This is a genomic window from Sorangium sp. So ce281, assembly GCF_051527395.1.
GTDB classification, from domain to species: domain Bacteria; phylum Myxococcota_A; class Polyangia; order Polyangiales; family Polyangiaceae; genus Sorangium; species Sorangium cellulosum_B.
This window is the reverse complement of record NZ_CP150322.1, coordinates 7,899,872-7,957,542: the sequence shown is the minus strand read 5'-3', so window position 1 is coordinate 7,957,542 and position 57,671 is coordinate 7,899,872. Positions and strand designations below refer to the sequence as shown.

The 57,671-nt window shown below is 72.1% G+C and carries 45 protein-coding genes (2 of these 45 running past the window's edge); 12 read left to right on the top strand and 33 right to left on the bottom strand.

The features are described 5' to 3' along the window. The 5 genes from WMF27_RS30120 to WMF27_RS30100 form a co-directional block, all read right to left on the bottom strand. Positions 1 to 157, bottom strand: the beginning of a protein-coding gene (locus WMF27_RS30120) for an RNA polymerase sigma factor (RefSeq protein ID WP_437765426.1). Its footprint begins 485 nt before the window's first position; only the first 157 of its 642 coding nucleotides appear in the window; it begins with the start codon at positions 155 to 157; the stop codon falls past the left edge of the window. A 38-nt stretch (positions 158 to 195) separates the two neighbouring features. Further along, the gene (locus WMF27_RS30115; protein WP_437765427.1) at positions 196 to 1,161 is read right to left on the bottom strand and encodes an HvfC/BufC N-terminal domain-containing protein; all 966 of its coding nucleotides are present in this window, start codon (positions 1,159 to 1,161) and stop codon (positions 196 to 198) included. Next, a complete protein-coding gene (locus tag WMF27_RS30110; RefSeq protein ID WP_437765428.1) occupies positions 1,158 to 2,039 on the bottom strand; it encodes a DUF692 domain-containing protein in 882 nt (293 codons plus the stop codon). Before WMF27_RS30110 ends, WMF27_RS30115 begins: the two co-directional genes overlap by 4 nt. 31 nt (positions 2,040 to 2,070) lie before the next feature. Beyond that, on the bottom strand, positions 2,071 to 2,481 hold the full coding sequence (locus WMF27_RS30105) for a hypothetical protein (RefSeq protein ID WP_437765429.1): 411 nt from the start codon (positions 2,479 to 2,481) through the stop codon (positions 2,071 to 2,073). Positions 2,482 to 2,657: 176 nt separating this feature from the next. After that, on the bottom strand, positions 2,658 to 3,500 hold the full coding sequence (locus tag WMF27_RS30100) for a hypothetical protein (RefSeq protein ID WP_437765430.1): 843 nt from the start codon (positions 3,498 to 3,500) through the stop codon (positions 2,658 to 2,660). Between the two features lie 312 nt (positions 3,501 to 3,812). Between WMF27_RS30100 and WMF27_RS30095 the strand changes: the two genes are divergently transcribed. Both WMF27_RS30095 and WMF27_RS30090 read left to right on the top strand, forming a co-directional pair. After that, positions 3,813 to 4,448 (top strand): hypothetical protein, encoded by a 636-nt coding sequence (locus WMF27_RS30095; protein ID WP_437765431.1) that lies wholly within the window; start codon positions 3,813 to 3,815, stop codon positions 4,446 to 4,448. Positions 4,449 to 4,613: 165 nt separating this feature from the next. Then, positions 4,614 to 4,997: a hypothetical protein gene (locus tag WMF27_RS30090; protein ID WP_437765432.1), complete on the top strand. Its 384-nt coding sequence runs from the start codon at positions 4,614 to 4,616 to the stop codon at positions 4,995 to 4,997. Positions 4,998 to 5,119: 122 nt separating this feature from the next. Here WMF27_RS30090 and WMF27_RS30085 read toward each other — a convergent pair whose 3' ends face one another. The 3 genes from WMF27_RS30085 to abc-f all read right to left on the bottom strand — a co-directional run bounded on the left by WMF27_RS30085 (position 5,120) and on the right by abc-f (position 9,774). After that, a complete protein-coding gene (locus tag WMF27_RS30085; RefSeq protein ID WP_437765433.1) occupies positions 5,120 to 5,377 on the bottom strand; it encodes a hypothetical protein in 258 nt (85 codons plus the stop codon). Positions 5,378 to 5,468: 91 nt separating this feature from the next. Beyond that, a complete protein-coding gene (locus tag WMF27_RS30080) occupies positions 5,469 to 8,030 on the bottom strand; it encodes an ATP-binding protein (protein WP_437765434.1) in 2,562 nt (853 codons plus the stop codon). A 121-nt stretch (positions 8,031 to 8,151) separates the two neighbouring features. Beyond that, the gene (abc-f, locus tag WMF27_RS30075; protein ID WP_437765435.1) at positions 8,152 to 9,774 is read right to left on the bottom strand and encodes a ribosomal protection-like ABC-F family protein; all 1,623 of its coding nucleotides are present in this window, start codon (positions 9,772 to 9,774) and stop codon (positions 8,152 to 8,154) included. Between the two features lie 262 nt (positions 9,775 to 10,036). Between abc-f and WMF27_RS30070 the strand changes: the two genes are divergently transcribed. Next, entirely contained in the window at positions 10,037 to 10,393 is a 357-nt protein-coding gene (locus WMF27_RS30070) for a Spx/MgsR family RNA polymerase-binding regulatory protein (RefSeq protein WP_437765436.1), read from the top strand. Between the two features lie 3 nt (positions 10,394 to 10,396). Here the strand turns inward: WMF27_RS30070 and WMF27_RS30065 are convergent, their stop codons facing one another. From WMF27_RS30065 to WMF27_RS30050, 4 genes are all read right to left on the bottom strand, one after another. Continuing rightward, entirely contained in the window at positions 10,397 to 11,116 is a 720-nt protein-coding gene (locus tag WMF27_RS30065; RefSeq protein ID WP_437765437.1) for a hypothetical protein, read from the bottom strand. Between the two features lie 160 nt (positions 11,117 to 11,276). Further along, the gene (locus WMF27_RS30060) at positions 11,277 to 12,356 is read right to left on the bottom strand and encodes a hypothetical protein (protein ID WP_437765438.1); all 1,080 of its coding nucleotides are present in this window, start codon (positions 12,354 to 12,356) and stop codon (positions 11,277 to 11,279) included. A gap of 96 nt (positions 12,357 to 12,452) precedes the next feature. Then, positions 12,453 to 13,994, bottom strand: a complete 1,542-nt coding sequence (locus WMF27_RS30055; protein ID WP_437765439.1) for a serine/threonine protein kinase — start codon at positions 13,992 to 13,994, stop codon at positions 12,453 to 12,455. A 391-nt stretch (positions 13,995 to 14,385) separates the two neighbouring features. Further along, the gene (locus tag WMF27_RS30050; RefSeq protein ID WP_437765440.1) at positions 14,386 to 14,538 is read right to left on the bottom strand and encodes a hypothetical protein; all 153 of its coding nucleotides are present in this window, start codon (positions 14,536 to 14,538) and stop codon (positions 14,386 to 14,388) included. A 458-nt stretch (positions 14,539 to 14,996) separates the two neighbouring features. Between WMF27_RS30050 and gndA the strand changes: the two genes are divergently transcribed. Next, entirely contained in the window at positions 14,997 to 16,529 is a 1,533-nt protein-coding gene (gene gndA, locus WMF27_RS30045; RefSeq protein ID WP_437765441.1) for an NADP-dependent phosphogluconate dehydrogenase, read from the top strand. A gap of 161 nt (positions 16,530 to 16,690) precedes the next feature. Here gndA and WMF27_RS30040 read toward each other — a convergent pair whose 3' ends face one another. From WMF27_RS30040 to WMF27_RS30030, 3 genes are all read right to left on the bottom strand, one after another. Next, positions 16,691 to 17,179: a hypothetical protein gene (locus WMF27_RS30040; protein ID WP_012238663.1), complete on the bottom strand. Its 489-nt coding sequence runs from the start codon at positions 17,177 to 17,179 to the stop codon at positions 16,691 to 16,693. 376 nt (positions 17,180 to 17,555) lie between these two features. Beyond that, a complete protein-coding gene (locus WMF27_RS30035; protein ID WP_437765442.1) occupies positions 17,556 to 18,698 on the bottom strand; it encodes a hypothetical protein in 1,143 nt (380 codons plus the stop codon). Positions 18,699 to 18,834: 136 nt separating this feature from the next. Beyond that, a complete protein-coding gene (locus WMF27_RS30030; RefSeq protein ID WP_437765443.1) occupies positions 18,835 to 20,019 on the bottom strand; it encodes a hypothetical protein in 1,185 nt (394 codons plus the stop codon). A gap of 126 nt (positions 20,020 to 20,145) precedes the next feature. On the opposite strand from WMF27_RS30030, the gene WMF27_RS30025 reads away from it, so the two are divergent. Then, positions 20,146 to 20,808 (top strand): hypothetical protein, encoded by a 663-nt coding sequence (locus WMF27_RS30025; protein ID WP_437765444.1) that lies wholly within the window; start codon positions 20,146 to 20,148, stop codon positions 20,806 to 20,808. A gap of 181 nt (positions 20,809 to 20,989) precedes the next feature. Here WMF27_RS30025 and WMF27_RS30020 read toward each other — a convergent pair whose 3' ends face one another. Further along, entirely contained in the window at positions 20,990 to 21,604 is a 615-nt protein-coding gene (locus WMF27_RS30020; protein ID WP_437765445.1) for a hypothetical protein, read from the bottom strand. A gap of 99 nt (positions 21,605 to 21,703) precedes the next feature. Then, positions 21,704 to 24,205, bottom strand: a complete 2,502-nt coding sequence (locus WMF27_RS30015) for a M1 family aminopeptidase (RefSeq protein ID WP_437765446.1) — start codon at positions 24,203 to 24,205, stop codon at positions 21,704 to 21,706. A 525-nt stretch (positions 24,206 to 24,730) separates the two neighbouring features. Here WMF27_RS30015 and WMF27_RS30010 point away from each other — a divergent pair. Both WMF27_RS30010 and WMF27_RS30005 read left to right on the top strand, forming a co-directional pair. After that, complete coding sequence (locus WMF27_RS30010) at positions 24,731 to 25,993, top strand: hypothetical protein (RefSeq protein ID WP_437765447.1); 1,263 nt, start codon at positions 24,731 to 24,733, stop codon at positions 25,991 to 25,993. A 20-nt stretch (positions 25,994 to 26,013) separates the two neighbouring features. Then, positions 26,014 to 27,480, top strand: coding sequence for an OmpA family protein (locus tag WMF27_RS30005; RefSeq protein WP_437765448.1), 1,467 nt, complete (start codon positions 26,014 to 26,016; stop codon positions 27,478 to 27,480). A 109-nt stretch (positions 27,481 to 27,589) separates the two neighbouring features. Here the strand turns inward: WMF27_RS30005 and WMF27_RS30000 are convergent, their stop codons facing one another. The 5 genes from WMF27_RS30000 to WMF27_RS29980 form a co-directional block, all read right to left on the bottom strand. Further along, positions 27,590 to 28,615 carry a hypothetical protein gene (locus WMF27_RS30000; RefSeq protein WP_437765449.1) on the bottom strand — a complete coding sequence of 342 codons (1,026 nt, stop codon included), beginning with the start codon at positions 28,613 to 28,615 and terminating at the stop codon, positions 27,590 to 27,592. Then, complete coding sequence (locus WMF27_RS29995) at positions 28,593 to 30,122, bottom strand: protein kinase domain-containing protein (RefSeq protein WP_437765450.1); 1,530 nt, start codon at positions 30,120 to 30,122, stop codon at positions 28,593 to 28,595. Before WMF27_RS29995 ends, WMF27_RS30000 begins: the two co-directional genes overlap by 23 nt. 111 nt (positions 30,123 to 30,233) lie before the next feature. After that, complete coding sequence (locus WMF27_RS29990) at positions 30,234 to 31,271, bottom strand: TOMM precursor leader peptide-binding protein (protein ID WP_437765451.1); 1,038 nt, start codon at positions 31,269 to 31,271, stop codon at positions 30,234 to 30,236. A gap of 31 nt (positions 31,272 to 31,302) precedes the next feature. Next, positions 31,303 to 32,076, bottom strand: a complete 774-nt coding sequence (locus tag WMF27_RS29985) for a SagB/ThcOx family dehydrogenase (protein ID WP_437765452.1) — start codon at positions 32,074 to 32,076, stop codon at positions 31,303 to 31,305. 11 nt (positions 32,077 to 32,087) lie between these two features. Then, positions 32,088 to 34,235 (bottom strand): TOMM precursor leader peptide-binding protein, encoded by a 2,148-nt coding sequence (locus WMF27_RS29980; RefSeq protein ID WP_437765453.1) that lies wholly within the window; start codon positions 34,233 to 34,235, stop codon positions 32,088 to 32,090. Between the two features lie 1,043 nt (positions 34,236 to 35,278). Between WMF27_RS29980 and WMF27_RS29975 the strand changes: the two genes are divergently transcribed. Then, positions 35,279 to 37,183 (top strand): amidohydrolase family protein, encoded by a 1,905-nt coding sequence (locus tag WMF27_RS29975; protein WP_437765454.1) that lies wholly within the window; start codon positions 35,279 to 35,281, stop codon positions 37,181 to 37,183. Between the two features lie 21 nt (positions 37,184 to 37,204). Here WMF27_RS29975 and WMF27_RS29970 read toward each other — a convergent pair whose 3' ends face one another. Beyond that, positions 37,205 to 38,293, bottom strand: coding sequence for a serine/threonine-protein kinase (locus WMF27_RS29970; protein ID WP_437765455.1), 1,089 nt, complete (start codon positions 38,291 to 38,293; stop codon positions 37,205 to 37,207). 849 nt (positions 38,294 to 39,142) lie between these two features. On the opposite strand from WMF27_RS29970, the gene WMF27_RS29965 reads away from it, so the two are divergent. The 3 genes from WMF27_RS29965 (at position 39,143) to WMF27_RS29955 (ending at position 42,535) form a co-directional block, all read left to right on the top strand. Continuing rightward, positions 39,143 to 40,420 (top strand): hypothetical protein, encoded by a 1,278-nt coding sequence (locus WMF27_RS29965; protein WP_437943186.1) that lies wholly within the window; start codon positions 39,143 to 39,145, stop codon positions 40,418 to 40,420. Between the two features lie 187 nt (positions 40,421 to 40,607). Further along, complete coding sequence (locus WMF27_RS29960) at positions 40,608 to 41,243, top strand: MBL fold metallo-hydrolase (protein WP_437765457.1); 636 nt, start codon at positions 40,608 to 40,610, stop codon at positions 41,241 to 41,243. A gap of 173 nt (positions 41,244 to 41,416) precedes the next feature. After that, positions 41,417 to 42,535: a branched-chain amino acid aminotransferase gene (locus WMF27_RS29955; RefSeq protein ID WP_437765458.1), complete on the top strand. Its 1,119-nt coding sequence runs from the start codon at positions 41,417 to 41,419 to the stop codon at positions 42,533 to 42,535. A gap of 76 nt (positions 42,536 to 42,611) precedes the next feature. On the opposite strand, the gene WMF27_RS29950 is transcribed toward WMF27_RS29955, so the two are convergent. From WMF27_RS29950 to WMF27_RS29905, 10 genes are all read right to left on the bottom strand, one after another. After that, a complete protein-coding gene (locus tag WMF27_RS29950) occupies positions 42,612 to 43,997 on the bottom strand; it encodes an IS4 family transposase (protein WP_437943004.1) in 1,386 nt (461 codons plus the stop codon). A gap of 262 nt (positions 43,998 to 44,259) precedes the next feature. After that, positions 44,260 to 45,654, bottom strand: coding sequence for a sigma-54-dependent transcriptional regulator (locus WMF27_RS29945; RefSeq protein ID WP_437765459.1), 1,395 nt, complete (start codon positions 45,652 to 45,654; stop codon positions 44,260 to 44,262). Between the two features lie 176 nt (positions 45,655 to 45,830). After that, positions 45,831 to 46,271 (bottom strand): response regulator, encoded by a 441-nt coding sequence (locus tag WMF27_RS29940; protein ID WP_437765460.1) that lies wholly within the window; start codon positions 46,269 to 46,271, stop codon positions 45,831 to 45,833. A 69-nt stretch (positions 46,272 to 46,340) separates the two neighbouring features. Then, positions 46,341 to 47,960 carry a protoglobin domain-containing protein gene (locus WMF27_RS29935; protein WP_437765461.1) on the bottom strand — a complete coding sequence of 540 codons (1,620 nt, stop codon included), beginning with the start codon at positions 47,958 to 47,960 and terminating at the stop codon, positions 46,341 to 46,343. Next, on the bottom strand, positions 47,957 to 48,487 hold the full coding sequence (locus WMF27_RS29930; RefSeq protein WP_437765462.1) for an adenylyl-sulfate kinase: 531 nt from the start codon (positions 48,485 to 48,487) through the stop codon (positions 47,957 to 47,959). Before WMF27_RS29930 ends, WMF27_RS29935 begins: the two co-directional genes overlap by 4 nt. Beyond that, positions 48,484 to 49,599: a phosphotransferase family protein gene (locus WMF27_RS29925; protein WP_437765463.1), complete on the bottom strand. Its 1,116-nt coding sequence runs from the start codon at positions 49,597 to 49,599 to the stop codon at positions 48,484 to 48,486. The genes WMF27_RS29930 and WMF27_RS29925 overlap by 4 nt, the downstream gene beginning before the upstream one ends. A 246-nt stretch (positions 49,600 to 49,845) precedes the next feature. Further along, positions 49,846 to 51,837: a multicopper oxidase family protein gene (locus tag WMF27_RS29920; RefSeq protein WP_437765464.1), complete on the bottom strand. Its 1,992-nt coding sequence runs from the start codon at positions 51,835 to 51,837 to the stop codon at positions 49,846 to 49,848. Positions 51,838 to 52,099: 262 nt separating this feature from the next. After that, positions 52,100 to 54,067, bottom strand: coding sequence for a multicopper oxidase family protein (locus WMF27_RS29915; protein WP_437769986.1), 1,968 nt, complete (start codon positions 54,065 to 54,067; stop codon positions 52,100 to 52,102). 374 nt (positions 54,068 to 54,441) lie between these two features. Next, entirely contained in the window at positions 54,442 to 55,530 is a 1,089-nt protein-coding gene (gene xylF, locus WMF27_RS29910; RefSeq protein ID WP_437765465.1) for a D-xylose ABC transporter substrate-binding protein, read from the bottom strand. 77 nt (positions 55,531 to 55,607) lie between these two features. Next, positions 55,608 to 56,957 carry a glycoside hydrolase 5 family protein gene (locus WMF27_RS29905; RefSeq protein ID WP_437765466.1) on the bottom strand — a complete coding sequence of 450 codons (1,350 nt, stop codon included), beginning with the start codon at positions 56,955 to 56,957 and terminating at the stop codon, positions 55,608 to 55,610. A 679-nt stretch (positions 56,958 to 57,636) separates the two neighbouring features. Between WMF27_RS29905 and WMF27_RS29900 the strand changes: the two genes are divergently transcribed. Beyond that, positions 57,637 to 57,671 carry the beginning of a sterol desaturase family protein gene (locus WMF27_RS29900; RefSeq protein WP_437765467.1) on the top strand. It continues 1,099 nt past the right edge of the window, so 35 of the gene's 1,134 nt are visible here — the first part of the coding sequence; its start codon is at positions 57,637 to 57,639; its stop codon lies off the right edge, out of view.

Sequence of the window (57,671 nt, the reverse complement as noted above, 5' to 3'; positions counted from 1 at the left end):
TCTCCTGCGTCAGGTCGCCGGCCAGCGTCTCCGAGCCGCTCATCCGGGTGAGGTACGCGAGGAGGCGCGCCGCCAGCGCGCGGTGCAGCTCCGGAAACGCGCGCGCGTCGCCGCACGCGTACCGGTCCATCGCTTCGTTCAGGGCGAGCTCATCCATGGCGGTCCTGACGGCATACACCGTCTGCGCGCCGGCGATCATCGGGACGGCCCGAGGAGCGCCCCGCGCTCGGCGAGGTCGCTCAGCAGGGCCGCGGTGCTCTCCAGCACCGGCCCGTCGACCGGGTGTCCCAGCGCGGCGCAGCCCGCGACCACGGCCTCCCCGAGCGCGGCGCCCGCGAGGAGGCGGCCCAGGATCTCGGCCGCGAGCGGCGTGAGCTCGAGGAAGCGCACGTCGTGCGCGGCGTCGCGGTACACGAGCAGGCGCGTGGGCTCGCGGGCCGGCACGTCGCGCGCCGACGCTTCGCCCTGCAGCCTGTGGACCGCGTGCTCGTAGCGCACGAGCGCCGCGGCCCGCTGGAAGCGCGCCCCCCGGTCGAGCGACAGCGCTTCGCCCAGGGGGCCCGGCGCCGCGTCGCCCGGTGTTGCCGGCGCCGCGTCGCCCGGTGTTGCCGGCGCCTCGCCGCCGAGCGGACCGGACGCCCCGCCCGCGGCGGCCTCCTCGTCCTGCTCGGCGCACGCCGCCGCGAAGGCGGCCAGCTCGTGGCGCGCGAGATCCGCGAGGTACGCGGGGACGTCCGGATCCCCGGCCCAGCGCGGCGCGGCGAACCCCACGAACTCGAACGCGACGTCGCGGAGGTAGCGCGACCGGGGCGGCTCCGCTTCGATGAAGCGCGCGACGTCCGCCTCGAACCGCGCGCCGAGCCGCGCCGCGGCCCGCGGGATCCCGGCGCGGATCGCGCCCGCCAGCCCGCGGCGGATGAGGCTCCGGTAGAGCAGCAGCCGCTTCGGCGGGAGCGCCGCCATCGCCTCGAGGTCCGGCCCCTCGAGCCCGGCGCGGGCGAGCCACGCGCGCGGATCGGCCGCGATCGCCTCGCCGTCCGGCGCGGTCACGCTCCGCTGGAGCGCCCGCTCCAGCGCCGCGAGCTCGGGCGGCGGCGTGCTCGACGTCTCGCTCGTCTCGCGCGCCTCGCGCGGCTCCTGCGCCTCGCCCGCCCCGCTCACGCTCGCGCCTCCCGCGCGGCGAGCCCGCGCCGGTACGCCGCGTCGACCTCGGCGAGCTCGGCGAGCAGCGCGCCGAGCGGCGGCACGTCGTTGTCCCGCTCGAGCACGACCGGCACCGGCCCGGTCCGCGCGACCGCGCGGGCGAGCAGGTCGAGCACCGGGGCGATGGCCGGCGCGCCGTGCGTGTCGACGAGGACCTCCGCGTCGTCGCGCCATTCGTGCCCCGCGACGTGCATCGCGGCCACGCGCTCGGGAGGGATCTTCTCCAGGAACGCGACCGGGTCGAAGCCGTGGTTCCAGGCGTTGACGTAGACGTTGTTCACGTCGAGCAGGAGCCGGCAGCCGGCGCGCTCGAGCACCTCGACGAGGAAGTCGGCCTCGTCGAGCGAGGCGCGGCCCGGGACCAGGTAGTAGGTGATGTTCTCGACCACCATCGGGCGCTCGAGCCGCGCCTCCGCCTCGCGGATGCGGGCCGCGGCGTGGGCGGCGGCCGCGGACGTGTGCGGGAGCGGCAGGAGGTCGTGGAGGAACGCGCCGTCGACCCCGGAGAAGCAGAGGTGGTCGCTGTGGAAGGGGGGATCGAGCCGCTCCAGGAACCCCCCGAGCGCGCGCAGGTAGCCGGCGTCGAGCGGATCGAGCCCGCCGACGGACAGGGTGAGCCCGTGCGTCAGGATCGGGCGGTGCTCCCGGACGCGCTCGATCGCGGCGGGGAAGTAGCCGCCGCGCCGCATGTAGTTCTCGGGGGAGAGCTCGAAGAAGGGGACGGGCAGCGCCGCGTCGCGCGCGCCGTGATCGGGCGCGTCGAGCGCCGCGAGCACCTCGTCGAGGAACTCCCATCGGAGCCCGAGGCCGACGCCGGTGAGCGCGCTGCCGGTCATGGGGGTACGGGAAGGGCGCGGGAGGCCGCGATCAGCCGCAGGTGCCCTGGCCGCAGCCCGCGTGGCCGGGCTTCTTCGCGGCGGCGCCCGTCTTCTTGGCGGCGGGCTTGGCCGGGGCGCTGGTGGGCGGCGCGGGGGGCGCGGCCGTGGCCGCCGGGGTGGCCGTGGGGGCGACCTGCGGCGAGGTCGCGGCGGACTGCGGGTCGCTCGGCGGCGCGGGCTCGGCCGGGGCGGCGGGGACGTTCGCGCCCGCGGCGGCGTCGCCGGAGGCGGCCTCGGCCGGCGCGGGCGCCGGCGCCGGCGCGGGCTCGGCCGGGGCGGGCTGCTCTGCGGGGACCTCGCTCGCGTTGACCGGCGCCTGCGCGCCGGCGCAGCCGCTCATCACCATGGCGCCGGCGCTCAGCGCGGCGAGGGTCTCGTAAATGCTCTTCTTCGACAGCATCGTGTGGCTCCTCTGGTTCTCGTCTCGACGGGCCCGCGCCCGCCGTTGTCGTCTCGACGGGCCTGCGCCCTCCGGCGGGCGAGGCGTGATCCGGCTTCCGGCGGCTCCCGGACCGCCGTGTCATCTCAGAGCCGCTGCGTCGCCGCAACGGCCCACTTGCGGGCGGCGCGCCGCGCTCACCGCGCACCGCCGTCCGCCGCCGGCGCCGCGGGGGCCGCAGGGGCCGCGCCGGCGGTCGCGGTCAGCTCGAGCGTCACCATCGCCTCCTTGGCGACCTTGGGCGAGAGCACCTCGAGCGTCTTCTGGGCGAGCTTGCCGAACGCCTCGCGCGGGCGGACGTCGTGCTCGGCGAGCCCCACCGGGAACGGCTTCGCCGTCTTCACGGTGACGCTGGCGGGCCTTTCGCCCTCGTACCTGAACGTGGCGATGAGCTCCACGGTCCTCGGGGACTGCCGCTGGTGCAGCAGCAGGTCGCCCGACGCCGTGACGGTCACCGTCCGCTCCGCGCCGGACAGCTTCGACAGGTCCTTCTCGCCGGAGGTCGAGATCGACCGGATCGCGAACTGGGCCTTCTCGTTCTTCGCGCGGACCTCGTCGGGCGTGTCCTTCGAGATCTCGAGCCAGGTCCGCGCGTGCTGGTTCTGCAGGTCGCTCTTCTTCTCCTCGCCGGGCTTGCCGTCGTCGCCCAGGGCGGTCTGGAAGAGCTCGATCGTGGAGAGGTCGACCGTGATGAGGCCCGTCGTCCTCGTGATGTCGGCGGGGTCGACCTGGAGCGTCCCCGCGGCGGCGCCCGCGATCCGCCCGCGGATCTTCTCCTGCGGCGCATCCATCACGAGCTCGACCTTGCTGCTCGCGCCGTCGATCGCGAAGGCCGCCGCGGCGGGGGCCTTCGGCTCCGGCGCCTTGAGCTCGGTCGCGGCGGGCGCGAGGCTCGGCTGCTCCCCCTGGCACGCGGCCGCGCCCAGGCCGGCGGCCGCGAGCGCGAGGAGGAGCAAGGTCCCTGTCCGGATCGTCTTCACGCTCGCCTCCTGGCTCTCTCGGGTTGTTGCGCGCTCGCGCGCGAGGGCGCGCGGCGGTCTCCACTTGAACAGGAAGGCCGGCGTCCGGGAAGGGCGATCGGGGTCATCCCCCTCGCTCGCCCGCCCGCTCGGCGCCCCGGTGCCATGAGTTCCATGTCCGGGATACGAGCGAGCGGCGCCATGGTTTCGGTGGCGGCCGCCGATGCGGCGCAGGGCGCAGCCCGCCGGACCTGCGCTGCACAGCCGCGTGTGGCCTGCGGTGTGCACGAGGCGGTCGTCGAAGACGGAACGAGCCAACCGGAGACAACTGCAATGAGCACGCGACGACTCGCGGCGGCCGCCATGACCGCCGCCGGAATGATGGCGCTCGCCGGCGCGGCGGAGGCGCAGGGCGCGGCAGGCCGGGATCAGCAGGCCCGGCCGACAGGCAACCTCCCTCCTGCAGATCAACCGCTCATCCGGCGCATCCCGGAGCCCACTGTCGCGGTGGAGGGCGGCCTCGGCGTGGTGGGCTTCCTGGGCGGCGCCGCGGGCATCGGGCCGAGCTGGAACGTGCGGGTGACCGGGAGCATGTCGCCGCGCGTGGCCGTCGAGGCCAACTACACCGGCTCGGTGAACGAGCGCGCGCTCGTGGGGAAGTCGCTGGTGATGACCTCGCTCGACGCGGGTCTGCGCTACAACATCCTGCGCGCTGACGAGGCGATCGTGCAGCCGTTCGTGGTCGCGGGCGTGGGCTACGTGGGCTGGGCGGGCCGCGGCGGCGACGCGTTCGCGCTGTCGGTGCCGCTCACCGCGGGCGTGGAGCGGCTCGTCACGCGCAACGTCAAGCTGGGCGCTCGGTTCAACTTCCGTCCTGCGTTCTTCGACGACCTGAGCCTCGGCGGCGCGACGAGCCAGACGGGCGGCGACACGTGGGCGCTGCTCGCGCACGGCGGCGGCGCGTTTTGACCCGGGCCATCGGGTCTTGACCTCGGCCGCGCCTGCGGGACGAGGCGAGCGTGGGCCGGGCCCCTGTCGTCCCGTGGACGTGGAGTGGAGTACGCTGCCGCCCGCTCGGGCGGCGACCCGCCTTCAGGGGTCTGCGGCCGGGCTTGATCCACGGAGAACGACGGTATGCACACGCGCAGCGACTCGCCCTGCCGGGGCCTGAGCCTCTTCTTCACGGGGCTCTTCTTCACGGGGCTCACGCTCGTCTCGAGCGCGGCTTGCTCCAGCCAGCAGCCGGCGACCCAGGGGACGTCGACGTCGGCGGCCGGCGAGCAGCGGGAGAACGGCTGTTCGACCGGGCCGCTCCTCGAGTGCCCCGAGGGCCAGCTCGACGGCTGCGCCAATGGGACCACCACGGAGCACCGGTGTGTGGCGGCGGGGCGGGGGAGGTGCCTCGACATCCGGGCGGCGCTCGTGAAGTGCCTGGACGGCGAGATCCTGACGCACGACGGCTGCCCCGAGCCGGCCTACATGCAGCGGTGCGCGCCCAGGTCCGCGCAGCTGCCTTGAGGTGGCGCGGTTGTCGCCTGAAAAGTTCAGGGGTCGACTTGATCTCTTCTCGCTGTCTGCAGCGCTCACCGGTCGCCGTGGTGTCGCGCCCGCCGGCCGGCCGGATCAACCCTACTTCCCCGCTACCCCGACGCGCGGGGCGACCTCGGCGCGGAGATCTTCGTAGTCGAGATGATCGGCCCCCCCGCGTACGAGCCGGCGCCGCCTTCGCTGCCCCAGCTATCGACCTCGTCGGGCGGCGTGTCCTCGCGCTCGCCAGACGGCGTGACCGGCCCGCGGACGCCCGGGACATCCGCCTGCGGCGGAGGCCGCTTCTCCTGGCTGACCTCGTTCCCGGAGCGCGGCGCGCTCGACGGATCGTGCGTCTTCTCGACTCCCATGCTTCCTCCTTCCCGAGGGCTCCTGGGACCGGCGCGCTCGATCGTCCACTCCTCCCCTGCGGCGGCTGCCCCGCCTGCCCGCCGCCCCGGCTCACCCCTCGTCCATGACGGGGATCGTGAACCTGAACGTCGTCCCCACCCCCACGCGGCTCTCCACGTGGATCGTCCCCCCGTGCGCCGCGACGAGCTCCCGGGCGATGGCCAGCCCGAGCCCGGTGCCCTTGTAGCCGTTCCGCTCGCCGCGCCAGAACCGCTCGAAGAGGTGGGGCAGCTCGTTCTCCGCGATCCCCGGCCCCGTGTCGGCCACCGAGAAGACGACGTGCTCCTCCCCGCGCTCGCACCGCAGCGTGATCGCCCCCTGGGCGCCCGTCACCTGGAGCGCGTTGCTCAGGAGGTTGGTGAGCACCTGGAGCACCCGATCGCGATCACACGTGACGAGCGGGACGTCGTCGGCCGCCACGACCCCCAGCTGGACCCCCTTCTCCTGGGCCTGCGGCTCGAACGTCTCCACCGCCTCCCTGCCGATCTCCCGCGGATCTTGCGGCTGCCGGCGCAGCGCCAGCCGGCCGGCGCGCAGGCTCGCGAAGTCGAGCAGGTCGTGGAGCAGCCGATCCATCCGGTGCGCCGAGCGCTGGATCGCCTGGATCGCCTTCGTGTCGCCCTTCTCTCCCCGCGTCGCCGCGCGCTTCGTCATCACGGCGGCCGCCGTGAGGATCGCGCTCAGGGGGTTCCTGAGGTCGTGGGACACCGTGGCGAGCACGTTGTCCCGGAGCTCGATCGCGCGCTGCGCCGCCTCGTACAGGCGGGCGTTGTCCGCCGCGAGCGCCGCCCGCTGCGCCAGGTCGTGCGCCACCGCGAGGTCCGCCTCGTCGTAGACCCGGCCGGACCCCGCCGTCGCCAGCGTGATGCAGCCGAACGTGCGGCCCCGCGCGACCAGCGGGACCACCAGGGCCGACGTGATCCCGAGCGCCCGGACGAACCGGCGGAAGGCGCCGTTCTCGTCGAGCGAGGCGACCAGCGGGTGCGACAGATCCCCGATGAGCTCCGGGCGCTCGCTGCAGAGGGCCCGCTCCAGCAGCGCCGTCAGCGGCGGCGGGGGATCCTGCTCGCGGAAGAGCGCCCGCGCCCGCTGGAGCTCCTCCGGGCGCGCGTGCGTCACCGTGACCCCGCGCGACTGCTCGAGGTCCGGGAGCGTCTGGATGAAGCACCAGTCTGCCAGCTCGGGGACCGTCAGGTGCCCCACCCGGTCGAGCGTGCCCTGGAAGTCGAGGGTGTCGCTGAGCGCGGCGCTCGCGGCGGCCAGGAAGCGCTCCCCCCGCTCGGCGCGCGTCCGCTCCGTGATGTCGAAGAAGGTCATGACGGCCGCCATCACGCGCCCGACCGGATCCCGGACCGGCGCCGAGCGCACGAGGATCCGCCCCCGCGCGCCGTCGTCGCGGACGATGTCGATCTCCTCGTCCATCACGACCTCGCCGGTCGTGACCGTCCGCGCGAGAGGCCAATCCCGGGCCTCGTACGGCCTGCCCGACCGGGGGTCGGAGCCCCGGCAGACGGCGTATCCGCCGATGTCGTGGATGTCCAGGAGGGGTAGCCCGAAGATCGCCCCGGCCTGGGGGTTCGAGAGGAGCACGCGCCCCGTCGGCGGCTCGGCGATGACCAGCCCCGCCGGCATCTGCTCGACCACGGTCGCGAGCAGGGCGCGGGCGTCGTCCGCCTGGCGCCGCGCCGCGCGCTCCTTCGCGACGAGCTGCGCCTGCACGATGATGCCGGTCGCCCGGCTGGTCATCGTGCGCAGCATCAGCGCGTCGTCCTCGGAGAACTCCTCGGCGTTGCGGGAGCCGAGGATCGCGACGCCGATGGAGTGCCCCTCGTGGATCAGCGGCACGCCGTAGACGGCGCGCAGCCCCCTCGCCCGGATTTCCCGCGCGGTGACGGGCAAGCCGCCGGCCGCGGCGTCGAGCGACGTGGGCCCGCGCAGCGCGAGGACCGCGCGGGCGAACTCCCGCGCCGCCTCGAGCGGGGGCCCGGGCAGCCGCCCGTCGTCGATGCCCGCGGTCGCGTGGACCTCGAGGGCGTCCCCGTCCCCGAGCAGGACGAGCGCCACGTCCACGGCGGCCGCCGCCTCCCGGGTGGCGCGGAGGAGCGCCTTCAGGAAGGTGTCCAGATCGCTGCTGCCGAGCGCGGCCGTCGAGATGGCGTCGAGCGCCTGGAGCAGGCGCACGCGCGCCGCCTGGTAACGGGACACCGCGTCCGCGATCGCCTCGTCGATCGTCCCGTTCAGCTGGATGACCTCACGCCCCCCGTCCCCGCCGCCGTCCCGCTCCCAGAGCTCCAGGATCACGGCGCGGAGCGCCGCGTACTCCATCACGACGTCGGCGAGATCGTACCCGTGGGCGAGCCGGCTCAGCGCGTGGAGCCCGGGGAGCCCCCGGTCGACCGCGGCCGCCGTGCCCGCGCTGCGCGTGCGCTCGGCGATGTAGGCGAGGATGTCCGGGAGGTGATCGATTGGCCTCGGCGCCGGCAGCCGCCGCGCCGGGCTGAGCGCCTGGACTCGGTGCTTCCAGGCATCCAGGAGCGCGTCGTGGTGGCGCTGGATGAAGTCGGAGAGCCGCTTTGGGTTCGGTCTACCGAGCAGATCCATCGGGGACCTCACGATAGCGCGAATCCTTGAGCGCGTGTTCACCTAGCATCGACTCGAATCGACGAAATCGACGAGAGAGCGCCGCTCCCAGGCGGAGCTCGCTCGCACCGCGCGCGCGCCACGTCGGCGCGGGTCAGCTCCGGATGCCCGGCGCCTCGTGTCCGCTCTGGGCGACATACTCCAGGTATCCCCCGCCGTACACGCGCGGCCCGTCGGGCAGGAGCTCCAGGACGCGGTTGGACAGCGCGGCGAGGAAGCGGCGATCGTGCGAGACGAACAGCATGGTGCCCTCGAACGAGGAGAGCGCCCCGACGAGCATCTCCTTGGTCGCCATGTCGAGGTGGTTCGTCGGCTCGTCGAGCACGAGGAAGTTGGGCGGATCATAGAGCATGATCGCGAGCACGAGGCGCGCCTTCTCGCCGCCCGACAGGATGCGACAGGGCTTGTCGATGTCGTCGCCGGAGAAGCCGAACGCGCCGGCGAGCGTGCGGAGCGAGCCGATCGAGGCTTGCGGGAAGCTCGCCACGATGGACTCCCAGACGGAGCGGGTCGGGTCGAGGAGCTCCATCGCGTGCTGCGCGAAATACCCCAGCTTCACGCTCGCGCCGACGTTCACCCCGCCTGCGTCCGGGGCGGAGGTCCCCGCGACGAGCTTGAGGAGGGTGGATTTGCCGGCGCCGTTTACGCCCATCACACACCAGCGCTCGCGGCGGCGGATCAGGAGGTCGAATCCGTCGTAGATGGAGCGCCCTCCGTACGACTTCTTCACCCCGCTGAGCCGCGCCACGTCGTCGCCCGAGCGCGGCGCGGGCTTGAACTCGAAGCGGATCGTCCTCCTGCGCTTCGGCGGCTCGACCTTGTCGATCTTCTCCAGCTTCTTCACGCGCGACTGGACCTGCGCCGCCTTGGCGGCCTGGGCCTTGAAGCGCTCGATGAACCGCATCTCCTTCGCGAGCATCGCCTGCTGGCGCTCGTACTGCGCCTCGGCCTGCTGCTCGTTGATGGCGCGCTGCTGCTCGTAGAACTCGTAGTTGCCGGAGTAGCTGGTGAGCTCGCCGCCGTCGATCTCGATGATCTTGGTGACGATGCGGTTCATGAACTCTCGGTCGTGCGAGGTCATGACGAGCGCCCCGGCATACTGCTTCAGGTACCCTTCGAGCCAGATGATCGACTCGATGTCGAGGTGGTTGGTCGGCTCGTCGAGCAGGAGCGCGTCCGGCCTCATGAGGAGGATGCGGGCGAGCGCGACGCGCATCTTCCACCCGCCCGAGAGGGCGCCCACGTCGCCGTCCATCATGGCCTGGCTGAAGCCGAGCCCGGCGAGGATCTCGCGCGCCTTGGCGTCGAGCGCGTAGCCGCCGAGCTCTTCGTAGCGGGCCTGGGCCTGCCCGAAGCGCTCGATCAAGCTCTCCATTTCATCCATCCGCTCGGGATCGGCGAGCGCGGCCTCGAGCTCGCGGAGCTCCGCGGCGACGTCGGAGACCGGGCCGGCGCCGTCCATGGTCTCGGCGACGGCGCTCCTGCCCTTCATCTCGCCGACGTCCTGGCTGAAGTAGCCGACGGTGACGCCGCGATCGATGGCGACCTGGCCGCCGTCGGGCGCCTCCTCCTTGGTGATCATCCGGAAGATGGTCGTCTTGCCCGAGCCGTTGGGCCCCACCAGGCCGACCTTCTCGCCGCGGTTCACCGCCGCGGAGGCCTCGAGGAAGAGGATCTGCTTGCCGTGCTGCTTGCTGATGGAGTCGAGACGGATCACGAGGCGCGCTGCCGCTGGGGGCGGCTCCTTTCCGCGCCCCCTATACCAGACGGCCCGTCGCGCGATGCGGCATTTCGTCCGCCGCCGCCGGCGCGCGCCATGAACCACCCGCGCTCAATCGGTGCGCTGCTCGTCTTCGGGCGCATTCCGGGCGCATTGCACAGGAGCCCTTTTTTTTCTCTCCTGCCATGGGCGCTTTCCATCTCTTTTTCGCGCTCATCCGCGCTTGATGTCGCGCGGCCGAGGGGGCAGAAGGCCCGGCATGAGCAAGGTCCAGATCCTCTCTTATGCCGGCTGCAGCACCTGCAAGCGAGCGCTGAAGTGGCTCGGCGAGCGCGGCGTCGACGTCGCCGTGCGCCCCATCGTCGATGAGCCGCCGACGGCCGCAGAGCTCGCCCGGTGGGTCCCGGCGAGCGGGCTCTCGGTGCGCCGGTGGCTCAACACGAGCGGGCAGAGCTACCGCGCGCTCGGCAAGGCGCGGGTGGACGCCGCGAGCGACGACGACGTCACGCGGTGGCTCACCGAGGACGGGAAGCTCGTGAAGCGGCCTGTGCTGGTGAAAGGAAGCCGGGTGCTCGTGGGCTTCCGCGAGGACGACTACGCCGCGCTGTTCGGCTGAGCCTCAGGGCGCCGAGGTGAAGCGGCCTCCCCGGACCTGGCTCAGCTCGAACGAGCTCTCCGGGTCCAGGTTGTTGTCCGTCGTGCCGTTGCGCGAGCGGCGGATCACGACGTCCACGTCGCAGCTCTCGGGTTCTTGCGAGCTGGTCGCCTCCAGCTCGCCCGCGTCGATGGTGTACGTCCCCGGGTCGCCCCCGACATCGAACGTCTTGGAGAAGATGCAGCGGCCCTTCACGTCGATCACCATGTCGTCTCCGGACGCGCTCGGCGACCAGGCGATCGTGAGGTCCTCGCCGCGCGGGACTGGCTCTCTGGGCAGCGCCTCGAGGTCGAACGGCTCGGGGAGCGTCCCCACGTTGTTCGTCGCGTCGTCGTCGTCCTCGTCGTCGCGGTCCAGCAGCACCCTGATCTCGGTGCCTCCGGCGCCGATGTTGACGTCGCCCTCGTAGACCCCGGAGCTCTCGGCGGACATAGCGACCGCCTCGCCGCCCACGGTCGCCGAGATCCGATCTCCCGCGCTCAGGATGACGTACGTGTTGCTCTCGTCGCCGCCGGCCTTGAGGGTGGCCCGCACCGTCGTCGATGACGCGCTCTCGGCGATCGCCTCCAGGGTCGCCGAGATCCCTCCGGTCTTGATCTGCTGCGAATCGAGCGTCTCCGTGCAGCCTGCGAGCAGACCGGAAGCTGCGACCCCGAACATGGCCATCGTGGTCTTCGTGATCATGAGTTGCCCTTTCCTCACCGCCTCACCCGCCAGGGCGCGTCGGCCTGTAGTTTTCCATGGGATACTACGCTCGGCCGCGCCCCAGGACGAGGCGCAAGGTTCCGACGGTGCGCGCCGCGCTACCGTGCGCGCGCGAAGGCGGCGGCAGGCGCGGGCTGGTTCACCACTGGCTGCGCAGAACGACGCCGCCGCCGGTCGGTCCCGCGAGCAGCGACCAGCTCATCGTGCCTGCCGGGGGGTAGGGCGCGGCGCCGGCCTGCGCGCCGGTGGCTGCGCTGGCCTGCGAACCGGACGAGGAGGGCTCCGTCAGGAAGAGCACGAGCGCCGTGCCGGCCAGCGCCGCTCCGGCGCCGAAGCCGATCGTGCTCACCAGCCCCAGGTCCTTCGCGCGCTTTCCAGCGGCCTTCCCTTCGGCGGTCTTGCATACCGCCCTGCCGGAGCCGACGTCGTCACAGTCCTCATCCGCGTGGCGGCTCTCGCTGAGCGCCATCGCTCCCGTCACTCCCCCGGCGATCAGCCCGCCCAGGGCGAGCCCGCCCGTCACGTACGCCAGCACGCGCCGGCCGCTGGTCCCGGTCGGCGCCGGCGTCCGCGACGCGCCCTCGTCGCGCTGCGACGGCGGCAGGGCGGCCTGCTGGGGCGGCTGATCCGCCGGCGTCGCGGGCGGCGGCGCCTCGGGGAGCTTCACCTCGAGCTCGAGCGTCTTCTGCTCCGACTTCTCGATCGAGAACCGCACCTCGTGCGTGGGCCCGCCCGGCGCCTTCGTCATCACGACGTGCTCGCCCGGGTTGACGGGGAGCGCGATCCCGAGCGAAGGCCCCTCCAGCGTGATGCCGTCGCGCTGCACCAGCGTCCCGGCGGGCGCGTCGGCCGGCAGCGACAGTGTGAGCTGTGGCACGAGCGGCGCGAGCGCGTCGCGCTGCTCGAGCACGAGCTTGTAGCGATCGTACTGCTTGAGCTGCTCGGACTCGGACAGGCGGGAGTAGAGCGAGAGGAAGTCGTTGTAGCGCGCGACCGCTGTCGCGGTGCGCCCCCACTTGGCCTCGCACTCGGCGAGCGTGAACAGCCGCCCTGCGCGAGGATCGAGCCGGTAGCTCTCGGTGAGGGCAGGGCAGCCGGTCTGGAACTTCCCCGCCAGCATGTCCGCGAGGCCGCGGTTGAAGAGCGACTCGGCCACGGCCACGGCGTCAGGCTGCGCGTTCGCCGGCGCGGTGACAGCAATGCAAAGTAGTCCGCTCAAGACGGACCCGGGCCAGAAGGTTCGCATTGGAGGTAACATGAGATACCTCCTTTGGGACCGCCCCAGGCAAAAAATCAGCGCGTTGTGGGGCCGCGCTCAGTCTGCCCCGTAGAGCGACTCCCGGGGCTTCGCCGTGTTCGCTGCGGGCGAGGCGGTCGGCGCGCTCTTGCGCCAGCCGCCGGACGGCGGCGCCGGGGTGCGCGGCGCCGGGGTGCGCGACGCCGGCGAGGCCTTTGCGTTCGCCAACACCTCGGGATCGATGGCCAGGCCGCCGTCCGCGGGCGGCGCGGCGGCGGAGCTCGCTGCCGCCGCGAGGTCGGTCGAGCTGGGCGTGCCGGCCGCCTCGGGGCGGGCGGCGCCCGGGGCGGCCTCGGGCGGCGTGGAAGGGGGCGCGGTGGGCGGCGTGGACGGCGGCGTGGTGGGCGGCGTGGACGGCGGCGCGACGGCCGCCGCCTGTGTCGCCTGTGTCGCCTGCGCGTGCTCGGTGTGGCCGGGGGCCGGGGAGTCGCCCTTGCTGAACGCGGCGAGAGCGATGGCGCTGCCGCCGACCAGGGCGATGGCCGCGACGACGAGCGCGGATCGACTCCGCGGCCCCGCGGTGGTGCCGGTGCCGGTGCCGACCCGGGTCTCCACACCCGTGCTGGACGACTGGGCGGCCACCGGCATCGACGATCCGGGCCCCTGGCTGACATGGCTGAACCGCGGGAACGGCGTTTCCGGCGCGAGCAGGCGCGAGGACCTGACCGTCATCGGGGCGATGTCGAAGACCTCGGCGAGCGCCTCCACCGTGGACGAAGCGCTCGGGAAGCGCGCCCCGGGCTCGCGCGCCGTCGTCTTCGCGAACCACGCGTCGAAGCCCGGGGGCAGCTTCACCCCCTCCTTCTCCGCGCGCACGGACGGGGGCTCCTGCGGGCCGTGCATCGCGATCACCGCGAACGCCAGCGAGTTACTGTACTCGCGCATGTCGTTCAGCCAGTAGGCCTTGCCGACGAGGGTCGTGTACGCGATCATGCCGAGCGCGAAGAGGTCGACCGCCCGCGTGATCGTCTCGCCGCTGAACTGCTCGGGCGCCATGTAGAGCGGCGTCCCGAGGGCGGCGGTGTTCGCCCCTTCGATCGCGGTCTCGGCGACCAGCTTGGCGATGCCGAAGTCAAGCACCTTGATCCGGATCTCGTCGTCGTCGTCGCTGGCCGCGAGGAAGAGGTTCGCGGGCTTCAGATCGCGGTGGACCACGCCGGCCGCGTGCGTTTTGTCCAGGGCGTGCGCGGTCTGACGCAGGTAGGCGATGGCGTTCTCCGGCGGCAGGCGCCCGCCGCGGCGGATGCGCTTGCTGAGCTCCTCGCCGCGGAGCAGCTCCATCACGAGGAACGGCATGCCGGTGTCCAGGTCGATCCCGGCGTCGAACACCTCGACGATGTGCTCGGTCGCTATGCGCGCGGCGATGCGCGCCTCCAGCTTGAACCGCGCGTGGAACTCGGGGTTCTCGGCGAGGTGCGGGTGCATGACCTTGAGCGCCCGCCGCCGATCCGTCTCGACGTGGACGACCTCGTAGACCGCCCCCATCGCACCCGTCGCGATGCTGCGCACGACGCGGTACCTACCTGCGAACAGCATCCCCTCGTGGAAGTTCAGCGACATAGTCTCACCCGCGTCGAACGAGGTTACACCACCTGGTCGGACGACCGCACTCGTTAACTTGCAGACCTTACAAACTTGTAGGCCGTAAGACTCCCCACATCGGCATTCCAGTGTAGGGCGCGTTCGTTCGATCTGCGCGTACCAGGTAACAGGTAAGCGCTCTCCGCTGATCGTCGCCGCTCGCGCGAGGCCCCGATCGTCGTCGCTCGTCGTTGCTCGTCGTTGCTCGTCGTCGCTCGTCGTCGCTCGTCGGCGCGAGAAGATCCCGTGATTCCGTGGCTTACGGGGCGCTGCCGCGGTGATGTGGCGCCCGTCCGTTCTGATCGTTTTTCATGACAGACACATCGACATCGTCAGATGCACGGGCGGAGCGTGGGCGCCGCCTGTCCCGTCAGAGCACGAGCGCTGCCAGCCGCCGGGGCCCGTGGAACACGTCGAACCCGCCGAGTTCGAGCTTGCGACCGAACGTGCAGATCGTCTCGTCTCCGCGTCTGGCCGCGCGGATACTTGATAGGATATCCTGGCCGATCGCCTCGCGTCGCACGACAGCTCGGTGAGCAGGCGGAGCCGGCTGAGGTACGAAGTCAAGCGGAGCCGGAGCCCCACCGACACATTGCCGGAGAGCGCGATCCTCGTCGCCTCGTCGACCTCGCGCGGGCGCTTGCCGCCGGAGGAGCCTGCGCTCGCGCGCTGGCGCCACGGCGGCCCTGTAGCCGGGCTCGTCCCGCGCCACCCGCCGGGCCTGCTTCACGACGTGCGGCGCCGTGGCGAGCGCGGGCTCCTCCGGCGGCGAGCGCCCGCGCGTCGCGTGCGGACTAGACGCCGCGCCGCCGGCCTGCTCAGAATGCGCGCCCGTGGCTCCCAGCCGACCCAGCGAGATCGACGGCGCGCGGGCCTGCGGCCTGCGATCCGCGGCTCGCGGCTTGCTGATACGCCGTCCTGGCCGCGCCGCACGGCGGTCGCTGGCGGCGAAAGAGCCACGTGTGAAGGAGAAGAACCGGGATGAATGATGCCACATCCAGCTGCGACATCGGCATGATCGGGCTGGCCGTCATGGGCGAGAACGTCGCGCTCAACATGGCCGACCACGGGTTCAAGGTGGCCGTGTACAACCGCACGGTGCAGGTCGCGAAGGACTTCGTCGCGAGGAACCCGGGCACGCCCGGCGGCCTGGTCTACTGCGAGACGCTGAAGGACTTCGTCCGCGCGCTGAAGAAGCCGCGCAAGGCGGTGATCCTGGTCAAGGCCGGTCCGCCGGTGGACATGGTGGTCAAGCAGCTCATCGAGGCGGGCGTCGAGCCGGACGATATCGTCGTCGATCTGGGCAACTCGCTCTGGACCGACACCATCCGCCGGGAGCAGGAGTACGCGAAGCAGTGCAAGTTCTTCGGCTCGGGCGTCTCCGGCGGCGAGGTGGGGGCGCGCTTCGGCCCCTCGCTGATGCCCGGCGGCGATCCCGCGTCCTGGCAGCACCTGGAGCCGATCTGGCGCGCCATCGCCGCCAAGGTCGATCCGGCGACCGGCAAGCCGATCGAGGGCGCGTCCCCCGGCAAGCCGGTGGAGGGCGGGGTCCCCTGCACGGCGTACATCGGGCCGAACGGCGCGGGCCATTACGTGAAGATGGTCCACAACGGCATCGAGTACATCGACATGCAGCTCATCTGCGAGGCGTACACGCTCCTCGACGGGCTGCTCGGGATGTCGAAGGACGAGATGTCCCGGGTCTTCTCCGAGTGGAACAGCGGAGATCTCGACTCGTACCTCATCCAGATCACCGCCGATATCCTCCAGCAGAAGGACCCTGTCCAGAAGGACAAGCCGTTCGTCGATTTCGTCCTCGACACGGCGGGGCAGAAGGGCACGGGCAAGTGGACGAGCAGCAACGCGCTCGACATGGGCATCCCTGCGAACGCCATTGCGGAGGCGGTGTTCGCCCGTTGCCTCTCTGCGCTGAAGGACGAGCGCGTCGAGGCCTCGAAGCACCTCTCTGGCCCGACCCCGACCCCGGTCGCGGACCGGCAGGGGACGATCACGGCGATCCGCGACGCGCTGTATTGCTCGAAGATCTGCGCCTACGCGCAGGGCTTCCAGCTCATGGCGGCGGCGCAGGCGGAGTACAAGTGGACGCTTGATTTCGGCACGATCGCGAGCATCTGGCGCGGCGGCTGCATCATCCGCGCCCGCTTCCTCCAGAAGATCACGGAGGCGTACACGCGCAATCCTGGCCTGACGAACCTGCTGCTCGATCCGTACTTCAACGATCAGATCAAGCAGGGGCAGGCGAACTGGCGCAAGGTGGTGTCGATCGCCGCGCAGAACGGCGTCTGGGCGCCCGCGTTCATGTCGGCCCTGTCGTATTACGACGGGTACCGCGCGGCCCACCTGCCCGCGAACCTCCTGCAGGCGCAGCGAGACTACTTCGGGGCGCACACCTACGAGCGCACGGATCAGCCGCGCGGCAAGTTCTTCCACCTCGACTGGCCGCACCCCTCCCGTCCTCAGCTGGACATCAAGGGCACCGGCGGCGGGCACTGACGCCCGGCGCGATTCCCGTCCTCAGGGCACGAAGCCCGTCTTCCTCCCCCCCATCCCCCTGTTCCCCGGTTTTCTTGGCGGCCTGGCGGTTCGCTTCCCCGGCCGACTTCCCGCAGTGGAGCTAGCGTCTGCTCGGGCCGGGCTCCCGCCGGGGCCACGCCTCAGGTGAGGCTGATCCGCGGCCGCAGGTTCTGCTCGCGCAGGAACGGCTCGATGTCGTCCACGATGTCGAGCTGCACCCCCGCCAGGCTCATCGCCGCCGCGATCGTCTGGATCCCCATGCGCCCGAGCTTGTTCATCTCCGGGGGCGGGCGGACGACGATGTGCTCGATCTTGTCGCGCACGTTGAGCCCCCACTGGGTCAGGATCACCCGCGCCTCGCTCTCGTACCGCACCATGAGCGCCATGTCGTAGATGAAGAACGCCCGCTCCCCCGGGCGCATGACGCCCACGAGCTTCTGGTACGCGTCGACCGAGATGAACCGCGCGATCTCACCGGTCGCCACCGTCTCCCGCAAGAGCTGAACGACCATGCCCGCCGGCTGCGTGATCCACACGCCGACACTCCCGGTGTCGTCGAGCAGGTGCGGCTGCCTGCGGAACGCGAGTCTGCGGTTCGACGGGAGCATCTCTCTAAAGACAATAGCCATTCCGGCTACCGGGGCCCGCCCGCGACGACCGGAAGCGCCCCACCCGCCCGACCGGTCCGGTCGAGCGGAAGCGCGCTGTTGTTTCACACATCACCGGACGAGCTCCTCCCATGGGGTCAACGCTGCGTCATGGTGGTCGCAAAAAACGGATTCGGCCAGAAATGTGTGATCCTGCCGCCTCGGACCACCCACAGGGGCGCCATACAGCCAGGCGGACGCGGGCCTGGCCGCGCTCGACCGGCCCCGCGAGGGCAGGCCCTGGCGAAGATCCCCGGGCATCGCTGTGCTCCCGCCTGGCCGGGCAGCTCGCGCGCCCAGAGGCCCGGCGCCTCCCGCGCGACCCAGCGAGCGGCGAGGGGAAGCGGCGCGCGGGCGCTCAGGCGAACAGCGCGGCGCAGGCCGACCCGATGAGGTTGACGTGCTCGAGCCGGGCGAGCCGGGGCTCGACCCGGGAGCCGACGAGGGCGCGCAGCGTCTCCTGCACCCGCGGCGCATAGAGGGGATCGCCCCAGAAGAGGCTGCCCTCCGCGAGGATGCCGACCCCAGGAGGGCTGTCGAGCACGTCGGTGACGGCCGCGAGCCCCGCCGCCACGAGGTCGGCCGAGCGCTGGAGCAGGTCGCCGGCGACCCGCCGCGCCTCGTCGGCGCCCTCGTCGCGGAGCCGCACGAGATCCGCGGAGCTCGTCAGCGGGGCATGGTCCGGACAGAGCCGCCCGAAGAGCCGGGGCAGGTAGGCCCCGGACACCGCCTTCTCGAACCGCTGCGCGCCGGGGTTCTCGGAGCCCGCGTCGAGCTCCGCGTCGAACGGCTGGAGGTGCGGAGGGTTGAAGTTCCCGTTCTCGAGGTTGACCGCCATCGGCGCGACGAAGTGACCCGTCTTGAGCTTCGGGATCCGGCCGGCGGGGAGGAACGTGGCCATGTTGGTCCCCGTCCCCACGATGAGCCCGATGAACGCCGCGGGCTGCGACCCGCCGTGCGCGAAGGCACCCCCGAGCAGGCTCGCCACCGTGTCGTTCAGCACCCGGACCGGACCGGGCCGGAGCCTCCGCGCGCCGAGCGCCCGGCCGAGCCGCTCGCCCACGCTGGTGCCCTCGACCCCGGCGACCTGGACGCCCTTGGTCCAGCGGAGCAGCCGCGCGTCGAGCGACGGCAGCGTCTCCGACGGGTACGAGAAGCAGTACCCCACCGGCAAGCCGTGCACGGCGCCCAGGCGCTCGACCAGCTCCGCCTGCACGTCGAAGAAGGCGTCGCCCGCGATCTCCGGCCCGCCCGGGAACTTCGCAGGCACGGGCCCGGCGACGATGCGCGACGCGCCGCCCGGCAAGAGCTCCACGATGGCGGCGCGCAGGTTCGTGCCGCCCGCGTCGACCACCACGGCGCGGCCCATCATCCCTCCCGGCGGCGGCGCGAGATAGGCAGGGAGCGCGGCGATCTCGGTGCCGGGCGTGGAGAGGCCGAAGACGATGCGCGCCGCGAGCGTGCGGCGGATGTCCTGGAGCTCGGTGAGCGAGAGCTTCATCGGCGGAATGCTTACCCTCAGGCCCCTGAGAAGGAAATAACTTTGCAAGTGGCGCAAGTGAGGCTGAGGGTGCTTGGCGTCGGCCTCGCCCGGACGGCAAGGGGCCAGCGCCTCGCTGCCGCGATTGCGCTGTGCGTCACCTGGCGGAGGTCGCTGGAGAGCGGTTGTCGTCCACACCGAAGACGACGGGATAGACCACCGTGGCAACGCTCTTGCGGTCTGCGGCGGAGGGGAATCGGAGGCCGCGGAAGACGTCGAGCACGCAGCCGACGACCTTGGCGTCGCGGAGCGGGGGAGCGGGCGACGACGGCGGCGTCGCGCCGGGCGAGGGCAGCGCGATGAGGAGCGGCGCGTCCTCGGGCGGGCGGTCGGCGTCACCCGCGTACGTGACCTTCCCTTCGCCATCGACGACGAGGTGTACGGGCAGGCGCCCTCGGAGCTTGGGGTTCAGGCGAAGGCCCTTTTCAAAGCAAGCCCGCATCTCGCCGAAGCGCTCCTGGACGACGCTCCGCACGACGTGAGGCGGGATGTGGGCTTTGCCCTTGATCGGGTCATAGGGGTTGCTCTTGCAACGGGCGGCAATGCCCCTCACGGCCTTGGCGTCCTGGTCGAGCTCCCTCTCCAGGCCGGCGCGGGCGAGACCGGCCTTCTTGCGGTCGTGAGCGCCGAGCGACGCCTGGAGCTTGCGGGCCGCGGCGCCCGTCCGGGCGAAGCTCTCCCGGATGTCCTTGGCGCCCTGGGCGAGCTCCGGATCGGAGGCCTGGACCGCGGCCGCGCGGGCCCAGAGGTCGAGCCGATCCGCGATCCTCCCGAGCACGTCGGGCGGCGTGTTCAGGTCGGATTGCCGGAGCACCTCGATCATCCTCGAGGCCTTCTGGACCTCCGGGCCGAGCGCCTTGCAGTCGGCCTCGATCGAGCGCGCGGCGCCGCCTTTCCCGGGGAGGGAGATCGGGGTGGGGCGGGAGATCGGGGTGGGGCGGGAGATCGGGGCGCGCTCCTTCACGGGCGGGCGGTTGTTCCCGGCGGAGCGGGCAGGCGCGCTCGCCTTGTCGGACAGCGGGATCGGGGCGCGCGGCTTGGGGGCCTCGGGCGCGGTGTCGCGGGCGCGCGTGCTCCTGCGCGGGCGCAGGGCGGCGCGCTCCTTCTCCTCGGGCGAGCGCAGGGCGGCGCGCGCCTCGCGGGTCGGGCCCTCCGGGACGGCGCTCGGGGCAGCGACCCCGGCGTGCGTGGGGTCGGCGCCGGCGGCCGGCTCTCTCCGCGGCGCAGCCCCGCAGCCCAGCAGGGCATGAACTCCGACGAGGACGAGCCACGCGCTTCGCATCCGTTCCTCCGAGGTGCGTCCGACGTGCGAGCCGCCGTTTTGATACAGTACACCGGTCCGAACATCGCTTGCAGGCGAAACAGCGGGGCCTCCCAGGAGGTGGACAGGCAGCGCAGGGAGTGCGACGTGAACAAGCGCGAGAAGAACGGCCGCGGGGGCGGGAAGGACGAGCACGGCAAGGGCGGGGGCGAGCTCGCGGAAGCGGCGTGCGCGCTCGAGCGCGAGCTCGTCCGCTTCGAGGAGCTCGCGGAGTCGGCGCGGCGGCTCTCCCTCGACACACGCAAGGGGATCGAGCGCGCGGCGAAGTCGACGACCGAGGCGGCCGAGGCGCAGCAGCGCGTGAGCATGGCGCTCGGGTCGCTCATCGCGGCGATCGCGGCGGCGCGGGATCGCCATGAGGCGACCGCCACGGCGCTCGCGGCGCGCGGCGAGGAGATCAAGCGGCGGGCGGAGCAGCTCGGGGAGCTGTTCCAGCGCTTCGCGGCGCTCGGGGAGGAGGGGCGGAGCATCAACCAGCTGGTGCAGGAGACCGCGGCGCGCCAGCGGGAGGCGACGACGCCGGAGCAGATCCACGAGGTGGTGGCAGCGATGGACGAGGTGGAGGGGCGCATGGGGCGCCTCGCCGACGAGGCGCGCGCCCTCGCCCAGGCGGCGACGGCCGCGGGGATCGTCGACCTCGCCGAGCAGGCGGACGGGATGCGGCAACAGGTGACCGCGATGCGGAACAAGGTCGGGCTCCTGCGAAAGGGGATGCTGGCGCGGCTGGGCGGGGGGACCCAGCCAAACTAGCGGGGCACAGCGCTACTGCGCGAAGCCGGAGGGGGAAGCGAGCCGCCAAGGGCGCCAAGGGCGCCAAGAAACCAGGGAAATGAGAGGAAAAGATGCCGGGACGGCACTTCTTCTTCTCCCTTGGCGCCCTCGGCGTCTTGGCGGTTGTTCTGCCGCTCCGGGGCAACTTCCCGCAGTCGTGCTAGGCGGACGGCGAGCGGCAGAGCGTGAAGTAATGGTCGAGCGAACGTTCGCCCTTGAACGCCGCGCCGATGGACACGTCCTTCGAGACCCGACGCATGAAATCACGGGTTCCATTGTAGACGAAGAACTGGATTCCTTTGCTGTTGGGCACGACCCGGGGCCAGCCGTCAGGTACGGGGCCGTCAGGGACCTGGAAGTAGTCAATCACGATGGCGCCACGCTCCTGCCACGCAGGATTGCCGGCCGTCGGGACCGCGACGAAGAAGCCCGGGCCAATCCAGGGACGCGTGAGCCCCTCGTTGTAACCGAAGAGCCGCGCGCTTCCGTCCTCGGGCAAGGCAAAACGCTTCTCGAAGAAGCGGAATGTGGACGGGAGAGGAAGGCTGTTCCTGCCCTCGTGACGAACCGCCACGCGGGGCGGTGTGCCGTCCGGGACGAAGAAGTCGAGCGTGAGCGGGGGGGCGTGGCTCGCGGCGGCATAGAGCGCCCGCTGATCCGCGCGCGTCGTGGTCGACAGGGCGCTGCGGCGCTCCTCGTGCGTCAGGCCATCGAGGTGCTCGGCGATGCGAGCAATCGGGGCGTTCTGGCGAAGAAGTTGGACGAGCTCCGACATGGGGAGCGGAGCATAGCAGCGTTCGGTTGCCGCGGAGAGGGCCGGCCTCGCCATGGAGCGAGGCCGGCGGGCGAGATGTGATGTCGTGGCGAGCGAGCGTCAGAGGCAATGGACGGGAGAGCGCAGCAGCTCGGCGGTGGTGTCCGCCACGTCGGCGCCCTCGATCCCCGCGGCGAAGCGGTGGAATGCCTGCCCGTCACCCCTCGTCAACGCGAACGCCGCGCAGACGGCGGCGGGGTGGGCCGAGCGGGCCGCGGGCGAGCGGAGCACCCGGGCGAGGCCGTCCAGCGCTCCCTGGTTGCCGGCCGCCGTGGGCGCGGCGGAGGCCACCACGGCGCGGAGATCCGCGGCGAGGACATCGGAGACGTCGGTCGCGCCGAGCACGCCGGCGAAGAAGGCGCGAAAGGCCGAGAGGGCAGCCGGGTCGAGCCCGTCCACGTACGTCGCGAGGTGCCGGATCGCGAGCACGCGCGCGCGCACCGAGCTCGCCATCTGCGCGACCCTGCCCCACGCGCGGAGCGCCGCCTCGGGCGGCAGCTTGAACTTGGACAGGTACTGGAGCCGCACGTCGGAGACGCCGCCCGAGGCGAGCCCGGTCTCGAGCGCGGACCAGTCCTCGGCGAACAGCGCTTCGGGGGACACGACGGCGCTGCACGACGCGTAGCTTCCGACGTAGTCGAGGCCGTAGCTGTAAGGCGCTCCAGCGAGGAGGCCGGTGAGCACGCTCGACCACGCGCCGCGGACGCCGGCGTCGAGGCCCGGCGCGCACGCGACGTCGCACGCCGCGGCGAGCGATACCGCCCGGGCCGCCTCGCCGTCGAGGCCCTCGACGAACGCCTCGAACTCCTCGGGCGCGAGCCCCTCGGGCAGGCCGCCCTGGAGCGCGGCGAGCTGGTGGGCGCCGCCCACGTCGAGGAAGCGCGAGACGCCCTCGGGGTCCGCGGGGACGCGGCGCGGGGCGAGCGTCGCGGCGTAGGCCTCGAGATCGCGGTCGGTGCTCAGGAAGGCCCACTCGGGGTGGCGGTCCTGGGGATCGACGACGAGGAGCTCGCCCGGGCGCGCGGGCGCGACCTCGACGCGCTCGCCGGGCGCGAGCGTCTGCACGCGGGCCGCGCCGTCGCCGGCCACCCACGCGAGCTCCAGGGGCGCGACGAGGGCGCCCTCCGGGTCGTGCACCGTCACGAACGCCCCGCCGGAGGGTGCGGGGTCGACCGTGAGCCACGGGAGCGCCCTGGCCACGACCGCGCGCCGCGCGCGCGCAGCCGCCTCCGGGCCGAGCGCCGGCGCGAAGGCGTCGAGGAAATCGTCCGTGCCGATGGTCCCGAACCGGCGCTCCTCGAGCACCCCGCGGAGCGCCGACCAGAACGCCTCCTCGCCGGCCAGGCTGCGGATCTGGGTGAGCAGCCAGGCGGCGCGGCCGTAGGGGCCGCTCGTGTACTTCTCGCCCGGCGCGAGCGACGGATCGCGGACGGCGTCGCCGTCCCGGGGGGCGAGCTCGTCGCCGTTCAGCGTCCCCGCGCCGCTCTCGTCCGTGTAGACGCGGGCGCCCTCCTGCTCGAGCAACGTCGCCATGCCCTCCTTGATCCAGAGATCGTCCCAGGTCTCCACCGTCACGAGGTCGCCGAACCACTGGTGCGAGAGCTCGTGCGTCGTGAGCAGGAGATCCGAGGCGAGCGCGGGCTGCGTGCTCCGCTCCTCGCGCTGGAAGCTGATGCTCGCGTGCTCGATCCCGCCCACGGAGAAGTCCGGCAGGAGCACGAGCGCGTACTTCTCGAAGGGGTACGGCACGAGCAGCTCCTCGAAGCGGCCGATGGCGCGCGCGAGCTCGTCCACCATCCTTCCGTGATCGCCCGGCAGCCCGCGGCGATGCCAGACCGCGATGGGGAGATCGCCCTTCGTCCCGCGCTCGACCTCGAAGTCGCCGATCGCGAACGCCATGAGGTAGGGCGGCAGCGTGTAGGCGGTCTCGTACCGGACGAGGTGGCCCGACGCCCCGAGATCCTCGTCGCCGACGAGATCGCCGTTGGCGATCAGCGCCTCGCCGCCGTCGACGCGCATGGCGATCGAGAAGATGGCCCGGTCCGAGGGCGCGTTGTGGCACGGCATCCACCGCGACGCGCCGAGCGGCTCCGACACCGTGTAGACGGCGCGCACGGCGACCGGATCGCCGATGCGCGCGGGCACCGCGCGGAGGGCGTCGCCGGAGAGCGCCTCGTAGTCGATCTCGAGCGCGATCGGCGCGCCGCTCATCGCCTCGGGCTCGCTCGAGAGGTCGATCGCGAGCGCCTGGCGCTGCGGATCGAGCGCGTGCGGGAGCGCCCCGCCGCCCTTCCGCCGGACCTCCTTCACCTCGGCGACGGCGCTGTCGAGGACCACCGTCCTCGGGCCGTCTCCGGTGAGCGACAGCGTGAGGCCCAGCGTCGCCACGAGGCGGCTCCGCTCCCAGTCGAACTCGCCCCGGAGGTCGTAACGCTCGACGTCGAACGCGCTCCCCTCGAGCGGCGCCGGGCCCTCGCCCGAGCACGCGGCGGCGAGCGACCCAAGCAGCAGGCAAGCCACGCGGAGCGCTCCGGGGCGGTGTTTCTGGAGTGTGCAGTGCATCGCGGTTCCTTCGATCGGAAGAGGGATTCGTCTCGCGAGGCCAGGCACCAGCGCTCGGACCCCCGAGCCCACGGCGGCGCAGCGACGCGTAACTGACCGCGGGACAGTTACAGAACCAGGGCGCGTGGCCAAGCCAGGTGATCGCGCCGGAGGCCCCGGCGCGCCGCTCGGCGACGAAAAGAAGGGATGATCGGTCGCCCGCGTCACGGTCGCTCGGCGCTCCGGGCCGCCGCGCGCGGAGGCCGCGCCTCCGGCGCGCGCGATCGCCCTCCAGCGTGCTCTCCGCGCTTCGCTCGCGTGCGGGGAGTGAGGAGGAGGAGAGGAGCGATGATCAGCTGGCCAATCGGCACGGAGCGCGAGCGCATCGACATCGCATCGACGGTGAGCGCTTCTCCCGCTTCCCGCTCGCGCGCGAACGAAGGTGTGGATGCATGGTATTGCAGGCGCGCACCCTTGCGCACTCTGGGCGCGAATCGCCTTTCATTTGTAAGGGTTGCGGTGACCTGTGCGAGGATGCTCCCCGCCATGGCACAACACAAAGTTGGGTGCGCGCGGGGGCGCTCGTGGGTCGCGCCGCTGGCTGTGGGCGCGGCGCTCGGCGTCGCGCTCCTTCCGAGGAGCTCGTCCGCTCAGACGTGGACGGGCGGGCGGATGACGCCGGTGCTCGACGAGATCGTCGCGATCGACAGGACCGGGGAGCCGCGGTGGCCTTACGGCGACGAGGACGTCGCGGGCGACGGCGAGGCCTTCGACGCGCCGGAGCGATCGATCGACTTTCGCTCCGCGTACGCGGTCGCCGCCGCCGGGCGGTTCTGGGTGCGCGGGTATGTGTCGGAGACGGCGGCGATCAGCCGGGAGGCGACGCTCTTCGTGTTCATCGACACCGACAGGAACCGGCAGACCGGCGGCACCGCCGCGACGGCGGGGATCGACGACCGGTTCACGGACGACCGGTCGCCGGGCGGCTACGAGGTCGTGCTCGGCGTGAAGGGCGACGGGACGCTCGTGCGGGTCTGGTCCTTCGCTGGGGCGTCGGGGCGGTACGAGCCCGTCGACGTGACGGACGCGCAGGTCGCGACCGAGGCAGGGACGGACATGGATCCCCTGCTGATCAACGACGCGACGCGGGGGTACGCGCAGGCATCCATCGCGCTCGACGTCGTGGGCGTCGGCGTGGCGTGCGAGGCGAACCTGTACTTCCGGTCGGTGAACGACGCGGCGGCGCTCGGGCCGGGTGATCTCGACATCGGCATCTCCGCGCCGTGCGTGGCCGGCGACGCGGACGGCGACCGCGTGCCCGACGTGATCGTCCCGCCCTCCGGCTGCGCGCGCGACGCGGACTGCGCCGGCAGGGGCATCTGCGTGGACGGCGACTGCATCCTGCCGGTGTCGTGCGTCGACGATGTCGACTGCGACGCGGACGAGGACTGCTCCGCGGACCACCGGTGCGTCCCCACGCCCGGGGACACCTGCTCGTCGAACGCCCAGTGCGGCGACCTCGCGTGTGTCAGCGGGCAGTGCGGCCCGTGCTCGCCGGGCTCGTCCGAGTGCGGCGCGGACCTGCGCTGCGCGCCGACCGGGCGCTGCGTCGACGGCGGGGCGTCGAGCGGGGCGGGCGGCCCGGGCGAACCGGAGCTCGCGCCGGGGGAGGCGGTCCAGGGCGGCGCCTGCGCCTGCGCGGCGGGGCCGGCGCCGTACGGAGGGGGAGCCCTGTCGCTGCTCGCCGCCGGCGGGCTCGCGCTCCGGTTGCGGAGGCGCCCGCGCCGCGGGCCCGGAGCCGGCCGATGAAGCCGATGAAGAGGAGAACCATGCGCGCACCGATCCTCGCCGCCATCACCTGCGCTGCCTGCGCGGTCCTCGCCGCCGCGACGCCCGCGTCGGCGCAGAGCACGGACATCGACGTCGAGCGCTTCAAGCCGGCCGTCACCCACGACGCCTTCGTCGTCACGGAGGGCTCCGGCGTCCGCGAGCCCGGCGATCCATGGGCGTTCGGGCTGTTCCTGAACTACGCGCGCAACCCGCTGATCGTCGCGACGGGCGACGGCGAGGTGCGGAGCCAGATCGTGAGCGGCCGCCTGGGCGCCGATCTCATGGCGTCGGTCACGATCGCCGAGCCGTTCGCGCTCGGCCTCGACATCCCGTTCTTCCTCGCGCAGTCGGGCGAGGGCTCTCCGTCGTTCGCGGGCCTCGGCGACATCCGGCTCGTGCCGAAGCTGCGCCTGCTCGACGATCGCGACTCCATCGGCCTCGGCCTCGTGGCCGAGCTGCGCGTCCCGACGCACACCGGCGATTTCGCGGGCGGCGCGCGCAACGTCGTGTTCTGGCCGCGCATCGTGCTCGATCACCGGTTCGCGCCCGGCCTCAGGTTCGGCGTCAACGCGGGCGTCGCGATCCGCGAGGGGACGACGTACGCGAACGTCGAGGCGGGGAGCGAGCTGACGTACGCCGCGGCGCTCGGCTACCGCTTCGGCGGCATCGACGGGAAGGTCGAGATCGGCGCCGAGGCGAACGGCGGCATCGGCATCGCCGCGGACGACCTGAACGAGGAGGAGACGCCCCTCGAGGCGCTCGGCTACGTGAAGATCAACCCGAGCGAGCAGTGGGAGATCACCGCGGGCCCGGGGATCGGCGCGCTGGCCGGCTACGGCGTGCCGATCTTCCGCGTGTTCGCGGGCGTGAAGTACACGCCGACCTCGCACGACAGGGACCACGACGGCGTCGACGACGAGCGCGACCAGTGCCCCGACGTCCCGGAGGATCGCGACGCCGATTACGACAGCGACGGCTGCCCCGAGGAGGACGCCGACGACGATCAGGACGGTGTGCCGAACGCGGACGACGAGTGCCCGGACGAGAAGGAGACGATCAACGGCGTCGAGGACGACGACGGCTGCCCCGACAAGGGCGAGCCGCGGGTCGCGTACGAGCAGGGTGAGTTCGTGATACGGGACACCATCCGCTTCCGGACCGGCTCGGCCGAGCTCGAGCAGGACTCGTACAGGACCCTGGACCAGGTGGCGCTCGTCATGAAGGCGAACCCCGAGATCGAGCGGCTGCGGGTGGAGGGGCACACCGACGAGACCGGCACGCCCGAGCTGAACCAGGAGCTGAGCGAGCAGCGCGCCGAGATGGTCCGGAAGTACCTGATCCGGAAGGGCGTCAGCCCGGGCCGGCTCACGGCCGAGGGCTTCGGGTCGGACAGGCCGGTGGCCGAGGGCACCGACCCGGCGAGCCTGGCGAAGAACCGCCGCGTGGAGTTCGTGATCGACGAGTGAGGCGCGCTCGCCCCGGAGCGGCGCGTCGCGCCCTCCCGGGCACGGCGGCTGGCCCGCAGCGGGGCCGGCCGCCGCCGCGGCGCGCCGCGGCGCCGGGCGCGGCCGGGGGTCAGAAGCGGCCGTGGATCGCCAGCCCGCCGCCGGTCGTGCCGACGGCCGGCGCGACCACGATCCGCGCCGCCGCGGGCTCCGTGTCGCCGAGCGACGTCACGAACAGCGCGACGCCGGCCGCGAGCCCGACCCCGCCGACGATGAAGCCGGCGGTGGACAGCTTCGCGGCGCTCTTGGCGTCCTCGACCAGCGCCACGCCGCGGGCGTCGCAGAGCGTCTCGGTCCGGCAGTGCTCGTCCTGCGCCCGGTTCCACCGCGAGCTGGCGAGGAGCCCGAAGATCGAGCCGGTCACGACGCCGGCGACGCCGACGCCGCCTGCCACGAAGGCGAGGGTGCGGCGGGTGCCCGCGCCGCCGTCTCCGTCACCGCCAGCGGCCGGCCAGCGCGGCGCAGCGAGCGGACCGGGCGGCGGGGTCGCCGCGGTCGCCGCGGGGTCGTCCTCGAGCGGCGGGACCTCCACGGTGACGACCTGGCCGGGGCCGGCGGTCTGCGCCTCGACCGAGAACGGCTTCTTGCCGGGCGCGGTCGCCTCGACGCGGTGCTTGCCCGGATCGACGGGGAGCGGCGCGCCCCACGCGCCGGCGTCGAGGACCGCGCCGTTGCGCCTCACGACGAGGCCGTCCGCCGGCGTGGTCACCGTGACAGCGAGGCGCTCGAGCTTCTTCTCCAGATCGGCCGCGCGGCGGGTCGCCTTGGCCTCGCGGTCCGCCTGGCCGGCCCGGCTCGCCATGTCCGCGGCCTCGCGGAACGCCGCCCAGGCGCTCGCGGTGCGGCCGAGCCGCTCGAGGCAGTCCGCCAGGTTCCACTGGGTGCCATAGCCCGGGTCCAGCCGCTGGCTCGCCGCGAACTTGGGGCACGCCTCGGCGAGCTTGCCCTGCGCGACGAGATCGCGCCCCTCGCGGAAGAGCGCCTCGGCCGCGGCCGCCTGGTCCGCGGACGGCTCCGCGCGGGCGACCCCCGCGGAGAGCGACAGGAGCGCGGCGACACACCACGCGACGCGGCTATTTCCTCGATGTCTCGTCATCGTCATTCCTCGGGGGCCTCTGGGACGGCGGCCTCGGCGCGGGCGGCCTCGGCGCGGGCGGTCGAGCGACGGCGCTCGCCGGCGCCGACGCGGCGGCGCGCGCGGTCGTCACAGCGGAGGGCAGCGCGGCGGGCGCCGACGAGGCCGCGGCCGGCGGATCCACGGGCGTGTCGGCGCGCGGCGGCTCGGCGCTGGCGGACGGCGTCGGCCTGGCCTCGACGCCGGCGGACGGAGGCGGCGGCTCGGCCTCGGCGCGCGCAGGCGGCGCCGGCTCGGCCGAGGGCGCGGGCGCGGGCGGCGGCGCGCCGCGCACCGCGAGGTAGACGCCCGCCCCGCCCGCGAGCGCGGCGGCCAGCACGCCACCGGCGATCAGGGCGACGGGCGGGCGCGACGCCGGACGCTCGGGGCCGCTCGACAGCCGGACGCTCGTGGCGGGCGCCGTGCCCGACAGCGCATACGGTCCGGATTGCCCGCCCGGCGGGCGCCCCGCGGCCTCGAATGGCGCGGCCGACGCGCGCGGCGGGGTCAGCGCGGCGCCGAACGGCGCGCTCGAGGCGTGCTGGGGGGCCGAGATGGCGCCGAACGACGCGCGCGACGCGCGCGACGCGCGCGTGGCGGCGTCGAGCGGCACGAGCATCGCCTCGACGATCGCCTCGCCGCCCGGCAGGAACGCGCGCAGCGCCGCCGCGAGCTCGCCGGCGCTCGCGGTGCGGCCCGCCGGATCGATGACCAGCGCCCGGTGCACCACGCGGGCGACCTCCGGCGGCACCCAGGGCGCGATCTCCTGGATCCAGCGCACCGGGGTCGTGCAGATGCTCAGGACGAGCTCTCCGAGGCCGGTCAGGTGCTCGTTGGGCCGATGCCCCGAGAGGGCGTGGTACAGGCTGATGCCGAGCGACCAGATGTCCGAGCGCGCGTCGATGGCGCCGCTGCCGCGCGCCTGCTCGGGCGACATGTAGAGGGGAGAGCCGAGGAGCGCGCCGCTCTTCGTCATCCCGCCGTTGCCGAGGCTGTTGTCCGTCACCTTGGCGACGCCGAAGTCGAGCACCTTGACCACGCGCTGGCCGCCCTGCTTCCTCGCGAGGAACAGGTTTGCCGGCTTGATGTCGCGGTGGACGATGCCGGCCTCGTGCGCGCGCTCGAGCCCCAGGCACGCCTGCAGCCCGATGCGGAGCGCGAGATCGACAGGGAGCGGGCCGAGCCGCTCGATGAGGGCCTGCACGTCCTCGCCCTCGAGGAACTCCATCGCGATGTACGGCGCGCCGGTCTCGCGGTCGCGCCCGGTGTCGAACACCTGCGCGATGTGCTCGGACTCGACCGCGCCGACCGCGCGCGCCTCGCGCTGGAAGCGGCGGACGAGCTCGTCGTCCGCGGCCTGGCCGAGGATGACCTTCACCGCGACGCGGCGGCCGGTGCCCGCGTGCCGGGCCTCGTAGACGGCGCCCATCCCGCCCTGGCCGAGGAGCCGGAGCATCGTGTAGCGGTCGTCGAGGGTTCGGCCGATCATGGCGCGAGGCCCGGGCCATGGGCGCCGGCGGCGGGCGCGTCGGCGATGCGGGAGGCGGCTGGAAGGGGAGGCCTCTTCACGGCCGCAGGCTAGAGCAGCTCCAGCCCCGCGTCATCCCTCGCCGCAAACCTTGCACCAGGGCAACCTCACGAGCGTGTGGTGCGATGTCTCGAGCGTCGCGAGGTCCTGGATCAGGAACCTGCCCCCGAGCCTGGAGGGCGTGTACGCCGAGAGCACCTTGAGGGCCTCCATCGCCACGAGGTGGCCGAGCAGCTGGCCCATCGTGCCGGCGTGCGGCGCGGAATCGGCCAGCGAGCGCCCCCCGGGCGAGGGGTTGAGCGCCTCGGTCGTCGCGCAGATCCGGCACGCCGTCTTCCCCGGGAAGACGAGGGGGCCCAGGACGGCCGTCGTCCCCGCGAGGTGCGAGAAGAGCGAGGCGATCCCTGCGCGCTGGCCGAACCGCGCGACGCGCTCCAGGAGCGCCGCGTCGTCGCCGCGCACCGCCGCGACGAGGAGGTGAGGGCGCCCCTCCGGCGAGAGGAGGCCGTCCCCCTCCAGCGCGGCGGAGGAGCTCTCGTCCACCCGGCAGAGCGGCGCGTGCTCGCGGATCAGCGCGGCCACGGCGCCGCGGCGGGGCGCGCCGAGCGCCGCCGACCCGCGCGCGCGGACCACCGCGACGTCGCGCGGGCCGACGGCGCCGCCGTCGATCAGGCGGAGCGCGGAGACGCCCGCCCCCGCGAGCGCCAGGGCGGCCGAGGCCCCCCAGGGCTCGAGGCCCACCACGAGCACGCGCGCGTTCGCGATCCGCTGCGCCGCCTGCTCCGGGCCCGACGACCACTTGCGGAGGAACTCGCGCTGCCCGCGGAGGCGCTCGCCGTCGCCGGACGGCGCCTCCGCGGGCACCGGCTCGACCAGCCCGCGCGCCTCGAGCAGGTCGAGGAACGCCGTCACGCTCTGCCGCGAGTAGTCCGCGAGCGCCTCGACGAGCGCCTCCCTGTCGCGCGACCCGTCGAGCAGCGGCACCATCCGCTCGACGAACGCGCTCACGTCCAGGCCGGTGAGCTGGAAGGTGCCGAGATCGGAGCGGAGGATGACGCCCACGTCGGTGGGCGTGATGCTGGCCGAGCGGCTGAGTCGAATGCTGGTCATGGTGCTCTCCGACGCTTCTGGTTCAGGCACGCTAAGGCCCGTTCCGGACCCCGGCCGGCGCGGGCTGACCGACGCAGACGATGTACAGGGTGTCTTCCTCGGCCGGCAGCGCCAGGAAGGCCTTGAGCTCCTCGTCGTAAAATCCGCCGATCGCCACCGGGCCGAGGCCCATGGCCGTCGCGACGAGATAGAGGTTCTGGCCCAGGTGCCCTGCGTCCAGCCACAGGAAGCGATATCCGCGCTGGCCGTATTTCCACATCGTGCGGAACGGCACCGCCGTGATGATGACCACGACATTGGTGTTCAGGATCATGTCCTGACCCACCGTGAGATCCACGAGCGCGGCGTGCGCGAGGCCTTCCCGGCGGAGCTCGAGCTCGTGCGCGCGGGGGTCGTAGTGGTACAGGCCGTCCGGGACCCCCTCGACGGCCTGCGTCGCGACGTAGATCTCGAGCGGATACCGGCCGCCGGCCGAGGGCGCCGGGCGATCGCAGGTCCACGCCCCTTCGACGTTGCGCGTGCCACGGACGCCGTAGCTCGCGTGGAGGAGCCGCCCGAGCGCCTCGATGGACATCGGCCTGAGGGAGAATTCGCGCTGCGACCGCCGCTGCTCCATCACCGCGCCGAGCGGGGCGTCGATCGCGAAATCGCGCCCGGGCAGCGGCGTGCGCGCCGCGCCGACGTAGGTGCGGAAGTTGAGCGGCTGGAGATCCCCGTCGAACGGCGGCTCCAGCGGTCGCGACCTCACGTGGGAGGACTGGAGATGATAGAGCCGCGCAATGTCCGCCTCTTTGCTCCTTGCCATGGTGTCCTCTCTCAGGCCATCGGGTGAGGGTCAGGGTTGATGCCGTGGGGGGTCATCGCGCGGAGGCGCGGATTACCGAGCTGAGCGAGCTGGTGGCCGAAATGGATCTGCTGGAAATCGGGCCCGAGGGCCCGGGCGACACGGAATGGGGTCGCCGCGAGGTCGGGCGACGTCACGTCCACGATCGCGATGCGCAGCCCCGCGGCCTGCACGCGCCGGGTCAGCTCGGACAGCGACGCCTCCTCGGGCTCCTCGAGCTCGGCGGCGGTGACCGTGCCCCCTTCGCGGAGGAAGGCGAAGGCCGCGGCGCGGCTCGCGGGGAGGTAGTAGATCGCGTGATCCTCGAGCGTGAGCACGTCCTCCGGACGCTCCGGGATGACGAGCGCCTCGCCCGTCATCAGGCGGAAGACGTAATTGCCTATCTGGCCTTGCTCCAGGATCGCTTTCCTGATCGCGTCGAGGGGGCTCAGGTGGGCGGAGATCGAGACCACCGCGCCGGGCCAGCGCTTGCCGTCGCCGTAACCCACGCACATCACCACGGGGACCGAGACGCCCGCGTCGAGGAGATACAGCTCGATCCGGGCGCCGCGCTCCTCGAGCTGCCGGGCGATCTCGTGCAGCTCGGGGTCGAGCGAGTCATCAGGCAAGATCCGCCGCCCGGGCCGGCGAGCGAGCCACGAGATCATGAAGGCGTCGCGCTCGATGAGCTCGAGCGCGGCCCCCATCGCCGCGCCCTCGAGCGTCGCGCCCGCCGCGAGCCCGTTCGAGGTCACCTGGCAGAAGTGCGCGTCGTGTCCTGCGCAGTAGCCGTAGTAGGTCGGGAGCGCCGGCACATACACGGGCGCGCCCGTGTCCATCCAGCGCCCGAGGGCCCAGTCGATGGGCGCGGCCGGATCGACCCGCGCGTAGCGGAACCCGGGCGTCGCGTACTGCTCCTCGCTGTAGAGACAGAGGCGCTCGGGAGCGATGAAGTCGCCCTTCATCCCGGCGACCGAGGAGCGAAGGAGCTCCTTTCGGTCGACGAGCTCGGCGGAGTAACGCTCGACGGCCTCACCGGTCGCCCTGATCAGGGCCTCGACGGCCGTGACGCCCTTCCCGGTGCCGACCTGCGGCTCGCTCGAGCGGTGGGCGTGCGGCGAGCCGTCGGTGTAGTCGCCGAGGAACGCGGTGGCCGTGACGCACGCTTCGGGGGCGAGCGCCGGGCTCGTCGCGTCCAGCGCGAGGCGGTGGACGATGCCCGCCCGCGCGTCGACGACGCCGGCGAGCATCCGCCGGAGCGCCGCGGGGTCGGGTGCGTCGCGTAGGTGGGCGCTCGATCCCCGACGTGCGCTTCCGGTGCGGAGGGTCTCGGCGGCGCCGCCGCAGACCCGGCACCAGGGCATCTGCAAGACGGTGTGGAGCGACGCCTCCGGGTCGACCAGGTTCTGGACGATGAAGCGGCCCGCGAGCCGCGACGCGGCGCGGTTCACCAGCAGATCGAGCGCCGCGAGCGCGACGGCGTGGCCCAGGAACGCCGGCATCGGCGCGAGGTAGGTGCGCGCGCGGCGCTCCGGGCGCGCGGCGAGGAGCGACGCGTGGAGCGCGTGATCCGCCTCTCCCTGCGTGCTCACCGCGAGCCTCCGCAGGCGGCAGCAGTCCCAGCACGCGGTCTCGCCCGGCACGACGGCCGGTCCGATCACCGCGTCGAGCCCCTCGAGGTGCGCGCTGAGCGACAGGACGGACGCCGCGTGGGCGAAGCGGGCGACGCCCTGAAGGACGAGCAGATCATCGCCGGAGACGCAGGCGAGGATCAGGTCCCAGCTGGTGTCCTCCTGGACGATCGGACGATCCGCGGCGGCGAGCAGCGTCCCGGGCGTGACCGCGCAGCCGGGGGCGAGCCGCGACAGCGCCGCGGAGAGCGAGCGCGCTCGATCCTTTCCGAGATCCGCCTCGGCGAAGGGGCCGAGATCGTCGGCCGTGACCTCCCTGTCGTCGAGGACGTGGAGCGCGCCGACGCCCAGACACGCGAGCTCGGTGGCCGCGACGGCGCCCCACGGTTCGAGCCCGACGACGAGGACGCGTGATCGCGCGAGCTCCTCGCGCGCTTCCGCCGACGCAGGCGGGGCGGTCCCCTCGGGCGAGGGCGCGGTGATCGCTGAGCTGGGCAGTTGGGTGGCCACGCGAGATCTCCAGGAAAGCGCAGGGCGGCGCTTCGACGAGCGGCCGTCCTGCACTTTCGGTAAAGAGGTTCAGTTCTGGTGCTCGGGGAGCGGCGCTCCGACAAGCAAAGGAGAGAAGAAGCTCGCAAGCTCACCACGACCGCGCGACGTCGCGCGGTCGTGGTGAGCCGGGGAAGACGGGAAGTTGCCTTTCTCGAACTCTCGCGCTCCTCGTCTCCCTCCAGAGCTCTATCGCTCGGCCTCGACGGCCTCAGGGCTAGCTACAGCGGCACCTGCACCCGCCGCACCTGCACCCGCCGCACCTGCACCCGCCGCAGCCGCAGCCGCCGCAGTGGCCGCAGCCGCCGCAGCCGCAGTGGTAGCTGGCCGGAGTCGCTGTTGCCATGTCGTCCAGCCTGGCCGACAAATCGTTGATGGCGTTGCGCAGCTCCTTCACGGTCACTTCCAGATCCTTCGGAGAATTGTTTTCGATTTTCGAATCACTCATCGCAGAGCCTCCCACGAGTAGGTGAGGCACGCAAAGGGTCTTCGTCAATACGGTGGCTCGTCGCCGGGCGACGGAAGTTCGGTTGGACTCCCTATCATTCCAGGGCGCCCCGAACTGTGGACAGCGCGAGAGATGCCGCCGCCAAAGGGGTTGTCCGCGAGCTCCTTTCTCTCGCTCGCCCACACCGGCGGCTCTCCCGGGTGGCCAGGATCGCCGCCGGAGCAGCAGAGAAGGCCGGAACAACATCGAGAGCTCCTTCCTGTGCTCCCTCCGTGGGCTCGAACAGCGGCGCCTCCGAGATAGGCCTATTTGTCAAGCTCGCCTGCGATCCGGCGCGGTCTCCCGCTCGGCCGGAGAGCCGAGGGGGCGTCGGGGGCGGAGCGCCTCGCTCGCGCCGCTCTCCTCGGCGCGGACAATCCTGGATAACGCGGCACGCTGCGGGCGCGCGTGCACGGCTCTGTGCACGCCGCCTCATTCGATTGCTTTTCGTCGCTGCCTCCGGTACCCGGTCCGCCTCTTCTCGGGTGCCAGAGGCGCCCATCGATAATGGAGTGTCATGCGTCGTACTTCGCTCGGCTTGGCGATGGGTCGCCTCGCTTTGTGGTTCGTCGCCGCGTCAACGTGGCTCGTAGGCTGCGGCGTCGCGGAGAGCCCCTCGACGCCCAGCGCGACCGAGGTGGGGTGTGCGGGCTGCACCGTGCTGAAGGGAGGCATGGTGTTCGACGGCACGCGCGCGGCCAGGGCAACGGTGGTGATCGAGGGCGACAGGGTGAAGCAGGTCGTCTTCGGCGACGCCGAGCCCCGCGTCGAGGCCGGGAGCGGCGAGGTCGTGGACGTCGCTGGCAAGACGGTCCTCCCCGGGCTCATCGATCTCCACGTCCACTCGCTGAGCGTCGCCGGGCCCTATGCTTATGATGACGGCGACCTCCACCTCGAGGACCACACGAAGGCGATGCTCCGGGCGGGCGTGACCTCGTACCTCGACCTCGGCTCATCCCAGCGCGTCATCTTCGAGCAGCGATCGCGCATCGACGCCGGCGACCTCCTCGCGCCGCAGCTCTTCGCCGCCGGGCCGCTGCTCACGCCGACCGGAGGGCACCCCTGCTATCAAGGCAGCCCGCCCGGCGACACCTGCGTCTTCATCGACTCGCCCGCCGACGTCGATGGGGCCTTCGAGGCGCTCCTCCCGAGGGCGCCCGATTTCATCAAGATCGTGCTCGAGGGGGGCGGATCGCTGCCGCTCCCGCGCCTGACGCGCCCGTCCGTGGCGGCGATCCAGGAGGCCGCCGCGGCCGCGGGCGTCCGGGTGATCGCCCACGCGACGGCGGCCTCGGACATCGAGGCCGCGCTCGACGGCGGCGTGACGCTCTTCGCGCACGTCCCGGACGAGGACCGAATCTCACCAGAGCTCGCGCGGAGGATGGCCGCCGCCGGGGCCGCCGTCGTCCCCACGCTCGTGGTGGCGGATGGCCTGTACCGCACGGCCCACGGAGCGCTGACCGAGCTCGACGACCCCGCCCTCGTCGACGACGTGCCGGTCGGCGTGATCGCGGCCCTGCGCGATCCCTCCTTGCTCGCGGAGCTCAGGACGGCGCATTTCCTGGAGCTCGCGGAGCGGCGGCGCGACCAGGCGATCGCGAACTTCGTCACCTGCTACCAGGCCGGGGTCACGATCGCCGCCGGCACCGACGCCGGCAACCCGGGCGTCTTTCACGGGCTGAGCCTGCGCCGCGAGGTCGCGCTCCTCGTCGAGGCCGGGATGCCGCCCCTCGATGCGCTCGCCGCCGCCACGCGCCGCGCCGCGGACGTGCTCGGGCGGCCCGATCTCGGGCGCCTCGAGCGAGGGGCGCTCGCGGACGTGCTCGTGGTCGACGGCGATCCGCTCGCCGACGTCCGCGCGCTCGAGCGCGTGTCGCGCGTCTACAAGTCGGGCGTCCTCCTCGATCGCGAGGCGCTCGCGTTGCCGCGCAAGACGAGCCTCGCGCGGGAGCCCAGGACGGGCGCCGGCCCCGGCGAGACGTGCCTCGCCGCGTCGGAGTGCGCGCCCGCGCAGTCGTGCAACCCGGCCCTGGTCTGCGCCGCGACCTGCAGCGCCGCCTCGGACTGCGCGCCGGGGAGCGCGTGTTTCGTCGATGGCGGCTCGTTCACGAGGGGGGCCTGCATCGACGGCGACGGCTGCGATCTCTTCGCGCAGGACTGCGACAACGGCGCCGCCTGCGTGTTCTGGGGCAACGGCTCGACGTCGTGCTGGAACGCGGGCGCGGGCTCGGACGGGCAGCCGTGCGACGCGTCGTTTGCGTGCGCGCCCGGCAGCATCTGCGACCCCTCGAACACCTGCAGAGCGCTCTGCGATCCGCGCGGTGAGCGCGCCGCGCCGTGCCCGGGCGGCGAGCGGTGCGCGGATCACACCGCGCTCGCAGGGCTCCCTGTGGGGACCTGCGAGCCGGCCGGGCGCCGCTGAGCGCGCGACGACGCCGCGCGCTCAGCGCGACGCGATCAGCCAGGCGATCACGCTCCCGATCGCGAAGAACACGATGCCAGCGCCGGCGATCACGGCCCGCGACGTCCGCCGCTCGATGAAGCTGGCCGCGGCCCGGAGGCTGGACGGGGCGGCGAGGGCGATGCCGCTCTCGGGCGCGCTCATCTTCTGGACGGCGGCGTCGAGCGCCACGAGCACGGCGCGCGCGTGGGGGAAGCGGTCGTCCGGGTCCTTGGCGAGCAGGCGCATCACGATCGCCTCCAGCGCGGGCGGGACGACGACGCCGGGGGAGCGCTCGGCGATCGGCGGCGGCACGGCCGACCGGTGCTGCGCGAACAGCGCCGACGGCTCGACCGCCGTGAAGGGGTGCTTGCCCGCGAGCATCTCGTAGAGGATGACCCCGAGCGCGTAGAGGTCGGCCCGCCGGTCGACGGAGCGCATGCCGAGCGCCGCCTCGGGCGCCATGTACGCCACCGTGCCGAGCAGCACGCCAGCGTTCGTCAGCGAGCGGCGCGAGTCGTCGTCGGTGATGGAGAACTGCTCGATCGGCACCTTGGCGAGGCCAAAGTCGATGAGCAGGACGCGCTCCTCCGGCCCGTCGAGGACCATGACGTTGAGCGGCTTCACGTCCCTGTGCACGATCCCGAAGTCGTGCGCCGCGTTGAGCGCGCTCGCGAGCTGGCGCGCGATGTTCGCCGCGCGGAGCGGCGGGACGGGGCCCTGGTCGATGAGCTTCCGCAGCGTGATGCCGCGGATGAACTCCATCACCATGAACCACGCGCCGTCGTCGAGCTGGTTGATCTCGTAGACCGCCGCGACGTTCGGGTGGAAGATGTGGCGACCGGCGAGCGCCTCGCGCTCGAAGCGCTCGATGAGCTCCGGCAGCTCCTCGGCGTCCGGGTGGAGCACCTTGACGGCCACGTCCTCGCCGGTCGCGAGCTTCTTTGCCCTGAAGACGGCGGCGATGCCGCCCATCGCGACGAGCTCCTCGAGGCGATAGCGGTGGACGAGCGTGCGCCCGACGAACGTCATCGCGCGCTCACGCGCCGCGGAGCTCGCCTGGCCTCCCGCGATGAACACGGACTCGCTCATGCGTTCGCGCCTCCAGGCCGAGCCCCGCGCGCGGCGTCGTCGAGGAGGCCGCAGCGCAGGGCACGCACAGCCGCGCCGCGCGCTCCCCCGTGACCGCGCGCCACGCGGCGGAACAGCGGATTCACCCTGGATGACATCATGCGCTCACACACGCGGCGTCCGGAGGGTAGCGCCCCTGCGCGCCCAGCGCCATCTTCCCGGCTGGGCGCGGGGGCGAGGCGCTCGCGAGGGAGCGGGCGGGCGGCGCTCGCTGAGGCTGGAGCTCACGAAGCGCGCGTGAGCCAGGCCTCCCGAGCGGCCTTCGGGAGATCGCACCCACCGCCGCGGCCGCGCGCGCTCTCTCGAGATTCCACCGCTCCGCCGTGATCGTGAGTCGCCGGGCCGCGCCGTCTCCTGCGCTGATGGCGCGGCCTCATCGTGTCTCCGGCCGGGGCGTGCGGAGACCCCTCATCGCGTGTGCCTCACGGCCGCGCGGCGGGGAGCGCCGGCCGCGCGAGGTGCGGAGTCGCGCCCGGCCCCGACGTGGCGAGAGCCCGTTGCGCGCTGGGCGGCGCTCGCCCGTCGCCGGCGGAGCGCGACCACTTGTCGGTAGATCCAGCGACATTGCCGGAGCTCGGGCCGCGCGCGCCCGCGCCGGGCGGCCGAACCAGCGCGCCCGCGCCGAGCCCGCTGTCCTGCCGCGAGCGCCCTCGCCCGCGGCATCGGCGTCCTCCTCCTCCTCCGGATCCGCACGAGGCGTGCCCGGTCGTGCGCGGACGAATTAGGTTTGAAACCACATCAAGTTCACAGATGCGTTTTTTCGACAGGCTCGTGTAGCCTGTATGAGTGGAGGTTTCCATGCACAGCACAATGCGTCGCACCGTTCTCCTCGGGCTCGTTTCCGGACTCGCCGTAGCAGCTTGCTCCACGCCTGATGCGTCGAACCTCTTCGTTGCCGGCGGGTCCGGTCCGGGGAGCACGGCTTCCGCGGGAGGAGGCGAGGGCGGCGCGCCGGGCGATGGGGGCGCGGCGGGCGTGGGCGGCCAGGGCACCGGGGGCGAGCCGGGCGTGGGAGGAGCGACCGCGGGGAGCGGCGGTAGCGGGGGCGTGGGGCCCATCATCGACGAGCCGCCGGTCTGCGGGGACGTTTACGTCGATTGCGACGCGGATGCCGAGAACGGCTGTGAGGTCAACGTGACGAACGACGCCCTCCATTGCGGCACCTGCCCCGTCGACTGCGATGGCACCTGCCGCGACGGCACGTGCGTCCGCACGTCGATCCACATCTCGGGCCAGCGGGATCCGCTGTACCTCGCTGTCGCCAACGGCATCGTGTTCTGGACCAACGGGGAGCAGGGCGTGGTCAGGCAGTGGACGCAGGGCGAAGCCGTCGCGATCAACATCGCCACCGCGCAGGTCCAGCCGGCCGATATCAAGGCCGACGCCACCCACGTCTTCTGGGCCAACCAGGGCGTGGCCGGCGAGAACGACGGCCAGGTGATGAGGGCGCGGGTCGGCGGCCAGGAGGCGCCGGTGGCGATCGCCGCAGGGCAGGCCGCGCCGTTCGGCGTGGCGATCGACGAGGTGTTCGTTTACTGGACGAACCGCGAGCGCGGCGGCTCCGTGGTCCGCGCGCGGAAGGACTCGGACGGCAACGGGCCGTTCACCGTCATCTCGGACAGGGGCGGGACGACCCACTCCCTCGCGGTCGACGAGACGCACGTCTACTGGACCGTGCGCGACGAGCGCGGCATGGTGATGTCCGCGCCCAAGGACTCCACGGGCGAAGGCCCGTTCACCACGCTGGCGGTCGATCAAGGCCAGGTGCGCGAGATCGCCGTCGATGCGACGCACGTCTACTGGACGACCAGCAGGACCGGCAACGTGGTGCGCGTGGCCAAGACCGGCGGAGAGCCCACGGTGATCGCGCGCGGGCAGGGGAACCCGAGGGGCATCGCCGCCGACGCGACGGGCGTTTACTGGGCGGACCCCACGTCGCCGAACGTCATGAGGATGCTGCCGAACGGCATCATCGGGGCCGTGGCGGCCGGCGAGCCGTCGCCGTACGGCATCGCCCTCGACGCGACCCGCGTCTACTGGACCAACGGACTCGGCATGAACGGCACCATCGTGAGCGCCCCGAAGTAGCGGTCGCGGGCGGCCAGCGCGCCCGGGATCGAGCACGCGAGGAGCCGAGGTCTCCGCGCGTCCTTCAGCGCCGCAGCGCCGCGCGCTCCGGGCGGTGGTCGGCGGTAGTCGACCGGCGCTCGCGGCGCCGCCTCGCCGACGATGCCGCGCGTGGAGGTCGGGGCTCCGCGTGCTACAAGCTCGCCCTGTGCTGCTCGAGACGTTCTCCGTAGGTCCGCTGGGGTGCAACTGCTCGATCCTCGTCGACCCCGTGAGCAAGGGCGCCGTGGTCATCGACCCCGGGGGCGATTTCGACAAGATCCGCGCGCGCGTCGAGCAGGCCGGCGCGAAGGTCGCGGCCATCGTGCACACGCACACGCATATCGATCACGTCGGCGCCACGGCGCCACTCCAGCGCTGGTCCGGCGCCGCGGCCCGCATCCACGAGGCCGACCGCTTCCTCTACGACATGCTCCCCGTACAGGCGGCGATGCTCGGCATTGCGCTGCCGGAGCGGTGCGAGGTCGACGGCGACCTGAACGACGGCGCGGTCGTGAAGGCGGGCGGGCTCGATCTGCACGTGCTCCACACGCCGGGGCACACGCCGGGCAGCGTCTCGTTCCTGGTGCTCGCGGAGGCGGGCGCCGTCGCGTTCACGGGGGACACCCTGTTCCGGCGCAGCATCGGCCGGACCGATCTGTGGGGCGGCGACTCGCGGGCGATCGTCTCATCTATCCGGGGCAAGCTGCTCACGCTCGATCCGTCGACCCGGGTCGTTACCGGACACGGCCCTTCCACGACGATCGGCGAGGAGCGCGACAGAAATCCCTTTTTGCGGTCGTGACGCGCCGCTCGCACGCTCGCTCGCGCGCCCGCTCGTACGCGTCGCCGCGGTGCTTTCTCGCGAGAAAGTGCTTGCATCCTGCCAGGATTCTTTCGAAAAATGCCGTGCGACGATGACGCGCGTCGGCCCACTCGAGCCGGGTCGACCGCTGTCCGCCGCGGAAGTCGAGCACGATGAGCACCGAAAGCGCGCCTGCCACGAAGGTCGATCTCGAGATCCTAGCCACGCCGCATCCCCTCGGGGACGCGGAGCGCGCGCAGCGCATGCAGAACCCTGGCTTCGGGCGCGTGTTCACGGAGCACATGGTCGTGATCCCGTACGCGGCGGACAGGGGCTGGCTCCGGGGGCAGATCCGGCCGTACGCGCCGATCACGCTCGATCCTGCGGCGATGGTGCTGCATTACGGTCAGGCGATCTTCGAGGGCTTCAAGGCCTATCGGCAGCCGGACGGGCGCATCAAGACGTTCCGGCCGGAGGCGAACGCGCGCCGCTTCAATAGCTCTGCCCGCCGGCTGGCGATGCCGGAGATGCCGGTTGATCTGTTCGTCGACGCGGTCGACGCCCTGATCCGCCTGGATCGCGCCTGGGTCCCCTCGCCCGTGGGCGAGAGCCTGTATATCCGACCGTTGATGTTCGCCACCGAGGTGGCGCTCGGGGTGAGGGCGTCGCGCGACTACGATTTCCTGGTGATCGCGTCGCCTGCAGCCGCGTATTTCCCTCAGGGCGTCAAGCCGGTGACGGTCTGGATCTCGGAGGATTTCGTCCGGGCGGCGCCGGGCGGCACGGGCGCGGCCAAGTTTGCGGGCAACTACGCCGCGAGCCTGCTCGCGCAGATGAACGCCGCGGCCGAGGGCTGCGCGCAGGTGGTCTGGCTCGATGCCGTCCAGCGCAGCGTCGTCGAGGAGATGGGGGGAATGAACATCTTCTTCGTCTACGAGGAGCGGGGGCGCCCCGTGATCGTGACCCCCGAGCTGACAGGCACGCTCCTGCCGGGCATCACCCGCGACAGCATCCTCCAGCTCGCCCGGGATTTCGGCTATGCCGCGGAGGAGCGCAGGGTCACCTTCGACGAGTGGCGCGCGGCGGTGCGCGAGGGCCGCATGACCGAGGCGTTCGCGTGCGGGACGGCCGCGGTCATCACGCCCATCGGCGCCGTGAAGTCCCGCGAGGGGACCTTCTCCATCCACGACAACGAGACGGGCCCCGTGGCGGCGCGCTTCCGCGAGGCGCTGCTCGACATCCAGCACGGCCTCGCGCCCGATCGCCACGGCTGGATGCACGACGTGGTCTGAGCGGACGGTCACCCGCTTCGGATACGGGCCCACCTCGGCGTTTTCGGTGCTCAGCGCACCGGCGTCTCAGGATTGATCATATTTCCCCCACCTCCCTCGCGGCGCTCCAGCCCTGGACGAGGGTGAGGAGCTGCTCGTAACCACGGCCCAGGGTCTGCCAGCCGGGCTCGCCGTTTCGCCGCAGGTGTCCGCCGAGCCCGGCGATTGCCAGGAAGGCATCGCGGGCCGTGGCGTTCTCGGGCAGGGGCTTGCGCGCGAAGACCCGCAGCACCTCGAGCTGGGTGGGCGTGAGCACGGCGGTCGCGGGCTGCTCCGGAGCGCGCCGAGCCTCGCTGCGCAGCAGCAATAGCTGCCAGGCGATGGGCGCGAAGAGCGCCAGCACGTTGCGCAAGCCGTGCAGGTCCTCGATCTGGCGCTTCTCGTAGGCGCATCCGGTCTTCAGGGCCTTGAAGAACTCCTCCACCATCCAGCGCGCCCGGTACCAGTCGACCAGCTGCGTCAGCTGCTCGACGGACTCGACCGGCTCGCTCGTGAGCAGCACCCACTCGACCGGCGCTTCGCCCGGCGGCGGCTCGAGCTCCCAGACGCGTACGACCTGGAGCGAGAGCGTCGCAGGCAGCTCGCGCGGCTGGGATCTCGGTCGCCGCAGGGTCACGCGCGTGCTTCCAAGAGCGAGCTTGGCCAAGCGTCCTGCGCGCGGAGGATGCAGCCGTTTCTGTTGAGGGCTGCGATTGCCCGCCGGCCGCGGCGAAAGCTCTACCTCGCGTACGGCCACCGCTTGAACATGCGCGAGCGCCTGCTCGAGCTTGGCCTCCTCTCCGAGGGCGTCAGCCTCGACGAGGCGATTGTGCGCGAGCCGAATCACGAACCGATGCCGTGCGCTCAACAGCTGCGCGAACAGGCCGTAGTCGTCTCCTTCGCGGTCCATGACGTGCACCACATCGTGCGGAGCAGCGCCCAGGGCCGCGACTCGCTCCACCTGCTCTCCCCAGCGGTCGTGCTCGTTGTCCGTCGTGCCGTCGTCGCGCACGTGCGTGCTCAGATCGAGCACGCCGAGCGGGCGGCGCGTTCCATCGCCGCTGACCGCCAGCGTGAAGTGGGCGAAGAACGTCTGCCCCGAGGAGCGCAGCCGTCCGAGCCCCTGCCGCTGGCCGTCGGAGCGGAAGGAGAGGGTCGTGGTGTCATGGATGGCGAGCACGACCGGCTCGGCCTCCATGCGCGCGAGGGTGGCGCGCACATGCGGAGCCAGAATCGCCGCGGGCGTGACGGCGTCGTTGCCGAAGAAACGGTACGCCGCCTCCAGCTCGCTGTCGGACAAGAGCGAGGGGAAGCTCTTGTCCGGCGCCTGCGCCAGCTTCTGCACCAGCTTGCTCTGGCGCTTCGAAAGCCGCGCATCGCCGAAGTGCGCGTCGCTCATCTCCTCGGCGAGTGCCGCTGCGTGCTCTGCTGCAGGTGAACCCATCCGCAGCTTTGATCACGTCGCCCAGTACACATCAAGCGAGATGTGTAGGATCCTGAGACCGGCGTGCGCTTGCGCGCCGAAAACGCCGATCTGGGCCCGTCTCCTGTGCGGGTGACCGTCCGCTCTGCTCTGCATGGTGCAGAGGGTGACCGTCCGCTCTGCTCTGCATGGTGCAGAGGGTGACCGTCCGCTCTGCTCTGCATGGTGCAGAGGGTGACCGTCCGCTCTGCTCTGCATGGTGCAGAGGTGGGCGGAGGCCGCGCTACTCCGCCGCCGGCGGGCGCTTGGACTTCGCCGTCAGGCCATATTCGTGCAGGCGGTACTGGATGGTGCGTATGCTGATGTCCAGGAGCTCGGCCGCGCGCGTCGTCGAGCCGTTCGTCGCCTCGAGCGTCGACAGGATGGCATAGCGCTCGATCTCCGCCATGGTGGCGCCCGGGATCCGCAGGGCCCCCTTGGCGACCGGCGCCGCGTCGATGGGGAGGTGCTCCGCGTCGATGCGCGTGTCGTCGCACAGGACGACCGCCCGCTCGATCGCGTTCTCGAGCTCCCGCACGTTCCCCGGCCACCGGTGCGCGATGAGCTTCGCCCGGGCCTCGTCGGTGAACCCCTCGATCTTGCGGTGGTTCTCCGCCGCGAACCGGCGCAGGAAGTGATTCGCCAGGAGCAGCACGTCGGTGTCGCGGATGCGCAGCGGCGGCATGTCGATGTGGACGACGTTGAGCCGGTAGTAGAGGTCCTCCCGGAAGTGGCCCTCCTGCACCGCCGCCGCGAGATCGCGGTTCGTCGCCGCGATGAGCCGCACGTCGATGGTCACGGCGTCGTTCCCGCCGACGCGCTCGAACGTCCTCTCCTGGAGGACGCGGAGCAGCTTCACCTGCGTCGAGGGGGCGATCTCGCCGACCTCGTCGAGGAAGAGCGTCCCGCCGTGCGCCTGCTCGAACCGCCCGATGCGCCGCTTGTCGGCGCCGGTGAACGCGCCGCGCTCGTGGCCGAACAGCTCGCTCTCGAGCAGGGACTCCGCGAGCGCCGCGCAGTGCAGGGTCACGAAGGGCCCTTTGGCGCGCGGGCCCTTCGCGTGGATCGCGCGCGCGAGCTCGCCCTTGCCCGTGCCGCTCTCGCCGGTGATGAGCACCGTCGCCCGCGCGCCGGCCACCTGCCGTGCCATCCGGTAGACCCTCTGCATCGCCGGGCTCGTCCCGATGAGCCCCTCCACGCCCTCGCCCTGGCGCTCTCGCAGCTGCCGGCGGAGGTTCTCCGCCTCGACCCGGAGCGCGCTCCGCTCGAGGGCGCGCTCCAGCGTGAGGAGGAGCGCGTCGAAGTCGACCGGCTTCGTCAGGTAATCCTCGGCCCCCGCCCGCATCGCCAGCACCGCCGAGCTCACGTCCCCGAACGCGGTGACGACGATCACCGGCAGCGCCGGATCCTGCTCGCGCAGCTTCCCGAGCAGCGCCACCCCATCCATCCTCGGCATCTTCAGATCCGTGACGACGACGTCCGGCGGCCGCTCCGCCGCGACCTCGACCGCCTCGACGCCGTCCGCCGCCGCGTCGACGGTATAACCCTCCTGGCGCAAGAGCTTCTCCAGCCCCGAGCGCGCGCTCGCCTCGTCGTCCACGACGAGCACCCTCGAGCTCTGCCTCTTCTCAGCGTTCATATCGTTCCTTCCGAACATACCGTGTCCGCGAGGCGCTGCGGAACTCGTTCGGTGGCGGCGCGGCCGCGCGCGGCTCGAGGGCGCCGGCGGGGGGGGGCCGCGCCGGGGCAGGCGACGGGCGCCGCAGCCGTTGCACGCGGGCGCAAGCCGTTCGCCGGGCCTGGCGCCCCGCCTGCTCAGGCCGGGGGAGGGAAGGGGGAGCTCGGCCGCGTGGCGCGCGAGGCGTCGGCGAGCGCCGCGTCCACGGTGGCGCGGAGCTCGTCGCTCAGGGCGATGTAGTCGATCGGCTTCGTGTGTACAACCGCCGCGGGATCCAGCCCTCGCCCGAGGCGCGCTACGAGGTCGGGGTACCCGGTGAAGAAGAACAGCGGGAGATCCGGCCGGAGCGATCTCGCGTAGCGCGCGACCGCGATCCCATCGGCGTGGGGCATCCGGAAATCGGTCACCAGGATGTCCGGGATCGGACTGCGGGCCAGCCGCGCGATGGCGAGCGCGCCGTTGGTGGCCAGCTCCACGCGGAAGCCGTCCTCCTCGAGCAGGCGCTCGAGGAGGCGAGCGGTCTGCACGTCGTCGTCCACGAGCAGGATCAGCGGCTGTTCGGTGCTGCGCGGTTCCACGCCGGGATCTCTACCAAGTTGCGTGCCAGCCCTGGAGCTGCGCGCGCGCCCCGGGGAGAGCGGCGGAGGTCAGCCGGAGCGGCGCAGCGGGAGCGTCACGCGGAACAGCGTCTTCCCCGGGCGGCTCTGGAACTCGATGGTCCCCTCGTGATCGGTGACGATGCGGTGCGCGATCGCCAGCCCGAGCCCGGTGCCGTTCGGCTTCGTCGAGAAGAACGGATCGAAGATCGGCGCGTCCGGGCTCGCGATCCCGGGGCCGTCGTCCTCCACCTCGACGACGGCGTGGCGCGGCTGCCGCCGCGCGCGGAGGGTGACCGTGCCGCCTCCGGCCGCGTCCACCGCCTCGATCGCGTTGCGGAGCAGGTTCAGCAGGACCTGCTCGATCTTCGCGGGATCGAGGTCGAGCACGATGTCGGTCGAGGGCAAGTCGACCTTCACCGCGGCCTGCGCGCCGGCGCCGTCCGACGACGCCGCGACGCGCGCCGCGCGCTCGCAGAGCGGGACGACGGGCGTCGGCCGGAGGTGCAGCGGCTTCGGCCGGGCGAAGTCCAGGAACTCGCTGACGAGCTCCGAGAGGCGGCGGATCTCGTCGCGGACGACCTGGATCGCCTCCAGCGTGTCCGGGTCCTTCAGGCCGGCGCGCGCGAGCCCCCGCTCGAGGAAGGTCACGTGGAGCTGCGCGCCGTTCAGCGGGTTCCTGATCTCGTGCGCGAGGCCGGCCGCGAGGGTCCCCACCGCGGCGAGCTTCTCGCTCTGGCGCACGCGCGCGGCGAGCGCGTTCTCGTCGGTCGTGTCCTGCCCGATCGCGAACAGCACCACCTCGTCGTCGGCCGCGGAAGGGGCGTACGCGAGCTGCCAGCGCAGATCGCGGATCTTGCCGGCGCGCGTGCGCACGATGCTCTCCAGCAGATCGACGCTGGGGCGGCGGCCCGCGGCGACGTCCGCCACGAGCGCGCCGTGATCCGCGCGGATCTCCTCGGGGAGGAGCGCCTCGACGAACGGCACCCCGAGCACGTCCTCGCGCGCGAGCCCCGTGATCCGCTCGGCTTCCCGGTTGAAGAGCCGCACGATCGCCTGCGCGTCGAGGCCCACGACGAGGACGCGGGCCAGCTCGACGGCGCTCTTGTACCGGTGCTCCGTGCGCGCGAGCGTGCGGCCGACCTCCTCGCGATCCAGGCGCTCGGCGCGCTGCGCGCGCGCGAGGAAGTCGTCGCGGTACGTCTCGAGCATGATGGCGAGCTCGAGATCGAGCACCTTGTTCACCGCCGCCTTGACCGGGATCGCCTCCGCGCCGATCGCGCCGTCGGCGATCTCGTGGAACGCGAGCCGGATGAGCGTCATCGCCGTGAACATGTACCGCTGGGGGAGGCCCACCCGGACGTGGATCCGCCCGATCTTCGCGCTCTCGTCGAAGTACGCGGCGTCGTAGGGCCCCGTGCAGATGCGCGTCATCCAGCGGACGAGCGATCGCTTGAGCCGCTCCACCTGCTCCTCGCCGGTGAAGACGTCGTGCGCGCCCTCGTGCTCGCGGATGCGATCGTAGAACTCGTCGGCGATGCGGGGGAAGTGCGGCTCCGCGTGCGCGCGGAGCGCGGCGAGCCAGCGCTCGTCCTGCTCGCTGAAGCGGACGTACCGCTTGATCTCGTCGAAGAGCGTCTCCTGCGCGGGCACGAGGACCGTGTCTATCACGGCCCTGTCCCCGCCGACGCGGACCAGGATCTCGCGCGCTCGAGGAGCGCCGCGAGCGCCGCCTCGTCCTCGCCGCCGCGCGCGACGAGCTCCGGCGCGAGCGGCGCCTCGTAGTCGGCGCCCGCGCCCGGGAGCGCGCCGATCTCCCCGGCGCCGGCCGCGTGGTAGAGCCCCTTCGGGTCGCGCTCCCTGCAGGTCGCCGGCGCGACGTCCACGTAGACCTCGATGAACCCGGGCGCCAGCGCGCGGGCGCGCTCCCGGTAGGCGCGGCGGTGCGCCGTCGCCGCCACGATCACGATCGGCCCCTGGCGCGCGAGCAGCGCCGCGAGGCGCGCGAGCGTCTCGTAGAAATCGTCGCGAGCGCGCGGGTCGTAGCCGGGCCGCGGGACCAGGGCGTCGCGCACCTCGTCCCCGTCGAGGAGGCAGCTCGCCCGCCCCTCGCCGACAAGCGCCCGGTGCGCCCGCGCGGCCAGCGTGGATTTGCCCGACGACGGGAGCCCCGTGATCCAGACGACCCCGCCGCTCACGTGAAGAGCTTCTCGGCGTCGTCCGGATCGAAGCGCGGGGCGTCGAGGGCGCGCTCCACGAAGGAGAGCAGCGCGTCCCTCGCCCGCGCCGTGACCGCGGGGTACCACCCGGGGTTGGCCAGCACGAGCGCGCGCCACGCGAGGAACGGCGCGGCCACGTCGAGCAGCCCCGCGGAGCCGCTCCAGCCGAGGTAGACCTCCCAGAGCCGCCGCCACAGCGCGCGGAAGCCGCCCTCCCACGCACCAGGCGCGTCCAGCGCGAAGAAGATGTAATTGATGGCGAGGCAGGTGACGTCGTCGGCGGGATCGCCCTGGGATCCGCGGCTCGTGTCGAGCAGCGTGAGCCGCGACGCCTCGTCGAACACGATGTTGAACGGGTGGAAATCGCCGTGCGTGCGGGCCAGCCGATGATCCCGGCCGCGGAGCTTCCATCGCCACGCCACGCAGCGCCGCTCGATCGCCTGGAGCCGCTCGGGCGGCGCGCCGGGCACGTCGTCCGGATAGCCGTCGATGATGCCGAAGATGCCTTCACCGTGGCCCACGAGATCGCGCACCGCGCGGCGGTAGCTGCCCGGCTGCGCGCCCTTCGCGCCGTGGAGGGCGATGAGGTACCTGGCGAGCGCCTCGCAGCGCGCGAAATCCTCGGGGTCCGCGCGCCGCTCCTTCGCGATCCGGCGCAGATCCGCGGCGTAGACGTCTCCCTCCGCGTACGTGGTCAGGAGATAGAACTCGCCCGCATCCCGCAGGGACAGGAAGCGACCGTCGCGCGTCAGCGAGCCGACGTCCACGACCTCGACGTGCGCCGGGATCGACCCGAAGGTGTCGAAGGCGAGCAGCGCCTCCGCCGCGCGATCCGCCCGCCTGTCGTGGCCGAACGCGTCCGCGGTCGACGTGTGCAGGACCAGCTTCTGCCTTGAGCCATCGGGCCTCACCGCCGTGATCCGGCGGGGTACGCCGTAGCCGGCGGCCTTCTCGGTCTGGTCGTGGCCCGAGCGGCTGTCGGGTCCGAGGGTGGTGATCTCCTCGACGCGCGCATCAGGAAACGCTGCATCGATGAGCTGACGGACCGGGCGTGCGGGATCGGATTCAGGCAGGACCGACGGGGCGCTCATGGTCTCCTCGGATGTCGCGACGTGCTCGCGTGACCATGCGCGCAGCAAGAAGCAGACCGCATGGCTGACGAGCCTGCTCGAGCAGCACCTCGGGGAGCGGTCGGATCCTGAATCTCGCGGGGCCTTCGGCGGGCTGATGAGCGCGGGCACGGCACCGGGACCGGGCCGGACGCTCGCAGGACCTGCGCCGCCGCGCGAGGCGTGCGCTGGGCCGCGCGACGTCGCGCAGCGTGAGGCGGGGCGGGATCAGCGGGTCGGGATCCCGGGCGGCGGGTCGCCGATCTGGTAAGGCCGCATCATCTCGTTGTCCTCATGCTCGAGGATGTGGCAGTGCCACACGAACCGGCCAGGCTTCTCGAACTTCGCTTTGATGCGCGTGATCTCGAGCGGCAGCGCGACGACGGTGTCCTTGAAGCCCTCCTCGCCCGCCTCGGGCGGACGCGGCGGGGGCTGCGGGAGCGGCGGGGTGGCGAACGGCTGGCGTTCGACGACCTGGAACAGGACCTCATGGATGTGGATCGGGTGCGCATCCATGGTGAAGTTGTAGATCTCCCAGATCTCGGTCGATCCAGGGGCCGGGTTCTCCGTGATGGGATCGTCCCAGAAGAGCGCCTTCGGCGTGTTGGAGCCCGGCGGCGAGAACGTGCCCAGCACGACCGCGAGCGGGCCGGCCTCGGGGACGCTCGCGAGGCTCAGCTCGTTGAGGGACACCCGCCGCACCGCGTCCTCGTCTCCGAGCGGCTCGAACCGCGGCAGCCTGAGCCGAGAAGGGGGCGTGCTCGTGTCCCTGCTCGTCGCCCGCACGACGCGGAACTGCATCACCTGTCCTGTCGTCGCCGGGTCGGCCGGGGGCTGCACGCCGCCGTTGAAGGGCACGTCCGGACCGAGGTTGAGAAGGATGATCTCGGTGCCCGCGCGGACATCGCTGAAATCCACGATCACGTCCGCGCGCTCGGCCGGGGCGAGCAACAGGGTAGCTCGCTCCACCGGGCGGGGGAGGAACCCGCTGTCCGAGCCTATCTGCCAGAACGAGCGACCGTCATCCATCTTCAGGATCAAGAACCGCGAGTCGCTGCCGTTCAGGATGCGGAAGCGGTAACGCCGCTGCTCGACCTCGAGGTAAGGCCACGGCCGGCCGTTGACGACGATGACATCGCCGAAGAACTCCGGGACCCAGATCGGCGGGAAGGGGCCATTCGGGACGTACAGGTTCGCGAGCTCGGGAGGGAGCCCGCGTGTCTTCGGGTAGAAGAGCGACCCGTCGTCGTTGAAGGAGCGGTCCTGGATCACGATCGGGATCTCGTACGGCCCGCATCCATGGTGGTGGCCCGGCCGCGGAGCCGAGCCGGGGAGCACGCCGGGCGGGAGATCGCCTGGGCCGCCGCGGAGCAGGTAGAAGCCGGCCGGCCCCGCGTAGACGTTGAGCCGGGTGATGCCGAGCGTGTGGTCGTGGTACCAGAGCGTCGCTGCCCGCTGGTCGTTCGGGTACTCGAACACGGCCGCGCCACGCTCCCACAGATCCCCGAGCGGCGACGTGCCCTGGTAATGGTCGTAGAAGGTGCCGGTCTCCGCATATCCCTCGGGGATATTGCTCGCCGCGGGGAGGAACCAGGCTTCCGGGTAGCCGTCGCTCTCCTGCGCCACCCCGGCCATCCCATGGAGGTGCGTGACGATCGGCACCGGGCCCTCGTAGGGCCCCGGCGGGCAATCGCCAGGGAACGTGGGCCGGCTGTCGCGGCCTTCCTCGCCGCCAGGCGGGTTGGCCCAGTGGAGGGTGGGGTCGACCGGGAGCAGGTGAGGGAGGAAGCAGCCGGTCGCGGGGTCCTTGAGATCGTTGATCCACTTCACGCGCACCGGCCTTCGCCATGTCGCCTCGATGGTGAACGCGGGATAGCTGAACGTCTCTGGGTGGCCCACCGCTCCATATCCCCACACCTTCGTCAGGGGCAAGCCCAGCTCGGGTGGCAGGACCTGCTGCTCGAACTGCCGGACGGCGATCTCGTAGTAGTCGAATCGGGCGCCGGCGTCGTGGCGCCTGTTCGCCTTGGGCATGACGGGCGGCACGAGCAGCGGGCGGCGGTACTGGTACTGGGCGACGACGGTGCCGGCGAGGGTCGGTTCCTCGGGCGGGAGGAACGTACACGCGTCGACAGACGCCCTCGCCAGAACGCCGCGCCGGAACACCAGGAGCCCGCCTGTCGCGGCCAAACCATGTTTCAGGAGCTCTCGTCGTTTCATGGAGGACACCTCATCTCCCTGGATCACAGCCCGCGCCAGGAGCGCGGGGCATCATGACGGGCGAAGGGATTCGAGCAATCCAGGAAGCTCCGGATTTGTCGTCGCGCATGATCATGACAGATGCTCCGGAATCACCAGCCCTCGCGCGAGGCACGCGTATCGGCATGGATCCGGGCCCGTCCCGGGCGACGAGCCGTGCGCGCGGCTCGCGTCCTCGCTTGTTCTTGAGACGGAGTGTGGATCGGCTGGGCGCGCGGCGCGGCTACCGCCCCGGGATGTCGTCCGGCGTCGAGCCGATCTGGTAAGGCCGCATCATCTCGTTGTCTTCATGCTCGAGGATGTGGCAGTGCCACACGAACCGGCCAGGGCTCTCGAACACCATCTTGATGCGCGTGATCTCGAACGGCAGCGCGACGACGGTGTCCTTGCGGCCCTCCTCCCCGGCCTCCGGCGGGCGCGGGGCGCCGTCGAACGGCTGGCGATCGACGATCGCGAAGTGGACCTCGTGGACGTGGATGGGGTGCGCGTCGACGGTGAAGTTGTAGATCTCCCACACCTCGGTCGATCCCAGGGCCGGGTTCTCGGTGATGGGATCGTGCCAGAAGAGTGGCCTCGCCGCGCGGGAGCCCGGAGGAGGCTCCAGCGTGCCCAGCGCGGCCACGCTCAGGCCGGCGTCGGGCCGGAGCGCGGAGCTCAGGTCGTTCAGGGACACCTGGCGCACGAGCGCCGCATCTCCGAGGGGCGCGAGCCGCGGCAGCTCGAGCCGGTGCGGGGGCGTGCTCGAGTCCGCGCCCGTCGCCGGCACGACGCGGAACTGCATCACCTGCCCTGTCGTCGCCGGATCGGCGGCGGTCTGCGGGCCGCCGGTGAACGGCGCGTCCGGACCGAGGTTGAGGAGGACGAGCTCGGCGCCGGCGCGGACGCCGCTGAAATCCACGATCACGTCCGCGCGCTCGGCCGGAGCGAGCAGGAGGGTTCCGCGCTCCACAGGGGAAGGGAGGAATCCGCCGTCCGAGCCGATCTGCCAGAACGGGAGGCCGTTATCCATCTTCAGGATCAAGAACCGCGAGGCGCTGCCGTTCAGGATACGGAAGCGGTACCGCCGCTGCTCGACCTCGAGATAGGGCCACGGCCGGCCGTTGACGACGATGACGTCGCCGAAGAACTCCGGGACCCAGATCGGCGGGATATCGCCCTTCGGGATGTACACGTCCGCGAGCTCGCGGGCGAGCCCGCGCGACGCTGGATAGAAGAGCGACCCGTCGTCGTTGAAGGAGCGGTCCTGGATCAAGAGCGGGATCTCGTACACCCTCGCTCCTGGGCGGTCTCCCGGTCGCGGGGCTGGTCCGGGCAGGACGCCCCGCGGCAGATCGTCCGGCCCGCCGCGGAGCAGGTAGAAGCCGGCCGGCCCCGCGTAGACATTGAGCCGGGTAATGCCGAGCGCGTGGTCGTGGTACCAGAGCGTCGCGGCCCGCTGTTCGTTCGGGTACTGGAACACCGCCGCGCCCGGCTCCCACAGGTCGCCGAGCGGCGACGTGCGCCGGTAGTAGTCGTAGAAGGTGCCGGTCGCCGCGTACCCCTCGGGGATGTCGGTCGCCGCGGGGAGATACCAGGCTTCGGGATAACCGTCGCTCTCCTGCCCCATCCTGGCCATCCCGTGGAGGTGCGTGACGATCGGCACCGGGCCCCGGTATGGTCCCGGCGGGCAATCGCCAGAAAAAGCGGGCCGGCTGTCGCGGCCCTGCGCCCCGCCGGGCGGGTTGGCCCAGTGCAGGGTGGGGTCGACAGGGAGCAAATGAGGGAGGAAGCGGCCGGTCGCTCGGTCCCTGAGATCGTTGATCCACTTCACGCGCACCGGCCTGCGGTACGTCGCCTCGATGGTGAACGCCGGATAGGCGAACGTCTCCGGGTGATGGACGGAGCCGTAGCTCCAGACGGTCGTCGGGGGCAAACCCAGCTCGGGTGGCAGGATGTGCTGCTCGATCTGCCGGACGGCGATCTCGTAGGCATCGCGGCCCGCGCTGCCCGCGCCGAGCCCCGTGGCCAGGGGCATGACCTGCGGGATGAGCAACCGGCGCGTGTACCTGGGGATCGCGGCGCCGGAGAGGGTCGGGGCCGAGCCCGGGACGGCCGGACACACACCCACGGCCGCCTTCACCACGCCACCTCGCTGGAGCGCCGTGAGCCCCGTCTCGGCCGGACCGTGCTTCCGTGGCCGTCGTCGCTTCATGGAGGACATCGCGTCTCCTTGCCTCGCGCGGCGCTGCGAGGGCGCAGCATCATGACCAGCGCGCGGCTCCGGTCCACGCAGGAAGCTCCGGATTCGAGGAGCCCCTGGATCACGGAGGATCGCCGTGATCGAAACGCCCCCGGCGACGCGCGGCGTTCAGCCGTGCGGAGCGGGGTTGCCTCGGACGATGCGCGGCCCAGGGGCCGTGGTCGAGAGGGGATGTGGCGTGCCGGTGGCTCTCCGGGCGAAGAGCCTCAGTGAAGATCGCGGCCGTCGAGACGGGCGCAGGCGGGGGAGGGGCGGACCCGACCCGGCGGCTGGCCGCCTCGCGGCGGCCGGGGCGCTCGCCGGGCCTGGGATGTCCCGCTAGGAGCCTACTTGGCCGGCCACTGGTCCTTGGGGAGGTCCTTGTAGACGTCCTCGACCTTGTGGAAGCCGTCCGCGATCACCGTCGAGGCGAGGTTGTCCTTGTCCACGGCGACCGGCGTGATGAGCACGCTCGGGACGTCCTTCTTGCCGTTGTTGACCGTCTGCGTCTTCTCGCCGACGGGCTCCTTCTTCGCCAGCTTGACGGCGAGCTCGGCGGCCTTCTCGGCGAGCAACTTGAGCGGCTTGTAGACGGTCATGCTCTGGGTGCCGGCCGCGATCCGCTGGCAGGCGGCGAGCTCGGCGTCCTGGCCCGAGACGCCGACCTTGCCGGCGAGCTTCTGCTCGCCGAGGGCCTGGACCGCCGCGCCCGCGAGCCCGTCGTTCGACGCGACGACCGCGGTGACGTTGTTGTTGTTCTTCGTGAGGGCGTTCTCGGTGATCTTGAGCCCCTCGACCGGCTGCCAGTCCTTGGCCCACTGGTCCGCCACCGTCTTGATGTCGCCCTTGTCGATGAGCGGCTTCAGGATGTTCATCTGCCCTTCGCGGAAGAGCTTCGCGTTGTTGTCGGTCGGGGAGCCGCCGATGAGGATGTAGTTCCCCTTCGGGAACTTCTTCACGAGGGCATCGGCCTGGAGCTCACCCACCTTGACGTTGTCGAAGGACACGTAGAGGTCCAGGTCGGAGTCGAGGATGAGCCGGTCGTACGCGATGACGGGCACTTTCTGCTTGTGCGCCGACTCGACGATGGTGGCGGTCGTCTTGGCGTTGTGGGGCACGACCACGAGCACGTCGACGCCCTGCGTGAGCAGGTTCTCCGCCTGCGAGTTCTGGAGGGCGTCGTCGCTGTTCGCGGACTGCACGAGCACCTGGGCGCCGAGCGCCTCGGCCTTCGCCTTGAACAGGTCGCGGTCGCGCTGCCACCGCTCCTCCTTGAGGGTATCCATGGAGAAGCCGATCGTGATCTTGTCTTTCTTCTTCTCCGGGCCCTTGGCTTCCGCACCCTTGGCGGCTGTTGCCTCGGACTTGCTCGCGCTTGCGCCGCCTTCATCCGGCTTCGAGCAGCCGGCCGAGAACGCGAGCGAGAACAACGCCATGAGAAAGGTGGAGCGACGAATCAAGGTGACCTCCGCGTGAGATGAATGGGATAGGGGCTCTGTTATGGCCGCCGGCGCTACTGCGTCGAGTTGAGCTGGTCGGCGTAGCTCATGATAAGATTCAAGGTTTCCGTGTCGTCATCGTACACCGAGTACCACCCCTGGAGCTCATGGGGCGGATCGCCGATGTAGTCGTTCCCGAGGAGCCAGTAGTCGTTGCCGTCGTCCGACGGCCTCCCGGTCCCGGCCCAGGCCCAGAAGTTGACGCCGGCGAGCTCCGGGTTCTCGACGACGGCGTCGAACATGGTGGCGTAGTACTCGTTCCGCTTGGCGACGGGCGACGAGACCGGCTCGGACTTGTCGTCCCGGGCGAGCCCGAACTCCTCCACGACGATCGGCTTGTTCAGCGCCCTGGCGTGCGCGAGCTGCGCGTCGATGTACCCGTTGCTCTTGGTGATGGCGGCCAGGAGCCCCTTGTCGGCGGCGCTGTCCATCGGCAGCGACGGGTCGTACCACTCCCAGTTCTCGGGCCACACGTGGAAGGTGAGGTAATCGATGCCGGCCACGTCGTGGAACGCCCTGTAATCGCTGTTGGCGTAGTCGCCCCAGTTATAGGACAGGTCGCCCTCCGACCCGATGGAGACGAGGTGGTTCGGGTCGATGTCCTTGATGAACTTCGCGTTCCTCTCGACCCAGAGCTTGAAGAGCGGGCCCCAGCCCTTGAACGATCGCGGCTCGTTCCCGAGCTGCCACGCCATGATCCCCGGATGGTCCTTGAGCTTCTCGATCAGGACCTTGGCCCGGCTGAAGTAGAACTCCTGGGCCTTCTTGTTGCAGAAGAACAGCGACGAGAGATCCATCTGGTCGGGCCACGGGTTCGTGTTCGGATCGAGCGTGCCCGAGTGAGGGATGGCCCACTCGCCGATCGCCACCGCCTGGCAGTCCTGGCCCGTGCCCTCCTGGAACCGGATCGAGCCGGCGAACGGCACGTGGTGGTCCGCCGCGAGCAGGGCAGCGCCCGTCGTGGGGTGGGTCAGGCCGACCTGGTACGCGCTGAAGTCCTCTCCGCAGGAGAGGGCCGGCTGCTCGTGAGCCCACTTCATGTACTGGGGCATACCGCCGGACCAGTGCCAGAAGTCGTTCAGGGTCATCACCGCCTTCATCCCGCGGCCGTGCATCTCGTCGAGCACCGTCACCAGGCTGTCGGCGAACGCCTCGAGCTGCGCATCGGCGCACGGTTTGTCGGATGATGCCGGAAAAATCCGTTGTGGGCCGTACTGCTGATCGTTCTGCTGCGCGGCGGGGATGTCGCCCTCGCTGAGCGCCATGATCCTGAGGTTCAGGGCGCCGTGGGCCTCGAGGATGTCGAGCTCGGTGCGCAGACGCTCGCGGCTGATGTAGGGAGCCGACCAGAAGTTCGTGCCCATATACCTGTACGGTTTCCCGTCGAGCGTGAGCTTACTACCTTCGGCGCGGACGTAGCACTTTTCCGGTTGCTGGGCGCAGTCGAGCTCCTGGCCGCCGCCGGTTCCGTCCCCGCCGCCGCCGGTGGCGTCGCTTCCGCCGGTGGCGCCGCTTCCGCCGCCGCCGGTGGCGTCGCTCCCGCCGGTGGCGCCGCTTCCGCCGCCGCCGGTGTTGCCGGACCCGCCCGTGCCGCCCGAGGGCGCGGGGTCCGCCGGGTCGGAGGAGGAGCACGCGGCGAGGGAGAGCAAACCCAAAGCGAGCAAGAAGGTCTTCTTCATGGTCGGTTCCTTATGTGGTTCGAGTGTCGTTCCTCACGGATCGCCGAGCCCTGCCGCCCGGAGCGCGCGTCCGGTTCGCAGGGATCTGCCGAGCTGCTGCGCCGCCGTCGCGGGGCGGCATCGCCGGCGGCAGCGGTGAGCTCCCCCTGATTCCGCGACGATACAAATCTCCGCTCCGGGTGGTCGGTCGCGCGCCGGCGTGGCTCGTGGCAGACCACTTAAACGGTTCAGCGTCAACAGGGAAGAGGTCGGCTGGTGTGGCGCCTTTCGCGTGGTGCGTCTCCGGGCGCGCCGGGAGAGGTCCACGCTAGACTGGGCGGACGCGAGCCGATCCGCCGCGCGGCGGCTCCATGGAGGACGGGGGATGTCGCCGAGCTTGATCCTGTTCGCGGTGCCGGC

What these genes read in the sequence shown, in the direction of transcription:
- WMF27_RS30110 (WP_437765428.1), bottom strand. Translation starts at nt 2,039, where the DNA reads ATGACCGGCAGCGCGCTCACCGGCGTCGGCCTCGGGCTCCGATGGGAG.
- WMF27_RS30105 (WP_437765429.1), bottom strand. Translation starts at nt 2,481, where the DNA reads ATGCTGTCGAAGAAGAGCATTTACGAGACCCTCGCCGCGCTGAGCGCC.
- WMF27_RS30095 (WP_437765431.1), top strand. Translation starts at nt 3,813, where the DNA reads ATGAGCACGCGACGACTCGCGGCGGCCGCCATGACCGCCGCCGGAATG.
- WMF27_RS30090 (WP_437765432.1), top strand. Translation starts at nt 4,614, where the DNA reads ATGCACACGCGCAGCGACTCGCCCTGCCGGGGCCTGAGCCTCTTCTTC.
- WMF27_RS30085 (WP_437765433.1), bottom strand. Translation starts at nt 5,377, where the DNA reads ATGGGAGTCGAGAAGACGCACGATCCGTCGAGCGCGCCGCGCTCCGGG.
- WMF27_RS30070 (WP_437765436.1), top strand. Translation starts at nt 10,037, where the DNA reads ATGAGCAAGGTCCAGATCCTCTCTTATGCCGGCTGCAGCACCTGCAAG.
- WMF27_RS30065 (WP_437765437.1), bottom strand. Translation starts at nt 11,116, where the DNA reads ATGATCACGAAGACCACGATGGCCATGTTCGGGGTCGCAGCTTCCGGT.
- WMF27_RS30055 (WP_437765439.1), bottom strand. Translation starts at nt 13,994, where the DNA reads ATGTCGCTGAACTTCCACGAGGGGATGCTGTTCGCAGGTAGGTACCGC.
- gndA (WP_437765441.1), top strand. Translation starts at nt 14,997, where the DNA reads ATGAATGATGCCACATCCAGCTGCGACATCGGCATGATCGGGCTGGCC.
- WMF27_RS30040 (WP_012238663.1), bottom strand. Translation starts at nt 17,179, where the DNA reads ATGGCTATTGTCTTTAGAGAGATGCTCCCGTCGAACCGCAGACTCGCG.
- WMF27_RS30035 (WP_437765442.1), bottom strand. Translation starts at nt 18,698, where the DNA reads ATGAAGCTCTCGCTCACCGAGCTCCAGGACATCCGCCGCACGCTCGCG.
- WMF27_RS30030 (WP_437765443.1), bottom strand. Translation starts at nt 20,019, where the DNA reads ATGCGAAGCGCGTGGCTCGTCCTCGTCGGAGTTCATGCCCTGCTGGGC.
- WMF27_RS30020 (WP_437765445.1), bottom strand. Translation starts at nt 21,604, where the DNA reads ATGTCGGAGCTCGTCCAACTTCTTCGCCAGAACGCCCCGATTGCTCGC.
- WMF27_RS30015 (WP_437765446.1), bottom strand. Translation starts at nt 24,205, where the DNA reads ATGCACTGCACACTCCAGAAACACCGCCCCGGAGCGCTCCGCGTGGCT.
- WMF27_RS30010 (WP_437765447.1), top strand. Translation starts at nt 24,731, where the DNA reads ATGGCACAACACAAAGTTGGGTGCGCGCGGGGGCGCTCGTGGGTCGCG.
- WMF27_RS30005 (WP_437765448.1), top strand. Translation starts at nt 26,014, where the DNA reads ATGCGCGCACCGATCCTCGCCGCCATCACCTGCGCTGCCTGCGCGGTC.
- WMF27_RS30000 (WP_437765449.1), bottom strand. Translation starts at nt 28,615, where the DNA reads ATGACGAGACATCGAGGAAATAGCCGCGTCGCGTGGTGTGTCGCCGCG.
- WMF27_RS29995 (WP_437765450.1), bottom strand. Translation starts at nt 30,122, where the DNA reads ATGATCGGCCGAACCCTCGACGACCGCTACACGATGCTCCGGCTCCTC.
- WMF27_RS29990 (WP_437765451.1), bottom strand. Translation starts at nt 31,271, where the DNA reads ATGACCAGCATTCGACTCAGCCGCTCGGCCAGCATCACGCCCACCGAC.
- WMF27_RS29985 (WP_437765452.1), bottom strand. Translation starts at nt 32,076, where the DNA reads ATGGCAAGGAGCAAAGAGGCGGACATTGCGCGGCTCTATCATCTCCAG.
- WMF27_RS29975 (WP_437765454.1), top strand. Translation starts at nt 35,279, where the DNA reads ATGCGTCGTACTTCGCTCGGCTTGGCGATGGGTCGCCTCGCTTTGTGG.
- WMF27_RS29970 (WP_437765455.1), bottom strand. Translation starts at nt 38,293, where the DNA reads ATGAGCGAGTCCGTGTTCATCGCGGGAGGCCAGGCGAGCTCCGCGGCG.
- WMF27_RS29965 (WP_437943186.1), top strand. Translation starts at nt 39,143, where the DNA reads ATGCGTCGCACCGTTCTCCTCGGGCTCGTTTCCGGACTCGCCGTAGCA.
- WMF27_RS29955 (WP_437765458.1), top strand. Translation starts at nt 41,417, where the DNA reads ATGAGCACCGAAAGCGCGCCTGCCACGAAGGTCGATCTCGAGATCCTA.
- WMF27_RS29950 (WP_437943004.1), bottom strand. Translation starts at nt 43,997, where the DNA reads ATGGGTTCACCTGCAGCAGAGCACGCAGCGGCACTCGCCGAGGAGATG.
- WMF27_RS29945 (WP_437765459.1), bottom strand. Translation starts at nt 45,654, where the DNA reads ATGAACGCTGAGAAGAGGCAGAGCTCGAGGGTGCTCGTCGTGGACGAC.
- WMF27_RS29925 (WP_437765463.1), bottom strand. Translation starts at nt 49,599, where the DNA reads ATGAGCGCCCCGTCGGTCCTGCCTGAATCCGATCCCGCACGCCCGGTC.
- WMF27_RS29920 (WP_437765464.1), bottom strand. Translation starts at nt 51,837, where the DNA reads ATGAAACGACGAGAGCTCCTGAAACATGGTTTGGCCGCGACAGGCGGG.
- WMF27_RS29915 (WP_437769986.1), bottom strand. Translation starts at nt 54,067, where the DNA reads ATGAAGCGACGACGGCCACGGAAGCACGGTCCGGCCGAGACGGGGCTC.
- xylF (WP_437765465.1), bottom strand. Translation starts at nt 55,530, where the DNA reads ATGGCGTTGTTCTCGCTCGCGTTCTCGGCCGGCTGCTCGAAGCCGGAT.
- WMF27_RS29905 (WP_437765466.1), bottom strand. Translation starts at nt 56,957, where the DNA reads ATGGGCACGAACTTCTGGTCGGCTCCCTACATCAGCCGCGAGCGTCTG.